Source organism: Cryobacterium sp. 10S3 (assembly GCF_034344045.1).
GTDB classification, from domain to species: domain Bacteria; phylum Actinomycetota; class Actinomycetes; order Actinomycetales; family Microbacteriaceae; genus Cryobacterium; species Cryobacterium glucosi.
Window position 1 is genome coordinate 3,200,198 of record NZ_CP133773.1, and the last position, 57,671, is coordinate 3,257,868.

Annotated in this window: 48 protein-coding genes and 1 riboswitch (2 of these 49 running past the window's edge); of the genes, 20 read left to right on the forward strand and 28 right to left on the reverse strand. The window is 67.3% G+C overall.

All coding sequences use genetic code 11. The features are described 5' to 3' along the window. The 6 genes from yicI to RHM57_RS14920 all read right to left on the reverse strand — a co-directional run. Positions 1-1,375, reverse strand: the 5' portion of a protein-coding gene (yicI, locus tag RHM57_RS14895; protein ID WP_322188492.1) for an alpha-xylosidase. It extends 980 nt beyond the left edge of the window; the window shows 1,375 of its 2,355 coding nt (coding positions 1-1,375); it begins with the start codon at positions 1,373-1,375; the stop codon falls past the left edge of the window. Further along, positions 1,375-2,283 carry a carbohydrate ABC transporter permease gene (locus tag RHM57_RS14900; RefSeq protein ID WP_134446850.1) on the reverse strand — a complete coding sequence of 303 codons (909 nt, stop codon included), beginning with the start codon at positions 2,281-2,283 and terminating at the stop codon, positions 1,375-1,377. Before RHM57_RS14900 ends, yicI begins: the two co-directional genes overlap by 1 nt. Positions 2,284-2,285: 2 nt before the next feature. Next, positions 2,286-3,287 (reverse strand): carbohydrate ABC transporter permease, encoded by a 1,002-nt coding sequence (locus RHM57_RS14905; RefSeq protein ID WP_134446848.1) that lies wholly within the window; start codon positions 3,285-3,287, stop codon positions 2,286-2,288. Positions 3,288-3,403: 116 nt separating this feature from the next. Beyond that, complete coding sequence (locus tag RHM57_RS14910; RefSeq protein WP_134446913.1) at positions 3,404-4,696, reverse strand: extracellular solute-binding protein; 1,293 nt, start codon at positions 4,694-4,696, stop codon at positions 3,404-3,406. Positions 4,697-5,030: 334 nt separating this feature from the next. Beyond that, entirely contained in the window at positions 5,031-6,314 is a 1,284-nt protein-coding gene (locus RHM57_RS14915; RefSeq protein WP_134558037.1) for a sensor domain-containing diguanylate cyclase, read from the reverse strand. 138 nt (positions 6,315-6,452) lie between these two features. Next, positions 6,453-7,487 (reverse strand): LacI family DNA-binding transcriptional regulator, encoded by a 1,035-nt coding sequence (locus tag RHM57_RS14920; RefSeq protein ID WP_322188495.1) that lies wholly within the window; start codon positions 7,485-7,487, stop codon positions 6,453-6,455. Between the two features lie 158 nt (positions 7,488-7,645). Here RHM57_RS14920 and RHM57_RS14925 point away from each other — a divergent pair, with 158 nt between their 5' ends. Continuing rightward, positions 7,646-9,235 carry a glycoside hydrolase family 43 protein gene (locus RHM57_RS14925; RefSeq protein ID WP_322188497.1) on the forward strand — a complete coding sequence of 530 codons (1,590 nt, stop codon included), beginning with the start codon at positions 7,646-7,648 and terminating at the stop codon, positions 9,233-9,235. Positions 9,236-9,328: 93 nt separating this feature from the next. Here RHM57_RS14925 and RHM57_RS14930 read toward each other — a convergent pair whose 3' ends face one another. Continuing rightward, the gene (locus RHM57_RS14930) at positions 9,329-10,357 is read right to left on the reverse strand and encodes a LacI family DNA-binding transcriptional regulator (protein WP_134446841.1); all 1,029 of its coding nucleotides are present in this window, start codon (positions 10,355-10,357) and stop codon (positions 9,329-9,331) included. Positions 10,358-10,492: 135 nt separating this feature from the next. Between RHM57_RS14930 and RHM57_RS14935 the strand changes: the two genes are divergently transcribed. The 6 genes from RHM57_RS14935 to RHM57_RS14960 all read left to right on the forward strand — a co-directional run bounded on the left by RHM57_RS14935 (position 10,493) and on the right by RHM57_RS14960 (position 18,916). Continuing rightward, a complete protein-coding gene (locus tag RHM57_RS14935; RefSeq protein ID WP_134446839.1) occupies positions 10,493-11,800 on the forward strand; it encodes an ABC transporter substrate-binding protein in 1,308 nt (435 codons plus the stop codon). Positions 11,801-11,810: 10 nt separating this feature from the next. Beyond that, entirely contained in the window at positions 11,811-12,728 is a 918-nt protein-coding gene (locus RHM57_RS14940; RefSeq protein ID WP_134446837.1) for a carbohydrate ABC transporter permease, read from the forward strand. Beyond that, the gene (locus RHM57_RS14945; RefSeq protein ID WP_134446835.1) at positions 12,728-13,546 is read left to right on the forward strand and encodes a carbohydrate ABC transporter permease; all 819 of its coding nucleotides are present in this window, start codon (positions 12,728-12,730) and stop codon (positions 13,544-13,546) included. Before RHM57_RS14940 ends, RHM57_RS14945 begins: the two co-directional genes overlap by 1 nt. Before the next feature lie 2 nt (positions 13,547-13,548). Beyond that, positions 13,549-15,945 (forward strand): beta-glucosidase, encoded by a 2,397-nt coding sequence (locus RHM57_RS14950; protein WP_322188499.1) that lies wholly within the window; start codon positions 13,549-13,551, stop codon positions 15,943-15,945. Positions 15,946-16,072: 127 nt separating this feature from the next. After that, positions 16,073-17,266: a xylose isomerase gene (xylA, locus tag RHM57_RS14955; RefSeq protein ID WP_134446831.1), complete on the forward strand. Its 1,194-nt coding sequence runs from the start codon at positions 16,073-16,075 to the stop codon at positions 17,264-17,266. A gap of 141 nt (positions 17,267-17,407) precedes the next feature. Then, entirely contained in the window at positions 17,408-18,916 is a 1,509-nt protein-coding gene (locus tag RHM57_RS14960) for a xylulokinase (protein WP_134561669.1), read from the forward strand. Between the two features lie 32 nt (positions 18,917-18,948). Here the strand turns inward: RHM57_RS14960 and RHM57_RS14965 are convergent, their stop codons facing one another. Together RHM57_RS14965 and RHM57_RS14970 are read right to left on the reverse strand one after the other, a co-directional pair. Next, entirely contained in the window at positions 18,949-19,896 is a 948-nt protein-coding gene (locus RHM57_RS14965; RefSeq protein WP_322188502.1) for an aldose 1-epimerase family protein, read from the reverse strand. After that, a complete protein-coding gene (locus tag RHM57_RS14970; protein WP_134446825.1) occupies positions 19,893-20,951 on the reverse strand; it encodes a LacI family DNA-binding transcriptional regulator in 1,059 nt (352 codons plus the stop codon). The genes RHM57_RS14965 and RHM57_RS14970 overlap by 4 nt, the downstream gene beginning before the upstream one ends. A 268-nt stretch (positions 20,952-21,219) precedes the next feature. On the opposite strand from RHM57_RS14970, the gene RHM57_RS14975 reads away from it, so the two are divergent. The 8 genes from RHM57_RS14975 to RHM57_RS15010 all read left to right on the forward strand — a co-directional run bounded on the left by RHM57_RS14975 (position 21,220) and on the right by RHM57_RS15010 (position 29,648). Next, on the forward strand, positions 21,220-22,533 hold the full coding sequence (locus RHM57_RS14975; RefSeq protein WP_166787286.1) for an ABC transporter substrate-binding protein: 1,314 nt from the start codon (positions 21,220-21,222) through the stop codon (positions 22,531-22,533). Positions 22,534-22,598: 65 nt separating this feature from the next. Beyond that, positions 22,599-23,558 carry a carbohydrate ABC transporter permease gene (locus RHM57_RS14980; protein WP_134446821.1) on the forward strand — a complete coding sequence of 320 codons (960 nt, stop codon included), beginning with the start codon at positions 22,599-22,601 and terminating at the stop codon, positions 23,556-23,558. After that, positions 23,555-24,475 carry a carbohydrate ABC transporter permease gene (locus tag RHM57_RS14985; protein ID WP_134446819.1) on the forward strand — a complete coding sequence of 307 codons (921 nt, stop codon included), beginning with the start codon at positions 23,555-23,557 and terminating at the stop codon, positions 24,473-24,475. The genes RHM57_RS14980 and RHM57_RS14985 overlap by 4 nt, the downstream gene beginning before the upstream one ends. Positions 24,476-24,523: 48 nt before the next feature. Further along, on the forward strand, positions 24,524-26,029 hold the full coding sequence (locus tag RHM57_RS14990) for an alpha-N-arabinofuranosidase (RefSeq protein WP_134446817.1): 1,506 nt from the start codon (positions 24,524-24,526) through the stop codon (positions 26,027-26,029). Positions 26,030-26,232: 203 nt separating this feature from the next. Next, positions 26,233-26,868, forward strand: a complete 636-nt coding sequence (locus tag RHM57_RS14995) for a LacI family DNA-binding transcriptional regulator (RefSeq protein ID WP_134446815.1) — start codon at positions 26,233-26,235, stop codon at positions 26,866-26,868. A 33-nt stretch (positions 26,869-26,901) separates the two neighbouring features. After that, positions 26,902-28,287, forward strand: a complete 1,386-nt coding sequence (locus RHM57_RS15000; RefSeq protein WP_134558045.1) for a GNAT family N-acetyltransferase — start codon at positions 26,902-26,904, stop codon at positions 28,285-28,287. A gap of 103 nt (positions 28,288-28,390) precedes the next feature. Next, positions 28,391-29,278: a DsbA family protein gene (locus RHM57_RS15005; protein WP_322188504.1), complete on the forward strand. Its 888-nt coding sequence runs from the start codon at positions 28,391-28,393 to the stop codon at positions 29,276-29,278. A gap of 10 nt (positions 29,279-29,288) precedes the next feature. Next, on the forward strand, positions 29,289-29,648 hold the full coding sequence (locus RHM57_RS15010) for a CHY zinc finger protein (RefSeq protein WP_322188506.1): 360 nt from the start codon (positions 29,289-29,291) through the stop codon (positions 29,646-29,648). A gap of 92 nt (positions 29,649-29,740) precedes the next feature. Here RHM57_RS15010 and RHM57_RS15015 read toward each other — a convergent pair whose 3' ends face one another. Continuing rightward, complete coding sequence (locus RHM57_RS15015; protein ID WP_322188508.1) at positions 29,741-32,005, reverse strand: HelD family protein; 2,265 nt, start codon at positions 32,003-32,005, stop codon at positions 29,741-29,743. A gap of 96 nt (positions 32,006-32,101) precedes the next feature. Further along, positions 32,102-32,175: riboswitch (cyclic di-GMP riboswitch) on the forward strand. A gap of 19 nt (positions 32,176-32,194) precedes the next feature. On the opposite strand from RHM57_RS15015, the gene RHM57_RS15020 reads away from it, so the two are divergent. Then, positions 32,195-34,537, forward strand: a complete 2,343-nt coding sequence (locus RHM57_RS15020; RefSeq protein ID WP_134446807.1) for a putative bifunctional diguanylate cyclase/phosphodiesterase — start codon at positions 32,195-32,197, stop codon at positions 34,535-34,537. A 117-nt stretch (positions 34,538-34,654) separates the two neighbouring features. Here RHM57_RS15020 and RHM57_RS15025 read toward each other — a convergent pair whose 3' ends face one another. From RHM57_RS15025 to RHM57_RS15035, 3 genes are read right to left on the reverse strand one after another with little or no spacing between them, the layout of a single operon-like run. After that, positions 34,655-35,428 carry an ATP-binding cassette domain-containing protein gene (locus tag RHM57_RS15025; RefSeq protein WP_134446805.1) on the reverse strand — a complete coding sequence of 258 codons (774 nt, stop codon included), beginning with the start codon at positions 35,426-35,428 and terminating at the stop codon, positions 34,655-34,657. Next, complete coding sequence (locus RHM57_RS15030; RefSeq protein ID WP_322188511.1) at positions 35,428-36,492, reverse strand: ABC transporter permease; 1,065 nt, start codon at positions 36,490-36,492, stop codon at positions 35,428-35,430. The genes RHM57_RS15025 and RHM57_RS15030 overlap by 1 nt, the downstream gene beginning before the upstream one ends. Positions 36,493-36,534: 42 nt before the next feature. Beyond that, a complete protein-coding gene (locus RHM57_RS15035) occupies positions 36,535-37,545 on the reverse strand; it encodes a substrate-binding domain-containing protein (protein WP_134446801.1) in 1,011 nt (336 codons plus the stop codon). 146 nt (positions 37,546-37,691) lie between these two features. Here RHM57_RS15035 and RHM57_RS15040 point away from each other — a divergent pair, with 146 nt between their 5' ends. Next, a complete protein-coding gene (locus RHM57_RS15040; RefSeq protein ID WP_134446799.1) occupies positions 37,692-38,774 on the forward strand; it encodes a LacI family DNA-binding transcriptional regulator in 1,083 nt (360 codons plus the stop codon). Positions 38,775-38,781: 7 nt separating this feature from the next. On the opposite strand, the gene RHM57_RS15045 is transcribed toward RHM57_RS15040, so the two are convergent. Then, positions 38,782-39,258 carry a universal stress protein gene (locus RHM57_RS15045; protein WP_134446797.1) on the reverse strand — a complete coding sequence of 159 codons (477 nt, stop codon included), beginning with the start codon at positions 39,256-39,258 and terminating at the stop codon, positions 38,782-38,784. A 157-nt stretch (positions 39,259-39,415) separates the two neighbouring features. Between RHM57_RS15045 and RHM57_RS15050 the strand changes: the two genes are divergently transcribed. Further along, on the forward strand, positions 39,416-40,300 hold the full coding sequence (locus RHM57_RS15050) for a hypothetical protein (RefSeq protein WP_134446795.1): 885 nt from the start codon (positions 39,416-39,418) through the stop codon (positions 40,298-40,300). A 14-nt stretch (positions 40,301-40,314) separates the two neighbouring features. Here RHM57_RS15050 and RHM57_RS15055 read toward each other — a convergent pair whose 3' ends face one another. Continuing rightward, on the reverse strand, positions 40,315-40,872 hold the full coding sequence (locus tag RHM57_RS15055; protein ID WP_134446793.1) for a MarR family winged helix-turn-helix transcriptional regulator: 558 nt from the start codon (positions 40,870-40,872) through the stop codon (positions 40,315-40,317). An 85-nt stretch (positions 40,873-40,957) separates the two neighbouring features. On the opposite strand from RHM57_RS15055, the gene RHM57_RS15060 reads away from it, so the two are divergent. Continuing rightward, a complete protein-coding gene (locus RHM57_RS15060) occupies positions 40,958-41,389 on the forward strand; it encodes an organic hydroperoxide resistance protein (protein ID WP_134446791.1) in 432 nt (143 codons plus the stop codon). 128 nt (positions 41,390-41,517) lie between these two features. Here RHM57_RS15060 and RHM57_RS15065 read toward each other — a convergent pair whose 3' ends face one another. Continuing rightward, the gene (locus tag RHM57_RS15065) at positions 41,518-42,342 is read right to left on the reverse strand and encodes a hypothetical protein (RefSeq protein ID WP_322188513.1); all 825 of its coding nucleotides are present in this window, start codon (positions 42,340-42,342) and stop codon (positions 41,518-41,520) included. 524 nt (positions 42,343-42,866) lie between these two features. Between RHM57_RS15065 and RHM57_RS15070 the strand changes: the two genes are divergently transcribed. Beyond that, a complete protein-coding gene (locus RHM57_RS15070; protein ID WP_322188515.1) occupies positions 42,867-43,730 on the forward strand; it encodes a hypothetical protein in 864 nt (287 codons plus the stop codon). Positions 43,731-43,802: 72 nt separating this feature from the next. Here the strand turns inward: RHM57_RS15070 and nrdF are convergent, their stop codons facing one another. From nrdF to mmsA, 12 genes are all read right to left on the reverse strand, one after another. Beyond that, positions 43,803-44,777 (reverse strand): class 1b ribonucleoside-diphosphate reductase subunit beta, encoded by a 975-nt coding sequence (nrdF, locus tag RHM57_RS15075; protein WP_134446785.1) that lies wholly within the window; start codon positions 44,775-44,777, stop codon positions 43,803-43,805. A 101-nt stretch (positions 44,778-44,878) separates the two neighbouring features. Then, entirely contained in the window at positions 44,879-46,984 is a 2,106-nt protein-coding gene (gene nrdE, locus RHM57_RS15080) for a class 1b ribonucleoside-diphosphate reductase subunit alpha (RefSeq protein WP_322137397.1), read from the reverse strand. A 32-nt stretch (positions 46,985-47,016) separates the two neighbouring features. Next, on the reverse strand, positions 47,017-47,421 hold the full coding sequence (gene nrdI / locus RHM57_RS15085) for a class Ib ribonucleoside-diphosphate reductase assembly flavoprotein NrdI (RefSeq protein ID WP_134446783.1): 405 nt from the start codon (positions 47,419-47,421) through the stop codon (positions 47,017-47,019). 54 nt (positions 47,422-47,475) lie between these two features. Further along, positions 47,476-47,709, reverse strand: a complete 234-nt coding sequence (gene nrdH / locus RHM57_RS15090) for a glutaredoxin-like protein NrdH (RefSeq protein WP_134446781.1) — start codon at positions 47,707-47,709, stop codon at positions 47,476-47,478. A 346-nt stretch (positions 47,710-48,055) separates the two neighbouring features. Beyond that, positions 48,056-49,090, reverse strand: a complete 1,035-nt coding sequence (locus tag RHM57_RS15095; protein ID WP_322188518.1) for a LacI family DNA-binding transcriptional regulator — start codon at positions 49,088-49,090, stop codon at positions 48,056-48,058. Positions 49,091-49,186: 96 nt separating this feature from the next. Next, positions 49,187-50,206: a galactofuranose ABC transporter, permease protein YjfF gene (gene yjfF / locus RHM57_RS15100; protein WP_134446775.1), complete on the reverse strand. Its 1,020-nt coding sequence runs from the start codon at positions 50,204-50,206 to the stop codon at positions 49,187-49,189. Next, complete coding sequence (locus RHM57_RS15105; RefSeq protein ID WP_134561679.1) at positions 50,203-51,252, reverse strand: ABC transporter permease; 1,050 nt, start codon at positions 51,250-51,252, stop codon at positions 50,203-50,205. Before RHM57_RS15105 ends, yjfF begins: the two co-directional genes overlap by 4 nt. Next, entirely contained in the window at positions 51,249-52,799 is a 1,551-nt protein-coding gene (locus RHM57_RS15110; RefSeq protein WP_134446773.1) for a sugar ABC transporter ATP-binding protein, read from the reverse strand. The genes RHM57_RS15105 and RHM57_RS15110 overlap by 4 nt, the downstream gene beginning before the upstream one ends. A 118-nt stretch (positions 52,800-52,917) precedes the next feature. After that, positions 52,918-53,904, reverse strand: a complete 987-nt coding sequence (locus RHM57_RS15115; protein WP_322188520.1) for an ABC transporter substrate-binding protein — start codon at positions 53,902-53,904, stop codon at positions 52,918-52,920. Positions 53,905-54,169: 265 nt separating this feature from the next. Further along, entirely contained in the window at positions 54,170-55,261 is a 1,092-nt protein-coding gene (locus RHM57_RS15120; RefSeq protein ID WP_322188522.1) for a sugar-binding protein, read from the reverse strand. A 92-nt stretch (positions 55,262-55,353) separates the two neighbouring features. After that, entirely contained in the window at positions 55,354-56,679 is a 1,326-nt protein-coding gene (mmsB, locus tag RHM57_RS15125; RefSeq protein WP_134558054.1) for a multiple monosaccharide ABC transporter permease, read from the reverse strand. Continuing rightward, positions 56,679-57,671 carry the 3' portion of a multiple monosaccharide ABC transporter ATP-binding protein gene (gene mmsA / locus RHM57_RS15130; protein ID WP_322188524.1) on the reverse strand. It continues 594 nt past the right edge of the window, so the window shows 993 of its 1,587 coding nt (coding positions 595-1,587); its start codon lies off the right edge, out of view; the stop codon is at positions 56,679-56,681. Before mmsA ends, mmsB begins: the two co-directional genes overlap by 1 nt.

Below are 57,671 nucleotides of genomic sequence, written 5' to 3' on the forward strand. Positions count from 1 at the left end.
CCGGGCTTGAACCGTCGTGCCAGACCACGTCGAGCGGGATCCGCTCGCCGAAGTCGGTCTTGATGGCGTCGACGCCCTGGTCGAGCAGGTGCCGCAGCTTGCCCTGGAACCAGGTGACGGCATCCGGGTTGGTGAAGTCGACGAGGCCCATGCCTGCCTGCCAGAAGTCCCACTGCCAGACGGAGCCGTCAACCCTCTTCACGAGGTAGCCGGCCGCCTGGGCCTCGGCGAAGATCGGGGCGCGCTGGGCGATGTACGGGTTGATCCAGGCGCTCACGTGCAGGTTCTTGCCGTGCAGGCGGGCGAGCATCCCCTCGGGGTCCGGGAACACCCGCGGGTCCCACTCGAAGTCGGTCCAGTTGAATTCGCGCATCCAGAAGCAGTCGAAGTGGAAGACCGAGAGCGGCAGGTCGCGTTCGGCCATGCCGTCGATGAAGGAGTTGACCGTCGCCTCGTCGTACTGGGTCGTGAACGAGGTCGACAACCAGAGGCCGTACGACCAGGCCGGTACCTGGGCCGGGCGCCCGGTCAGCTCCGTGTAGCGGCCGAGCACGTCCTTGGGCGTCGGCCCGTAGATCACGAAGTATTCGAGGTACTCTCCGGCGACGGAGAACTGCACCTGTTCGACCGACTCGGTGCCGACCTCGAAGGAGACGTGCTCTGCGTGGTTGACGAGCACGCCGTAGCCCCGGTTGGTGAGGTAGAACGGGATGTTCTTGTAGGACTGCTCGCTCGAGGTGCCGCCGTCGGCGTTCCAGATGTCGATGGTCTGGCCGTTCTTCACGAGAGGGCCGAAGCGTTCGCCGAGACCGTAGACGAGTTCGCCGACGCCGAGCCCGAGCCGCGCGTGCACGTAAGCGGATGCGGCGGCGAGCCCGGTCTCCGTGACGCCGGAGACCCCGGTGGGTTCCGCCGCGATCGGCGCGCCGTCGGCGAGCTGCAGGTAGCCGATCGATTTCGGCCCGCTCTCGGTCAGGGTGCGCCCGTCGGCCTCGAAGCGGAGGCTCCAGGGGCTCCCCCTGTCGATGCGCGCGGTCAGGGGGCCGCTCGTGACCGTCCCACCGTCCGCGTCGACGGACACGATGCCGCTGCCGGTGACGGCGCCGTCGAGCTCGAACCCGGGCTCCGTGGCTCCGCCGGTGTTCTTGGCCACCCGCACCCGGATCACGCCGGGCAGCGGGGAGGACAGCGTCACCGAGAGCAGGGCACGGTTGAGCACGTCGCCGCGGTGGGCGATGACCTTGGTGGGGGCGTCGATCCGCAGTGCGTCGCCGTCACCCGTCGCGCAGGGCACGACCTCGAGGTCGTACGCCTCCTGCGCATAGAGCGGCGTGACGCCGGGTCGCACGTGCCAGAATCCATCGGTGAACTTCATTACTTGACTGCTCCTGCGGTAATGCCACGCGTCAGCGTGCGCTGGAAGATGAGGAAGAAGACGAGCGTCGGCAGCAGGCCGAGCAATGCGGATGCGCTCGTGGTGGTGACGTCCATCAGGCGATCGCCCTGCAGCACGCTGATCGCGACCGGGACCGTCTGGTTCGCGTTGCTGACCAGGAACGTCAACGGGATCAGGAATTCGTTCCAGGTCCAGATGAAGAAGAAGATCAGGAGCACCGCGAGGGTCGACCGGCTGATCGGGTAGACGACGCGCCAGAGGATCTGCCAGCGGCTCGCGCCGTCGAGGGAGGCCGCCTCGAGGAGTTCCTTCGGGAAGGTTCCGTAGACGCTCGACAGCAGGTAGGTGCCGAAGGCGCTCTGGATGACCGTGAAGATGATGATGACGGCCCAGATGTTGTCGTAGAGGCCGACCTGCTTGAACATGAAGTAGAGCGGGTAGAGCAGGGCCTCCTGCGGCACCATGTTGGCGAGCAGGATGAGGACGACGATCCAGGTCCGACCGCGGATGCGGCCGATCCCGATCGCGTAGGCGTTGAACATCGACAGCAGCACGGCGGCCACGGCGACGACACTCGAGATGACGACGCTGTTCCAGAGCTTCTCCGGGAAGTTGACCCTGGTCCAGAAGTTGATGATGCCGTCGAAGTAGAGGTTGCTCGGCAGGGCAAGGGGGCCGGAGCTGTTGTAGTCGGCCGGAGACTTGAAGGAGTTGATCACGATCATCACGAACGGGATCGCGATGAACAGGCCGATGATGATGGCGATGAACAGGATGACCCAGTCGCCGGTGGTCTTGCGGGTGTGCACCTTGGGCAGCTTGAGCGGCTTGGGTTCCGGGGCGCCGGAATCGCGGCGGGGACGGATCTTGTCGGTCAGGGTAGTCATGGCTAGCGCTCCTCGTCCTGGCGCTCGAGCCGGGTCTGGAAAGTGATGAAGATGATCGCGACGATGGCGACCACGACGGTCAGGGCCGTTGCGATCGTTGCGCCGTAGCCGACCTGCTGGTTCTGGAAGAACTCGCTGTAGGAGTAGTAGCTCGGCACCATGGTCGATGTGCCCGGCCCGCCGCGGGTCAGGGCGTAGATCGGGCCGAACACCTTGAGGGCTGCGATCGTGCAGGTCAGAGTCACGACGAAGATCTCCGGGCGGATGATGCCGACGGTGATGGCGCGGAACCGCTGGAACCAGTTGGCGCCGTCGAGCTCCGCAGCCTCGTAGAGTTCCGGGTCGACGCGCTGGAGTGCGGCCATGAAGATCACGATCGGGTAGCCGAGCTGGACCCAGATCATGATGACCATGATGCAGGCCATCGCGGTGTCCGGGCTGCCGAGCCAGTTGTGTTCGAGGCCGCTGAGTCCGATGGCGCCGAGCACCTGGTTGAGGGCACCGTTCTCCGGGCGGAGGATCCAGCCGATCACGATCGCCGCGATCACGGTCGGCAGGATCTGCGGGAGGTAGTAGGTGGCGCGGAGGAAGCTTGCGATCTTGCCGCCGAACTTCTTGCCGACGAGGTCGAAGAGCATGGCCGCGAGCACGAGGCCGAGCAGGGTTGGGACGACGACCATGGCCACGATCATGGCGATCGAGTTCCCGAACGAGGTCCAGAACACGTCGTCGCCGAAGAGCTTGGTCCAGTTGTCCAGGCCGATCCAGACCGGAGGCTTGATACCGCGGTACTTGGTGAAGGTCAGGAAGAAGTTCCAGCCCAGCGGAACCAGGACGATGATGGTGAGCAGGAGCAGGCCCGGCACGAGGTAGAGCCAGAAACCCTTGCCGCCCGCACCGGGGATGAGGCTCTGCACGGGTGCGCGGCGAACGCGCTTGCCCGCAGGCTTGCCCGGCCGGGGCGGGTGCGATTCGGTTGTCTCAGTGGCCAGCGGGGCTGTCATAACCATCGCCTTGCCTTTCTTCAGTTCAGGGGTCTGCCGCGCAGCCACGACGCCGGGCCTGCGCGGCAGGAAGAGGGGGGTGCGGGTCGCGCCGGGGAGGCGCGACCCGCGGCGGACTACTTCTTGATGTCCTTGATGCCGTCGTTGTATTCGGTGCCGAGTTCGGTCAGGACGTCCTTGGACGACTTGGTGCCGTTCATGAGCTCCTGCAGGCCGGCGTTCAGCTGGTCGTAGAAGGTCGGGGTGGGCCAGTCGGGGTAGAAGCCGATGCCGTCGCGCGCGGTGAGCGTGTTGAAGTTGGCAATCAGTTCCTGGCTCTTCGGGTCCGTGATGTCCGAGGCGTTCGCGGCGACGGGGACGCCACCGTTATTGCCGATCAGGGCCTGGATCTCCGGGCGCATCGTGATGTCGATGAATGCGGCGGCGAGGTCCTTGTTCTTGGCCTTCTCGGGGACGACCCACATGTTTCCGCTGGATCCGGGAGACATCGTGGCGCCGGGGTAGAGGAAGGTGCCGAAATCGAAGCCCTTGATCTCTGTCGTGAAGCGGTTGTACCACCAGCTGCCGGAGAAGAAGATCGGGTTCGTCCCAGCGATGAACGCGGTGCCGGCATCCTCTGCCTTGGTCCCGGTGGCGTCTTTGGAGATGTAGCCCTTGTCGGTCCAGTCCTTGATGGTGTTGGTCGCGTAGGTCAGTTCCTTGCCCTGCCAGTCGACGTCACCGGTGTAGAGCTGGTAGTCGTTGACGAAGCTGCGGTCTGCCTTGGTCAGCGCAAGCTGGTACCAGAGCTGGCCGAGCGGGTACTCGGCTGCCGACTCCGCCAGCGGGGTGATCCCGGCGTCCTTGAAGGTTTTCAGTGCGGCTTCGAACTCGGCCTGCGTGGTCGGGATCGCGACGTTGTACTTCGCGAACATGTCCTTGTTGTAATAGGCCTCGACGAATTCGCCGTAGTTCGGAACGCCGTACCAGGAGCCGGAGCCCATGATGCCGTTTTCGTCATACTTGGCGGTGGTCTGCAGGGAGGGGGCGAGCTTCGCGTCCCAGCCGTACTGGCTGACGTAGTCGTCGAGGTTGCTGAGCAGCCCCTGGCTTGCGAGCAGGCCGGCGGTGGCGTTGCCCTTGTTGTACTCGAGGATGTCGGGGGCCTGGTCGGAGTTGAGGACCTGGCTCGCGGTCGAACGGATCTGCTCGAAGCTCTTCGCTTCGAACTTCACCTTCGCGCCGGTCTCCTTCTCGAAGACCTTGATCGCCTCGTTCCAGGCGATTCCCATCGCACTGGTATCGGACTCGAAGTCCCAGAGCGTCAGGGTCTTCCCCGTGCCGTCGACGGGGCCAGCCGAGCTGGCGCTCGTGGATCCGCCGGTTGAACCGCTTGCGCAGCCGGTCAAGAGTGCCGCTGCTGCCGTCATTGCGACGACAGCGAGGGCGCGCTTTCCTAATCTCACTTTCTACCTCCTTGTAGTGGCGACACCGATTCCTGTCGCCGATGACGACCCGAGCGCGAGCGAATCGAAACGCTTCGATAATTGCTGTGCTTATCGCCCGCCGAAACGCTTCGACAGTGGGTCGCTTTGAAGCATAGGGGCCTGCGGATGCGGGCACAAGTTGTTTGTTGATATTCGCAACATATCCGCGTCGCGCGAGCATCCGGCCCGGCCGCGATCCCCCGGATCCTCCACCTGAGGTGTCGCATATCGAGGTTCACACGCGGGTTGAACATCGATATGCGACACCTCAGGGACGTCATCGACGACCGACGGCGGCGCGGCGCACCCGCGCACGGAGAGCGCGCCGCGGGGTACCCGGCTTCATCCGGTACATGTCGGCGTCCGCCCGCGCGAACAGATCCTCCGCGCTCGCGCCGGGGGCCCCGATGGCCACGCCGATGCTGGCCCGGACGGCGAGCGTGAGGTCTCCGATCGGGAACACGGGGCGCATCCGCTCGGTGATGCGCTCGACGAGGGCGGACGCCTCGGGAATCCCGCCGGTGATCAGGATGACGAATTCATCTCCGCCGAGGCGCGCGACGAGGTCGCTGGGCCGGACTACGGCACCCAGTCGCTCGGCGACCAGGCAGAGCACGGTGTCGCCGACGGCGTGACCATGCCGGTCGTTGATGGACTTGAAGTCGTCGAGGTCGCAGTAGACCAGCGCCACCTCACCGGACTCCCGGCCGACGGCCTCCTCGAGGGCCGAAATGAACTGCCGGCGATTGGCCAGGCCGGTCAGGTCGTCGTGGTTCGCGGCCCTGTCGAGCTGGCGCTCTGCGTGGACGAGTCCCGTGATGTCGCGCGACACACTCAGGTATTGCGTGACGCGGCCCTCGACGTTGCGCTTGAACGGGGTGAGTCCGCGCTCGACCCACAGGCTGCGCCCGTCTGCGGTCACCATCCGGTGCCGGCAGTGCACGACCTCGTGATCGAGGGCCAGCCGCACTCGCTCCTGGGCAGCGCGGTAGATGCCCCGGTCTTCGCTTGGAACGGCGCGGTCCCGCTCCGCGGGATCCGACAGGCCCTCGACGCTGTAGCCGTAGGTCTCGCTCAGGGACTTCGACGCCCAGAGAAGCTTCTCCTCGTCAAGGTCGAACACCGTGATCAGGTCGGGGGTGGTCTCGAGGACGGCGTTCTGGAATTCGAGCACTTCCCCGAGACGTTGCTGCGCCGCCATCCGCTCGGAGACGTCGGCAACCTGCACGAAGAAGCCTCCGGCGATGTCGGGCTGGTAGTCGACCTGCAGGTGGCGCGTCACGCCACCGGCGTCGACGAGGGTCCGGTCGAAATGCTGCGGGATTCCGTCGAGTGCACCACGCACCATGGGAAAGTTGCTCGCGTAGAGCTCGGCGCCGAGCACCTCGCTGATATGCCGGCCGCGCATTGCCGCGGCGTCGCCGCCGAGCAGCATGCCGTACGCGGTGTTGGCGAGGTCGCAACGGAGGTCGTTGTTCCAGTGCCCGATCAGGGCGGGGATCCGGTCGATTGCGGTTCGCAGGAGGTCCCGTTCTGCCACGAGTGCCTCGTAGTCGTCCATCGTCACCTTTGCCCGAGGAATGCGACCACGGGAACCCGTCGAAGCTCCCCCACTTGGAGGGTACAGGTCCCGGAGCGTTCCGCACCGTTCCCGGAGAAGATCCGGTGGTGGGACCCGGCTTCCCGGGTCGGGAGCGGGTCAGGATCGCGGGGAGGCCCCTGGCCGATCCGGCGGCGGTGCGATCGAGCCGCACTCGTAGAAACGCGGAGGGACGAGCTCGATACGGGGTTCGATCGGACCGCTCACCTGCTCGATCGCGAGCGTGACCGCGCGCCAGCAGGAGTCGGCGGCGACGAGCGGAATCGTGTCGAGCGGAGGCTCGAAGTGATCGGTCTCGAAGCTCGCGCAGGCCGCAAGCACGGAGAGATCCCGCGGCACCCGCAGGCCGCGTTCCCGCAGCACGTCCAGAACCGCGGTGTGTATGCTCTCCTCGGCATGGAGGACGAGCGCCGTCATGTCCGGGCGCTCCGCGAAGAGCGCATCGAGGGCGATCCGGACGCTCGGGCCGTCCCGTTCGGGCATCACGAACGCCGTCTCGACCCCGTGGGCCGCAGCGGCCGCGAAGAAACCGTCGCGGAACCGGGGCGGGAAATTCGAGCCGCGGGCATAGACGCCGGGAGAGTGCCCGATCAGGCCGATCGACCGGTGCCCGGCTGCCACCAGCTTCTCGACCGCGAGCGCCGCAGCGGCCTCGAAGTCGAGGTCGACGCAGACGAGACCGGCAGCATCCCGGGGAATCCCGATGAAGGTCGCCGGCACGCCGAGCTCGCGGATGACCGCGACCCTGTCGTCATCGCCCGCGACGTCGAGCACGATGATGCCGTCGACGAGGCTGCTCGACGCCACCCGGCGCAGTCCGCTCGTCGCCTCGTCCTGGGTGAGCAGCAGCACGTCGTAGTCGTGTTCGCGGGCGGCCTGCGCGACCGCGAGCACGAAGGCCATGTGGGCCGGCGCATAGGTGTCCGCGTGAAAAGGCGCCGTGAGGGCGAAGATGTTGGTGCGGGTGCCCGCGAGCATCCTGGCCCCCGCGTTCGGACGATAGCCGAGACTCTCCACGGCATCGAGGACGCGCACGCGCGTGGATGCCGCGATCGACCGCTTGCCGGACAGCGCGTAGGACACCGTGCTGATCGAGACACCGGCAACCCGCGCAACATCGTGGATGCTCGCCATGGCGCCGACCTCGCTTCCCGATAATAAATGTCTTGTCGCACAGTCTGACCCATGAACCAACGGACCAGAACCACCCCGTCCCGGATTTGTTGTGAGAATCGACTTAAACGGGTCAGGGGTCACGGATGCCGGTGGTCCGGTCACTAGGGTGGTCAAGCATGACGGTCTTCGCGAATCCGGTCCTGCCCGGAATGTACCCCGATCCCTCGGTCTGCCGGGTCGGCGACACCTTCTACCTCGCCAATTCGTCGTTCGAGTACTTCCCCGGTCTCCCACTGCACTCGAGCACCGACCTCGTCACCTGGACACCCCTCGGCCACGCGATCGACCGCACCGGGCAGGCCGGCCTGCTCGACCTCGCCGGGGTGCCGGACTCCGGCGGCCTCTACGCGCCGACCCTGCGCCATCACGACGGTCTGTTCTTCCTCGCCTGCACCGTCGTCGGCGGCGCGGCGGACGCGTCGTTCTTCCTCACCACGACCGACCCGGCCGGGCCCTGGTCCGATCCGGTGTTCCTCGAGGGCGCGCGCGGCATCGATCCGACGGTCTTCTTCCACGAGGGCAGGGTCTGGTGGGCCGGCTGCCGCCTCGTCGAACCCGGCGCATACCCCGGCCAGACCGAGATCTGGCTCCGCGAGCTCGACCCGGTCGCCGGGCGACTCTTCGGCCAGGAGCACATCCTCTGGAATGGCGCGGTTGCCGGGGCGGTGTGGGCGGAGGGCCCGCACCTCTTCGCGCACGACGGGTGGATCTACCTCCTCGCCGCCGAGGGCGGCACCGAACGGAACCACGCCGTCTCGGTCGCCCGCTCCCGGTCCGTCACGGGCCCATACGTCGGGAACCCCGGCAACCCGGTCCTCAGCCACCGCCAGCTGGGAGCCACCGCGAGCGTGCAGAACGTCGGGCACGCCGACCTCGTCGAGGCAGGGGACGGCTCCTGGTGGGCCCTCGCCCTCGGCGTGCGCAGCCGCGCGGGCGGGCACGTGCTCGGACGGGAGACCTTCCTCGCGCCCGTCGCCTGGGAGTCCGGCTGGCCCGTGGTCAACCCGGGTGCAGGCCGGCTCGGCGAGCGCGGAAACACACCGTTCACGAGCGCGGATGCGCCGACCCCGGCCGAACTGCATGACACATTCCCGGTCGGGCCGCTCGCGGCGCACTGGCTCGGCGTGCGCGGGCCGGTGCCGGGAGCGCACACCTCTGCGGCAGGGTTGCACCTCGAGCCTCCTGCGCCGCCGGCCCCGGACCCGGCCGGGTCGACATCGGCGCCACGACCCGCGACGAGGACGCCGGCCGCGTTCCTGGGGTACCGGTTGCGGCATCCCGACGTGCGGGCCGGTCTCCGCCTGGTGCTGCCGTACCCCGGGGTCACGGCCGGGCTCGCCCTGCGGCAGAGCGAGAACTTCGGCCTGCGCATCGAGCTCGCGCACGCGCCGGCCGGCTGGACTGCGACCGCGATCGCGCGCGCGGACGGGGCTGACACGGTCCTCGGCAGCGTGCCGCTCGACCCCGTCGCACCGGGCTCCCTGCTCGGCCTCACCGCGGAGCTGTCTGCGGCGGGGGTCGCTTTCACGGTCACGGTCGCCGGCGAGACGCGCGTCGTCGCCGTGACGGATGCCGCCCTCCTGACGACCGAGCGCGCCGGCGGCTTCGTGGGCACCGTCGTCGGGCCCTTCGTGAGCGGCGAGCCCGGCCACCCGGTCACGGTCACCGGCTTCGACTACGTGCCGACGGCATCCGCCACGCCCTGACCGAACCGATTCGACGGGGATTCTGCCCGGAAAGCCCTTCACACCCGCTCCCCCGCGAAATGGACCAGAAGAGTCCGTCGAATCGGTTGGGAGTCAGGCGAGAGGGGCCGTGCTGTGCCGCGTGACGAGGCTCGTCGCAAGATCCATCCGCTGCACGGTGCCGCCAGGGGAATGCCGCATGCTGACCGCGAGATTCGCCGCGGCCTCCGCCATCTCGGTGAGCGGCTGCCGGATCGTCGTGAGCGGCGGCCCGACCCACCGGGCGAGGGGGAGGTCGTCGTAGCCGACGACCGAGAGATCGGCAGGGATGAGCAGCCCCAGCGCCCTGGCCGCCTCGTACACGCCCATGGCCTGGAGGTCGCTCCCCGCGAAAATGGCGGTCGGCCGGTCCGGCCGGTCGAGCAGCTCGACCGCGCGCACCCGGGCCCCCTCCGGGTGGAAGTCACCGTCGAGCACGAGGGAGGAGTCGTAGGCGATTCCGGCCGCTTCGAGCGCGGCACGGTACCCGCCGATCCGCGCGACCGAACACAGCATGTCGACCGGACCCCCGATCATGCCGATCCGGGTGTGCCCGAGGTCGATGAGGTGCCGGGTCGCCGCGAGGCCGCCCGACCAGTTCGCCGAGCCGATCGAGGGAACGTCCGGGGTCGGCTCCCCCGCCGGGTCGACGACCACGAAGGGGATACCGCGGGTCGCGAGCTTCTGCTTCTGCTCCCCTGAGAGGTCCGAGAAGACCAGGATCACGCCGACCGGATTGCGGGCGATCACGCCGTCGATCCATTCCACGGACGGCGCGTGCCTGTCGCCGCTCTCGGTGAGGACGATGCTGAGCCCGTTCGCCCGCGCGACGCGCTCGACCCCGCGGATGATCTCGATCGCCCAGACGCTCTCGAGCTCGTGGAAGACGAGCTCGAGCAACGGCGCGGAAGCTGCGGCGTCGCCGCGGCGGCTGTACCCGTTGCGGGAGAGCAGCTCTTCGACCCGGGTGCGCGTCGCGGGGGCGACGTCGCCGCGGCCGTTGAGCACCTTGGACACGGTGGAGAGCGATACGGCCGCGAGCGCGGCGATCGCCGACAGGGTCACGCGGTCCGGACTCTCCCGGCTTTCTTCGACGATCGACATGGCCTCATTCTTCCCCGAAGCCTCGGCTCCGTGCATCCGTTTGGTTTGTCGCTTGACGCAACAAACCCTGCGCCATAGACTCCAGTCATCCTAATCACTTTCGGCAACTTCGCCGAAACTTTCGAGAGGCGTTCAATGTCGAACACGAGCAGGTGGCTCAAACGAGCCGTCGCCGCATCCGCAGTAATCGCGTTGGGAGTCACGCTCTCCGCGTGCTCCGGCACATCAGGCAGCACAGCCAACAGCAACCGTCCGGAGAATGTCATCCACGTCGCCGTCTACGGAGACGCGGGTAACACCGTCGAGCAGGCCATGGTCGACAAATTCAACGCCACCTCCAAGGTCCAGGTCATCCTCGACCGGATCCCCGGCGCCAATTACCAGCAGAAGCTCCAGACGATCATCAGCACCGACGCGGCGCCCGACGTCTTCTTCAACTGGGGCGGCGGCAGCATCCAGCCGTTCGTGAAGGCCAACCTCCTCCTCCCCCTCACCGACATGATCAAGTCGGACCCGGCCCTCGAGTCGAGCTTCCTGCCCTCGGTCTTCAACGCCGCCGCGATCGACGGCGTGCCGTACGGCATCCCGATGCGCGGCACCCAGCCGGTCATCCTGTTCAACAACAAGCAGGTCCTGACGGATGCGGGAATCACCGCCCCGAAGACGTGGGACGACCTGCTCGCCGACGTCAAGGTCCTCACGGCGAAGGGCATCACCCCGATCGCCCTCGGCGGCGCCGACCAGTGGCCGACCCTGATGTGGTTCGAGTACCTCTTCGACCGTGTCGCCGGCCCCGACCTCCTCACGAAGGCCATCGGCGGCGACACCACCGTCTGGGACTCCGCCGACGGCAAGGCAGCACTCACCAAGCTCAAGTCCCTCATCGACGCGGGCGCCTTCGGCACCAACTTCGACTCCGTGAGCTTCGTCGACGGCGGCTCGCCCGCTCTGCTCCGCACCGGCAAGGCCGCCTTCGAGCTCATGGGCTCGTGGGAGTACTCCACCCAGCAGACCGCGGACAAGGCGTGGACCGAAGCCAACCTCGGCTACACCGGCTTCCCGTCGATCGCCGATGGCAAGGGTGACGGCGCCGACCTCGTCGGCAACACGAACAACTACTACTCGGTCATCAAGGCCACCCGCTACCCGGACACCGCCCGCGACTTCCTGAAGCTGATGTACTCCGACGAGTTCGTCCAGGCCCAGCTCGGCATCGGCAACCTCCCCACGACGACCACGACCGAGAAGTTCCTCGACCAGGCCGCCGACCCGGCATACGCGACCTTCCAGTTCAACCTGGTCAAGGACGCACCCGCGTTCCAGCTCTCCTGGGACCAGGCTTACCCCCAGTCGGCATCCGCCGACATGAAGACCGCGGTCTCGCAGTTCTTCACCGGCAAGCTCGACGTCGCCGGCTTCATCTCCGCGATGCAGGCACTCTAGGTAACTGACCATGAAGCGTCCAACCACCGGGCGCTCACGGCACTCGGGCGGCCCCAACGTGGGCCGCCCGGGCTTCGCCTGGGCCCTCCCCGCCACAATCTTCTTCGCCCTCTTCGCGATCGTCCCCCTCATCGGCGTCGCGGTGATGTCCTTCACGAGCTGGAGCGGCCTCGGCTCTCCCGAGTTCAACGGGCTCTCCAATTGGAACAAGCTCCTCGGCGACAAGGTCATGATGCAGAGCCTCTGGCTGAGCGCCCTGCTCACCCTGCTCGGCGTCGTCATCCAGACCCCGCTCAGCATCCTGCTCGGCGTCTGGGCCGCGGGACAGCAGAAGAACCGCGCCGTCCTCTCCGCGATCTACTTCATCCCGCTGCTGCTCTCCTCCGCGGCCGTCTCGGTGCTCTGGCGGGCCCTGCTCGACCCGAACTTCGGCATCCCCGGCCAGCTGGCCGGGATCTTCGGCGGCGACGGCAACCTGCTCGGCAGCCAGGCCGGCGCGATCGCCGTGCTGACCTTCGTCGGCGCGTGGCAGTTCACCCCGCTGCACACCCTGCTCTACCAGGGCGCTGCCCGGTCGGTCCCGCCCGTGCTCTACCAGGCCGCCGAGATCGACGGCGCAGGCACGATGCGCAAGTTCTTCAGCATCACCCTGCCGCAGCTGCGCAACACCATCGTGACCTCCGGCATCCTGATGGTCGTCGGCGGCCTCACCACCTTCGACACCGTGCTCATCCTGACCAAGGGCGGGCCGGGCACCGACACCACCATCACGCCGTACTACATGTACCGGAAGGCGTTCCAGTCCTTCGACTTCGGCGTCGGCAGCGCGATCGCGCTCGTCCTCGTGGTCATCGCGACGGCCATCTCGCTCATCATGGTCAGGGCGACCGGCTACGACAAGATGAACAGCGCCCAGGAAGGCATCTGATGAAGCCCAGACCGAATTACTTCGCCGGGGCCGGCAGCATCATCTGGCTCCTGATCGTCCTCGTCCCGATCTACGTCATGGTCACGGCGACGATCCAGACGCAGCAGGGCTACGCATCCGCCGGCCCGTTGTCTCTGCCAAGCTCGTTCACCCTCGACAACTTCGGCGCCCTCGTCACGGGCGGGTTCCTCACCTACGTGTGGAACACCGTCATCGTCACGGTGAGCGTCGTCGCGATCGTCGTGCTCGTCGTCCCACCGCTCTCCTACGCGGTCGTCCGCAGCCGCAGCCGGGGCATCTCGCTGATCTTCCGCACCTTCCTGCTCGGACTCGCGATCCCGGCTCAGGCCGTCATCGTGCCGATCTTCTACCTGATCTCGGTCGCCGGGCTCTACGACAGCCTGATCGGCATCATCCTGCCGACGGCGGCGTTCTGCCTGCCGATCTGCACCCTGATCCTGACCGGCAGCATGCGCGACATCACCCCGGAGCTCTACGAGGCCATGGCCATGGACGGTGCGACGCCGATGCGCAGCTTCTTCCAGCTCGTGCTTCCCCTCTCCAAGAGCGGCATCTCGACGATCATCGTCTTCTCCGCGCTGCAGGCCTGGAACGGCTTCCTGTTCCCCCTGATCCTGACCCAGTCGGCCTCGACCAAGGTGATCACCCTCGGACTGTTCGACTTCCAGTCGCAGTACGGTGTCAACATTCCGGGGCTGATGGCGGCCGTGCTGCTCTCGATGCTCCCGGTTCTCTTCGTGTACCTATTCGCCCGGCGCGCCCTTGTTCAGGGCCTCATGGGCGTCGGAGGCAAGTAATCATGACCGACACACTCTCCCCAGCCCCTTCCCCGGTGGATGCAGCGCCGCACGCCTGGCAGGACACCGCACGCTCCCCCGCCGAGCGCGTCGACACCCTCCTCGCCGCGATGACCCTGCGCGAGAAGGTCGCCCAGCTCTACGGAGTCTGGGTCGGCGCCTCCAACGACGGCGGCGGCGTCGCCCCGTACCAGCACGACATGGAGGACGTCCTCGACCTCGACGCCCTCCTGCCGCACGGCCTCGGCCAGCTGACCCGGCCGTTCGGCTCCGGGCCCGTCGACGCCGCCGTCGGCGTCGTCTCCCTCGCGCGCAGCCAGCGTCGCATCGTCGCGGCCGGCCGCTTCGGCATCCCCGCCCTCGCCCACGAGGAGTGCCTCGCCGGCTTCACCGCGTGGGGCGCGACCGCATACCCGGTGCCGCTGGCCTGGGGCGCGACCTTCAACCCCGGTCTCGTGCAGGAGATGTCGGGCCGGATCGGCGCGAGCATGCGCTCCGTCGGCGTGCACCAGGGCCTCGCTCCCGTTCTCGACGTCGTACGCGACGCCCGCTGGGGCCGCGTCGAGGAGACCATCGGAGAGGACCCGATCCTCGTCGGCACCATCGCGACCGCCTATGTGCGCGGTCTCGAGTCCGCCGGCATCGTCGCGACCCTCAAACACTTCATCGGTTACTCCGCATCGAAGGCCGGCCGCAACCTCGCCCCCGTCTCGATCGGCCGCCGCGAATTCAACGACGTGCTCGTCCCGCCGTTCGAAATGGCGGTGCGCGAGAGCGGGGTCCGCTCCGTGATGCACGCGTACACCGACATCGACGGCGTGCCGACCGCCGCAGACCCGACCCTGCTCACCGGGCTCCTCCGCGACACCTGGGGCTTCACCGGAACGGTCGTCGCCGACTACTTCGGCATCGCCTTCCTGAAGACCCTGCACGCGATCGCCGAGACCTGGGGGGATGCCGCGGTGCAGGCCCTCCGCGCCGGCGTCGACGTGGAGCTGCCGACCGTCAAGACCTTCGCGGAACCGCTCCTCGCCGAGATCGAGGCCGGCCGGCTCCCGACCGACTACATCGACCGCGCAGCCCGGCGTGTGCTGCTGCAGAAGCTCGACCTCGGCCTGCTCGACGCCGACTGGTCGCCGCTCCCGGCCGGCTGGACCGAGACCGACCTCGCCGACGTCGAGGCCGTGCGCGGGCGGGTCGATCTTGATCCCGCCGCGAGCCGGAGCGTCGCGCGCCGGATCGCCGAACAATCGGTTGTGCTGCTGACGAACGACGGCCTGCTGCCGCTCGCGCCGGCATCCACCGGCTCACCGCTGCGGATCGCGGTCGTCGGCCCCAATGCCGACGACGCGCTCAACCTGCTCGGCTGCTATTCGTTCCCCGGCCACGTCGGCACCCTGCACCCCGAGGTGCCGATCGGAATCGAAATCCGCACCGTGCTCGAAGCAGTTCGCACTGAGTACCCCCTGGCGACCGTGACATACTCGCCCGGCGTCACCGTCGATGGGACCGACGAGACCGGCATCGCGCCAGCCGCACGTGCCGCAGCCGACGCCGACCTCGTGATCATCGTGCTCGGCGACCGGCCCGGACTGTTCGGGCGCGGGACCAGCGGGGAGGGCTGCGACGCCGAGTCGCTCGAACTGCCCGGTCGGCAGTGGCGGCTGCTCGACGCGGTCCTCACGAGCGGAACCCCCGTCGTGACCGTGCTCGTCGCCGGACGCCCTTACTTCCTGCACGATGCACCCGAACGGTCAGCGGCCGTGTTGCAGTCGTTCTTCCCCGGCGAGGAGGGCGCCGGGGCACTCGCGGGCGTGATCAGCGGCCGGGTCAACCCGTCCGGCCGGCTGCCCGTGAGCGTACCGAACCACGCGGGCGGCCAGCCAGGCGGGTACCTCGCCGCGCCGCTCGGGAGCCTGAACGAGGTCTCCAACCTCGACCCGACCGCACGCTTCCCCTTCGGCCACGGTCTCGGCTACAGCCGATTCGAGTGGACCGATGCCGCGATCGGCGCGGCCTCGATGACCACGGATGCCGCAACGACGGTCACGCTCACGGTCACGAACGCGGGTGCCCTCGCAGGGGCCGACGTGGTGCAGCTCTACCTGCACGACCCGGTCGCCTCGGTCGTGCGCCCGGTGAACCGGCTGATCGGCTACGCGCGGGTCGAGCTGGATGCGGGTGCGAGCGCACGCGTCGAGTTCACGGTGCACGCCGACCTGTCCGCGTTCACGGGCAGGGACGGCGACCGCATCGTCGAACCCGGTGCTCTCGAGCTGCGGCTCGGGCACTCGAGCGCGCTCGTCGCCGCACCCCTCAACCTGCGGCTCACCGGGCCCCTGCGCACCGTCGACCACACCCGCGCCCTCGTGGCCGCGGCGACCGTCGCCCCGCGCTGAAGCCCCGCCCGACCGGCCCGTTCCGGTCGCACCGATTGCCGGATGACGGTAGCGCGGCATCCACTTTTCCCCTAATATGTTTATAGATACAACAAATCATCAACGTCGCTGACAGACAAGGAACCTCATGGCCATCACGCCCACCCCCGCAGACAAATTCTCCTTTGGCCTCTGGACCATCGGCTACAACGGCGCTGACCCCTTCGGTGGGCCGACTCGTCCGCCGCTCGACGTCGTCGACGCCGTGGAGAACCTGGCGAAAATCGGGGCGTACGGCCTGACCTTCCACGACAACGACCTGTTCCCGTTCGGCTGCACGGAAGAGAAGCGCCAGTCGCAGATCGACCGCGTCAAGCAGGCGTGTGCAGACACCGGCCTGATCATTCCGATGATCACGACGAACCTGTTCAGCGAGCCCGTCTTCAAGGACGGCGGCTTCACCTCGAACGACCGCAGCGTCCGCCGCTTCGCCCTCCGCAAGGTGCTGCGCAACCTCGACCTCGCGGCCGAACTCGGCGCGAAGACCTTCGTAATGTGGGGCGGGCGCGAAGGCGCGGAGTACGACTCGGCCAAGGACATCCGCTCGGCCCTCTCCCGCTACCGCGAAGCCGTCAACCTGCTCGGCGACTACGTCACCGACAAGGGCTACGACATTCGCTTCGCGATCGAGCCCAAGCCGAACGAACCCCGCGGCGACATCCTGCTGCCGACGATCGGTCACGCGATGGCGTTCATCACGACCCTCGAGCGCCCCGAATTGGTCGGCGTGAACCCCGAGGTCGGCCACGAGCAGATGGCCGGGCTCAACTTCGCCGCCGGCATCGCCCAGGCGCTGTACCAGGGCAAGCTCTTCCACATCGACCTCAACGGCCAGCGCGGCATCAAGTACGACCAGGACCTCGTCTTCGGCCACGGCGACCTGCACAACGCCTTCGCTCTCGTCGACCTGCTCGAAAACGGCGGCCCGAACGGTGGCCAGACCTACGAGGGCCCTCGCCACTTCGACTACAAGCCGAGCCGCACCGAGGACATCACGGGCGTCTGGGACTCCGCCAGGGCCAACATCCAGACGTACCTGCTGCTCAAGGAACGCGCCGCGTCCTTCCGCGCCGACCCCGAGGTGCAGCAGATGCTCGCCGCGGCCAAGGTGCCCGACCTCGCGCTGCCGACCCTCGGCGAAGGCGAGACCTACGACGACCTGCTCGCCGACCGCGCCTCCTACGAAGACTTCGACACCGACGCGTACTTCGGCGGCAAGGGCTTCGGCTTCGTTCGCCTGCAGCAGCTGGCCCTCGAGCACCTGCTCGGCGCCCGCAACTAGCACAGCATCACCTGCGCGCCCCGGCCGGCGTGTCACGCTCATCTGGGGGGGCGGGACAAACCGGCCGGGGCGCGTTCGCGCACGCCGCGCCCGCACGTCCTCACTCGCACCCCACCCCCTCTCGAAGCGGAGAATGTAGTCATGTCACTGGTTGCCGGAGTCGATTCCTCGACCCAAAGTTGCAAGGTCGTCGTTCGTGACACGGAAACCGGTGCGCTCGTTCGCAGCGGTCGCGCCGTGCATCCGGAGGGGACCGAGGTCGACCCACAGAAGTGGTGGGAGGCCCTGCAGGCCGCCGTCGCCGACGCCGGCGGACTGGGCGATGTCGCAGCGATCTCGATCGCGGCCCAGCAGCACGGCATGGTCGTCCTCGACATCGACGGCCGCGTCATCCGCCCGGCCCTGCTCTGGAACGACACCCGTAGCGCCCCCGCAGCCGCAGAGCTGATCGACGAGGTCGGCGCCGCCGAATACGCCCAGCGCACCGGCCTCGTGCCGGTCGCGTCGTTCACAGCGACGAAGCTGCGCTGGCTGCGCGACGCCGAACCGGGCAACGCCGCGCGCGTCGCCGCGGTCGCGCTCCCCCATGACTGGCTCACCTGGCGGCTGCGCGGCTTCGGCCCGGCCGACGAGAGCCCTCTCGGCCCCGACCTGACGGCGCTGACCACGGACCGCTCCGATGTGAGCGGCACCGGCTACTGGTCGCCGATCACGGGCGAGTACGACCTCGACCTCTTCGAGCGCGCCCTCGGGCACGCGGCCGTGCTGCCGCGCGTGCTCGGCCCGGGTGAGATCGCCGGAGAGACGGTCGCACTCAGCCTCGCCTCCCCTGACGAATTCGACGGAGATCGTGCCGATTCGACACCTGAGACGACCAGTGCATCGTTCACCGACCTGGAATCCCCGTCGAATTGGGTACCCGCCGGCATCGTCGTCGGCGTCGGCGCCGGCGACAACGCGGGCGCCGCCCTCGGCCTCGGAGCGGGCGACGGCGACGTCATCGTATCGATCGGCACGAGCGGCACCGTCTTCGCGGTGACCGCGACCCCGGCAACGGATGCCACGGGCACGGTCGCGGGGTTCGCCGACGCGAGCGGGCTCTTCCTTCCGCTCGTCGCGACGCTCAACGCCGCGCGCGTGCTCGACGCGGTGCGCGGACTCCTCGGCGTGGACCACGACGAGCTCGGCCGACTCGCCCTCGAGGCGGAGGCCGGCGCGAACGGCCTCGTGCTCCAGCCCTATTTCGAAGGCGAGCGCACCCCGAACCTGCCCAACGCGACCGCGACCCTCTTCGGGCTCACCCTCGCCTCGACCACCCGGCCGAACCTCGCCCGCGCGGCGATCGAAGGCCTGCTCTGCGGGCTCGCCGACGGCCTCGAGGCCGTGCGCGGCCAGGGTGTCGTCGTCTCCCGGGTGCTCCTGATCGGCGGCGCGGCGCAGAACCCGGCCGTCCGCGGCATCGCGGCGCAGCTCTTCGACAACCCCGTCGTCGTTCCGGCCCCTGGCGAGTATGTCGCCGACGGCGCAGCCGTGCAGGCGGCGTGGGCGCTGACGGGAGCGCGACCGGAGTGGCGCATCTCGCTCGCGGCGGAGCCGGCGATCGACTTCCGCCCCGTGATCCGCTCGCAGTACGCCGCCCACCGCGTCTGACCCACCTGCTCCGACCCACCCCGCCTGCCGGGTCAGAGCGCGCTGATCCGCCAGCTCGCCTCGTGGGTGTCTCCTGGCGCCAGACGAACGAGGTCGATGCCGGAGTTGAACGCGTCAGGAGGGCACGTCATCGGCTCCACCGCGAGGCCGAGCCGGGTGACCCCTGGGAGCGGCAGGTCCGCGGTGTGCACTTGCAGCCACGGGCATTCCGGCCCGAAGCTCATGGCCACACCGCGTCCGTCGGCCTCCCGCAGTTCGAGTGTCGCGCGCCCGCCGGAGTCCTGGATGATGCCCGTGAACGCGTGATCGATCTCCGTCGCACCCAGCACCCGGGGCTCCCGGAAGTCGAAGGCACCGTCGCCGGCCGCGACGTCGACGACTCCGACCGGCAGCAGCCGGTCCGGTGTGACCTCGAGGAACCGGTCGGCCGGAAGCTTGAGCGTCCAGCTGTCCAGCGGGGAATCCCCCGCGCGCAGGTACGGATGCGGGCACACGCCATACGGCGCCGTGCCCGCTCCGGAGTTGCACACTTCGATCGTGGTCGTCAGTCCATCCGCGGCGAGCGCGTACCGGGCCGTGAAGTCGAGCTGGAAGGGATAGCCGGGACCGGCGGGCAGCCTGAGTCCGAGCACGACCTCGCCGGGAGCCTGCGCGAGCAGCCGCCAGGCCCGGTCGAACACGAGCCCGTGCAGCGCGCAGTCCCGCGACGGCTCGTTGACCGGCACGTGCACGGCCACTCCGTCTACCGGGTAGCGACCGTCCGCGATCCGGTTGGGCCAGGGTGCCGCGAGAGCGCCCCGGAAGCCGACCATGGCCTCGTCCCGGTCAAAGCTCACGACCAGGTCGCGCCCCTCGTACTGCAGCAGGCGCAGGCACGCGCCGATCTCGGTCACGACCGCGCGGTAGCCGTGTCCCGCGATCTCGTACTGCTCGCCGCTCGGCGCAGGGTTGGGTCCCGCCGTCGTGGTCTCGCTCGTCATGATTCCTGTCCTCGCTCTTCGGATGCCCCGGGCACGGTCACCGGTTCGCGCGATTCCGAGGACTCACGCTCGATCACCCGGAAGTCGGCCAGGAACTCTCTCGGCGCCTCCGGGGCGGTGGCATTGATCCGTTCGAGCAGCACCCGCACGGCGGTCTCGGCGATCTCTGCCCTCCCGGGATCGACCGTCGAGAGCGTCGGAAGGCTGTACCGGGTCTCGTCGAGATCGTCGAAGCCCATCAGCGCCACGTCCTCCGGGATGCGCAGCCCAGCCTGCTGGAGCACGCGCATGGCGCCGAGGGCCAGGGTGTCGTTGAGTCCGAACACGGCGTCGAACTCCACGCCGGAGGCGAGCAGCTCCCGCGTCGCTGTGGCGCCGTTCGAGCGGTGCCACAGGGTCGTGAACCCGATCAGGGCGGGGTCGAAGGGAATTCCGGCGGCCTCGAGGGCCTCCCGGTACCCGCGCAGGCGCAGGCCGGCCGAGCCGATCACTTCGCCCTCGTGCGCACCGACCACCGCGATCCGGCGCCGTCCCCGCCGGATCAGGTGTTCGGTCGCCGCCCTCGCGGCATCGACGTTGCGCATCGTGACGTGGTCGGTCGGCCCGTTGAAGATCCGCTCCCCGAGCAGCACGAGCGGGTAGCCGACCCGCAGGAAGTCCGCGTCGTCGTTGCCCATGCCGAGAGGGCTGAAGATCAGGCCGTCGGTGAGCTGGCGCCGGGGGCTCGAGAGCAGGCCGATCTCCCGGTCCCGGTCTCCCCCGGTCTGTTCGATCAGGACGGTGACGCCATGGCGCTCCGCCGAGCGGATCACGGCATCCGCGAGCTCGGCGAAGTAGCTCAGGGACAACTCGGGGAGGGCGAGGCCGATCATGCCCGTCCGTCCGGAACGCAGGCTGCGTGCCGAGAGATTGGGGTGGTAGTCGAGCTCGGCGATGGCCTCGAGCACCCGCTGTTTGGTGGCGGGGCGGATGTGGGGGTGATCGTTGATCACGTTGGAGACGGTCTTGATCGAGACTCCGGCGATTTGTGCCACATCGTGCAGTGTTGCCGCCATGGAGCCCCTTCCGATTCGGGCGACGTTCGCAGCAGCGTTCGTCTCCTCGCATAGTACAACGTTGTATGGCAGGCGGTGGGCGGGATCCGGCCTGATCACGGCAGCCTGTGACGATCTGGGTCAGACCGCTTGACAAATCGATGTCCGCCTCGACAGAATCTAGTTACATCGTTTACTTACAACGATGTAAACGATGCGATCGGCTCAGCGGATCCCGTCGCCAATACCGAGACAAGGGTGTCTGCACACCGGGAATGGACCAACACAAGTGAAAAAGATTCTGGCAACGGGGGGCGTCGCCATCATGCTCGCCGCAACGCTCAGCGGCTGCTCAACCGGGGCGGCCGAAGCAAGCTGTCAAAACAAGATCGTCAACTCGGCCGCAACCGTGGTCAACGTCTGGGCGTGGTATCCCGAATTCGAATCGGTCGTCGACCTGTTCAACAACACGCATGACAAGGTGCAGGTCTGCTGGACCAACGTCGGTGCGGGCAATGACGAGTACACCAAGTTCTCGACGGCCATCGAGGCCGGCTCGGGTGCTCCCGATGTCATCATGCTCGAGACCGAGGTCGTGCAGAGCTACATCCCGCGGGACGCCCTCGCCGACCTGACGAGTTACACGGCCGACATCAAGCAGAACTACTCCGAGGGCGCCTGGGCCGACGAGTCCAGCGGGGCAGGCGTCTACGCCATCCCCGTCGACGGCGGACCGGTCGGCATGCTCTATCGCAAGGACATCTTCGACAAGTACGGCATCGCGGTTCCGACGACCTGGGAAGAATACGCGGCCGCCGCGCAGGCCCTCAAGGATGCCGGATCGACCTCGATGATCACCGACTTCGCCGGCAATGGCCGGGCATACCAGCAGGCGCTCTTCGCGCAGGCGGGCTCGATTCCCTATACCGTCGACGGAACGAACGTCACGGTCGACCTGAACGACGCCGCGAGCCTCAAGGTCCTCACCTACTGGCAGGACCTGGTCTCCAAGGGCCTCGTCGGCACAGAGGACGCGTCGACGACCGACTACAACACGCACCTCGTCGACGGCACATACGCTTCGACGATCGCGGCGGCCTGGCTGCCCGGCTACCTCGCCGGGTTCACCGGCGCCGAGAGCGGTGCCGTCTGGCAGGCTGCCCCGATCCCGCAGTGGGCAGGCGAAACGCCCAAGCAGGTCAACATCGGCGGATCGGCCTTCTCGGTGACGAGCCAGGCCAAGGACAAGGATGCCGCCGCGACCGTCGCGAAGGACATCTTCGGAACCGAAGAGGCCTGGAAGCTCGGCATTGAAAAGGCCGCACTCTTCCCGCTCTGGAAGCCGATCCTGACCTCCTCGTACTTCACCGATCGCGCCTACGACTTCTTCGGCGGCCAGCAGATCAACAAGGACGTCTTCCTCGCCGCCGCGAACGACTACAGCGGCTTCCAGGTCAGCCCGTTCCAGAACCTCGCGTACGACAAGCTCACCGAGGCCGTCAACTCGGTCTCGAGCGGTGCCGCCACGCCGGCGGATGCCCTCGCGACGTACCAGAAGGCCGTCACGGAGTACGCGACCTCACAGGGGTACACGGTCAAATAACCCGGACCCACGGTGGTCGGCCGGGCTCACGCACCGGCCGACCACCCGGCCCCTGGAAAGGAACAATGTTGTCCTCAACCATCGAGAGACGCTCCGTCACCCCGGACCGTGCTTTCCTGAAAAAACCCGGCCGGCTCGGATCGGGCGTCAGCGCCCGGCGTGCACGCTGGGGGTGGCTCTTCGTGGCCCCCTTCGCCGTCTTCCTGGTGCTCTTCCTCCTCACGCCCCTCGTCTACGCCTTCATCCTCAGCCTGCAGAACAAGACCGTGGCAACGGGCACGCACTGGGTCGGCCTCGACAACTACGCCAAGGCCTTCACCGATCCTCTCTTCCTCGAGGGCGTCTGGCTCGTCGTGCGGTTTTCGATCATCCTGATCCCGATCCAGATGCTCGTCTCGCTCGGCGCTGCCCTGCTGCTCGACTCGATCACGAGCCGGTTCTCCAAGTTCTCCCGGCTGATGATCTTCGTTCCCTACGCGGTTCCCGCCGTGATCGGCGCCCTGATGTGGGGCTTCCTCTACAGCCCGAGCTTCGGCCCCGCCGCGGAGGTCGCCGGCTGGTTCGGCCTCAACGCACCGCAGTTGTTGTCGCCGGACAACATCTTCGGCAGCCTCGTGAATGTCGTGACCTGGCAGTGGGCCGGCTACTACATGATCATCATCTACGCGGCGCTCCAGGGCATCGACACCTCGATCTATGAGGCGGCCAAGATCGACGGCGCCAACGCCTGGCAGACCGCGCTCCGGATCAAGATCCCGATGATCTCGTCCTCGCTCGTCCTGATCCTGGTCTTCGCCCTGATCGGAACCCTGCAGTTCTTCACGGAGCCCCAGATCCTGCGGAGCATGGCGTCGGGATCGATCACCGCCTCGTACACGCCGAACATCTACGCATACACGCTCGCGTTCTCCTATTCGCAATTCAACTACGCCTCGGCGATCTCATTCGCCCTCGGGCTCGTCGTCTTCGTGGGCTCCTATATATTCCTGCACTTCACGCGTAAAAAGAGCGGACTGAACTCATGACCGTGCTCGTTTCGACCACCTCACCGCGACCGGAGAAGCGGCGGTCCCATGCCTCCCGCGAGGCCAGCCGGGCCGGCGGGCGTCGCGTCCTGCCGCACCTCGTCCTCGTCGGCCTCATCCTCTATTTCGCGCTTCCGTTCTGGTGGCTCATCGTCGCGAGCACCAAGGACCAGGCGACGCTCTTCAGCGGCGACACGAGCCCGCTCTGGTTCGGGAAGTTCAACCTGATCGACAACATCCAGCTGTTGTTCACGTACTCGAACGGACTGTACTGGCACTGGCTCGGCAACTCGTTCCTCTACGCCCTCACCGGCGGCATCGGCGCGACCGTCATCTCGGTGCTCGCCGGCTACGGCTTCGCGCAGTACCGCTTCGCCGGGCGCACCCCGTTCTTCGCCCTGGTGCTCGGTTCGGTCATGGTCCCCGCGACGGCCCTCGTCATCCCGATGTTCGTGATGTTCAGCGCGACCCACCTGACGAACACGATGTGGGCGGTGATCCTGCCGTCCATGCTCAATCCCTTCGGCGTTTACCTGATGCGGGTCTACACCCAGGATGCGATCCCGGACGAGATGATCGACGCCGCAAGGATGGACGGGGCCGGCGAGTTGCGGATCTTCTTCCGCGTCGCACTCCCCCTGCTCCGCCCGGCCCTCGTCACCGTGCTGCTGCTCAGCGTCGTCGGCACCTGGAACAACTACTTCCTGCCGCTCGTGATGTTCTCCAACCCGAACCTGTTCCCCGTCACCGTCGGGCTCGGCGCCCTGCAGACCCAGGCCGGCGTCAACACCGGCGGGCAGTCGCTCTGGACCATCGTCATCGTCGGAGCACTGGTCTCCGTGATCCCGCTCATCATCGCCTTCCTCACGCTGCAGAAGTACTGGCAGGGCGGGCTCTCCCTCGGCAGCGTCAAGTAAGCATCCGCACCTCTTCCACTCATCTCGATTCCAAAGGACTTTCCTCGCGTGACACAGGCAACAATCGTCATCGACCGCTCAGCCGTCGTGGCACCCATCAACCGCCGGATCTTCGGTTCCTTCGTCGAACATCTCGGCCGGTGCGTGTATGACGGCATCTATGAACCCGGCCACCCGACCGCCAACGCCGACGGGTTCCGGCTCGACGTCGTCGACCTCGTCAAGGAGCTCGGCTCGACGACCATCCGCTACCCCGGCGGCAACTTCGTCTCCGGGTACAAGTGGGAGGACGGCGTCGGACCGCGCGCGGACCGACCGGTGCGCCGAGACCTCGCCTGGCACTCGCTCGAGAGCAACCAGGTCGGCCTCGAGGAGTTCGCCCGCTGGTGCGCCCTGACGGACTCCGAGCTGATGATGGCCGTCAACCTCGGCACCCGCGGCATCGACGCCGCCCTCGACCTTCTCGAATACGCCAACCAGCCCGACGGGACCGCGCTCAGCGAGCAGCGAATCCGGAACGGCGCGGTCGAGCCGTACGACATCCGGATGTGGTGCCTCGGCAACGAGATGGACGGACCCTGGCAGATCGGCCATATGTCTGCCGACGACTACGGGAAGATCGCGGCTCGCACCGCATCCGCCATGAAGACCGCGGACAAGAGCCTCGAGCTCGTCGTCTGCGGCTCCTCCGGTTCTGCGATGCCGACCTTCGGGGAGTGGGAGCGGGTCGTGCTCGAGCACAGCTACGAGTACGTCGACTACGTCTCCTGCCACGCCTATTACCAGGAGCGCAAGGGAGACCTCGCTTCGTACCTCGCGTCCTCCCTCGAGATGACCTATTTCATCGAGACGGTGAAGGCCACGGCGGACCACGTCAAGTACAAGCTCCGCAGCGAGAAGACCATCCAGCTCTCCTTCGACGAGTGGAACATCTGGTACCTCGACGAGCACCAGGCCTCGGAGGAGGTCAACGAGGAGTGGCGCCACGCGCCGCGGCAGCTCGAGGACGTCTACTCCGTCGCCGACGCCGTCGTGCTCGGCAACCTGCTGATCACGCTCCTGCAGAACCACGACAGGGTCGGATCCGCTTCTCTCGCGCAGCTCGTCAACGTCATCGCGCCGATCATGACCGAGCCGGGCGGGGCGAGCTGGCGCCAGACCACGTTCTTCCCGTTCTCGGTGACCTCGAGGCTCGCCCGCGGCGTCGTGCTGAAGCCCCGGATCGATGCCGGGACCTATGACACGGCCCTCTACGGTGCAGCGCCCCTCGTCGACGCCGTCGCGACCTTCGATGCCGAGACGGGCGCATCCGCCGTCTTCCTCGTGAACCGCAGCCAGACGGAGTCGATCGAGGTGTCGATCGACGTCTCCGGCCTCGACGCGACGCTCCTCACCGAAGCGGTCACCCTGCACGATGCGGATGTCTACGCCAGGAACACACTCGCCGACCAGAATCGGGTCGGCCTGAAGCCCCTCGACGGCGTGCTGCTCACCGAAGGGGTCCTCACCGTCATCCTGCCGCCGGTCTCGTGGTCGGCACTCGCGCTGAACTAGGTTCCGAACGCCCGGCAGCCACTGCCGGCAGGCAGAATTCCCCCCGGTCGCCCCGCAACCGGGGGGGAATTCCCGGTTCCGCAGGAGAGTCTCAGGCCCGCACACGCCTTCCCCGCGCCCGGCGTGCCACAATGACAAGCACCTGCCGAACCGCGACCCGAACCGCGAACCGGCCCGCCAGTCCCCAGGAAGGGGATGGACCGATGAGTCCGTCATCCAGGCTACCCACCCTGCTCGACGTGGCCACCGCGGCTGGCGTGTCCCTCGCCACCGCGTCGCGCGCCCTGAACGGCAGCACCCGCACCGTCAACGGGGACTACCGCGACCGGGTCTTCACGGCCGCCGCCCAGCTCGGCTACACTCCCAACCTCTCGGCGCAGGCCGTTGCCACGGGAAGCACCCGGACGGTCGCCCTTGTCGTCACCGACATCGCGGACCCGCGCGACGCATTCCTGGCATCCGGCGTGATCGACGCGGCAGCGGATGCCGGACTCACCGTCACGGTGACCGTCACGGCCGGCGATCCCGACCGTGAACTCGCACTCGTCCGATCCCTGCGCGGGCAGCGCCCCCGGATCCTGATCCTCGCCGGACCGCCGTCCCCCGATGACACGGACGGCACTCCGCTCACGGACGAGCTGCGCTCCTTCGAGGCCGGCGGCGGCCGGGTGATCGTACTCGGCGAGCGTTCCCTCGGCTTCGCGACCGTGCCACGCGGCGAGATCGGCTCCGAGGCGGGGCCGGAGTCCCTCGCCGCCATCGGCCGCGCGGCCGTCGCACGAGCGCTCGTCCCTCCGGTCCCCGGGCCCGGGACGCCAGCCGCGACCGTCGCGAGCTGACTCCGGCCGGTCCCCGGCCAGTACAGTAGGGCCGTGAACGACTACACGGCACCCGACTTCGCACGCACGCCCATCGACGAGGAATCGGCGGCCGTGCTCGCGATCGGCGGCCTCGAACTGCGCCTGATCGACGCCGCAGACACCGAGGCCCGGCGACACTGGCACCGCGCGACAGCGCGCGGCTTCCACGAGGGCGCGCCCGACGACAACGAACTTGTCCGCCGCCTGGCGAACACCGCAGGGGATCGCGTGACGGCCGTCCTCGACGCGACCGCTGCCGATCCGCTCACCCCGGTCGCGACGGTGCGGTCCTGGCCGATGGGCCTGAGCGTCCCCGGCGGCGGCACGCTGCCCGCCTGGGCGATCAGCTCGGTCACCGTCTCGCCGACGCACCGCCGCAGAGGCCTCGCCCGCGCCCTGCTCACCGCCGAGCTCCGCACCGCGCACGGGCTCGGCCTGCCACTCGCCATGCTCACCGTGTCGGAGGCCACTATCTACGCGCGATACGGGTTCGGGCCGGCCGCGCACCAGGCAAGCATCACCATCACCACCGGCGACGCCCGGCCGGCCCCGGCAGCCCCGACGGACATGGGGCGGCTGCACTTCGTCTCCCCCGAATCACTGCGCCACGACGCCCCGGCGATCTTCGAAGCCGCCAGAAGGCGCGGCGCCGGTGACGTCGACCGTCGCGACAGCCTCTGGGACCAGATCCTCGGACTCACGACCCCCGCGTTGGCCGAGCCGTCCGAGGCGGCAGCCCCGACCCCGACGACCGCCGCCACCCCGACGCGGCAGACGGTGCGCTTCGACGACCCGACCGGCCGACCGAAGGGATTCGCGGTCTACAGCGTCACGCTCGAGGGCGACGCCTACCCTGGTCGGCTCGACGTCGTCGACCTGGTCGCGGCGACCGACGCGGCATACACAGCACTCTGGCGCTTCCTGCTCGACCTCGACCTCATCGGAGAGGTCTCCGCCCCGCTCCGGAGTACCGCGGAGCCCCTCGTCTGGCAGCTCGAGAACCCGCGGGCCGTGCGCGCCTCCGCCGAACGCGACCACCTCTGGCTGCGCCTCCTCGACGTGCCTGCCGCACTCGAGCACCGCCGATACGCCGCACCCGGCGTCTTCCTCCTCGATGTCTCCGACGACCTCGGCATCGCAGGGGGCGAGTTCCTGCTCACTGTCTCTCCAGACGGTGCCGGCTCGGCGCATCCGCTCGCCGCGGGCGAGGCCACCCCGGCGGGAGCGGCCCACCTCAGCCTCTCGGTCGCCGCCCTCTCCGCCCTGTACCTGGGCGGCCCGAGCGCCGTCGTGCTGAGCCGCGCCGGCAGGGTCACCGAGCACACGGAGGATGCCGCGACGCAGGTCGACGCCGCATTCCGCTCAGGGCAGCCGCCGCACCTCAGCACCTGGTTCTAACCCTCCTCACAGCTGGCTCCCAGCCCGATGGCACGGGGCGTGGAGGTGGACGGCCTAACCTAGATTCGATAAGTCACTCGCGACGAAACGGTGTACAGGGTCTATGAACAGCAACCTCCCCGGCAAAGGCACGCCCCCGAAGAAGGACCGCCGCGATGCGGCACGGGAGAGCGCCCGCTTGATGCGTGAAGCCCAGCAGAAGAAGGACAAGCGAAACAAGCTGTTCCTGCGAGGCGGCATCGGTGCCGGACTGGTTGCGATCGCCGTCGTCGTCGCCCTCGTCATCGTGAACAGCAACGGCCCCGCGGCCGCCGGCCCGCTGAACATGGCCAGCGATGGGGTCCTGCTCACCGGCGACGGAACGACCATCACCGCCGTCCCGACGGCCGCCCTCGCCGCGGACGCCACGCCGGTCGCGACCGACCAGACCAAGCTCACGAGCACTGCGAACATCGTCGTCTACGCCGATTACCTGTGCCCCTATTGCGGCCAGTTCGAGACCACCAACGGCACCGCGATCAACTCCTGGGTCAGCGCGGGCAACGCGACGCTCGAGTACCACCCGATCTCCATCCTCGACGCCAACTCGGCCGGGACGAAGTACTCGACCCGGGCAGCGAACGCCGCCGTGTGCGTGGCCAACTACCAGCCCGCCGCATTCCCGGCCGTCAACGCCGCCCTGTTCGCCCAGCAACCCGCTGAGAGCACCGCCGGCCTGACGGATCAGGAACTTGTGAGCCTGGTCACGACCGCGGGAGCCACGGACGCCGGCATCACGAAGTGCATCACTGACGGTGCCTTCAAGTCCTGGGTCGGCAATGCGACCAAGCGCGCCCTCGCCGGCCCGCTGCCCAACTCGACGACCCTCACCAAGGTCGCCGGAACCCCGACCGTGCTCGTCAACGGCGTCGCCTACACCGGCTCCCTGACCGACGCGACGGTGTTCTCCACCTTCGTCCAGGACCAGGTCACCGCAGCCGCCAAGAAGTAGGCGGCCGCTGGTGCAGCCACCGGGCCGAAAACAGCTGGGCACGACCGACCTCGAGGTGTTCGGCGAGACCGTCGACGACGAGACGCGGTGCGTTCACTACAACACGGCGGCGGATGTCGTCGCGATCCGGTTCTACTGCTGCCGCCGGTTCTACCCCTGCCACCTCTGCCACGCCGCCGCGGCCGATCATGCCGCGCGGCAGTGGCCGGTCGAGCTCTGGGCGGAGCAGGCGATCCTCTGCGGAGCCTGCCTCCGCACCCTGAGCATCACCGACTACCGTGCCGCGACACGCTGCCCGCACTGCGCGGCGCCCTTCAACGACGGATGCCGGGCGCACGCCCACCTCTACTTCGAGGCTCCCAGCCCCTGACCCCGTTCTCCATCTGAAGTGTCGCAGATCGACGTTCCCGAGGCCCGGGAACGTCGATCTGCGACACCTCAGCGCCGTCAGCGCGTTGGGGGTCAGCGGGTGAGGCCGGCGGGCAGCGCGGAGTTCAGGTCGGCGACGAGGTAGAGGCGTTGCGTCGCGCGGGTCATGGCGACGTACAGCGATCCGGCCCCGCGCTCCGAGGCGGCCACGATGCCTGCGGGATCCACGACGATCACGGCGTCGAACTCGAGGCCCTTCGCGTCGCGAGGCCCGACGAGTGCGATCTCCCTGCCGAGCCCGAGGGCGCCGAGACCGACCTTGTCCCCGAACTCCGCCGAGAGCTCCGCCCCGACGGCTTCAAGCGCCGCATCGGCAGCGATCACGGCGAGGGTGCCGCCCGCACGCAGCGCGCGCTCGCGGTGAACCGCTGCCGCGACATCCGCTTCGACGGTTATCGGCCACTCACTCGCGCGAACCGCCCGCGAGGGCGTCACCGGCAGCCCGTGCGCGATCGCCATCTCCTCGGCCGCGGTCGCGATCTGGCGGGGTGTGCGATAGTTCACGGTCAGTTCCTCGAGGCGCCAGCGCCCGGCCTCGAGGGAGGCGTCGAGGATGGGCGCGAGGGCCTCCTTCCAGCTGCCCGATGCCGAGGCGGATGCGGCCTGCGCGATATCGCCGACGACCGTGAACGACCGGCGCGGCCCCCGGCGCAGCAGCAGCCGCCACTGCATCGGCGAGAGTTCCTGCGCCTCGTCGACGACGACGTGGCCGTATGTCCAGGTGCGGTCGACGGCCGCACGCTCGGCGGTCGTGGCCCGGTCGCCGAGCTCGGCGAAGTTGTCTGCCAGGGCGCGCGCGTTGACGAGACCCTTCACGTCCATGTTCGCGATTGCGAGTTCGGCATTCTCGATGTCGCGTTTGCGCTGTTCCTTCTGCTCGCGCTTCTGGGCGGCGTCGACGACGTTGTACTCGCCGAGGTGCTCGGCCGCCTCATCGAGCAGCGGGATATCGGCGATCGTGAACTCGGCGTCCCTGGCCCGGTGCAGGAGCGCCCTCTGCTCCGCACTCCAGCCCGGGGTGAGCTCGGCGAGCCATTGCGGGCGTGCGTAGAGATCCTGCACGAGCTTCTCGGGGGTGAGCGGCAGCCACGCGGTGTTGAGCGCGACGCGCACGTCCTGGGCGAGCCGCAGGTCTTCGCGCAGCATCGGCAGGTCGGACTCGTCCATCGAGGCGCCGCCCTGCTGCAGCTGGCGCAGCCAGTCGCGCGCGAGCGCGCCGATCGCGGTCTTCACGAAGGTGACCCTCGCGAGGTTGTGCGGCTTGCCGCCCTCGCGCGCCTTGGCGATCGCGTTCGCCACGAGCTGCGGGGCCAGGGTGATCTTGTCGCCGTTGACCTCGAGCTGACGGGTCCCCACCGGGATCCGCTGCCGGGAGCGCACCGCATGGGCGATGAGCGCGGCCATGAAAGCCTGGCCCTTGAGCGCCGCGACGGCGGGGACGTCCTCGCGGGTCGCCTCGACGCCCGGGTACAGCTGTCCAACGCTTGAGAGAACCACCCCGGTCTCGCCGAGCGACGGCAGCACCGCCTCGATGTACTGCAGGAACGAGCGGGACGGCCCCACGATGAGCACCCCGTTGTGCTTCAGGCGATCGCGATGCGTGTAGAGCAGGTACGCCGCACGGTGCAGCGCGACGGCGGTCTTCCCCGTGCCCGGCCCGCCCTGGACGACGAGCACTCCGGCGAGGTCAGAGCGGATGATCCGGTCCTGTTCCGCCTGGATGGTCGCGACGATGTCGGGCATGTGCCCGGTGCGCTGGGCGGTCAGCGCGGAGAGCAACGCTCCCTCCCCCTGATGTTCTGAGGGTTCTCCGCCGAGGCGTTCGGCGTCGAGGATCTCGTCCTCGATCCGGATGATGGTCCGCCCCCTGGACTGCAGGTGGCGCCTGGCCCTGGCTCCCAGCGGGGTCGCGGCCGTCGCCTGGTAGAACGCGCTCGCCTGCGGCACCCGCCAGTCGAGCAGCATCGGCTGCAAGTCTTCGTCGCGCAGCCCGACCCTGCCGATGTAGCGGAACACGGAGTCGCCGCTCGCGTCGTCCGCGGCCAGTTCGAGCCGGCCGAACGCCAGCCGGTCGTCGATCTCCCGCAACTGCACGATCCGGTCCTCGTAGAGGCGCGCAAAGGTGTCCCGCTCGGAGCGGGTCTGATGATTTCCGCCGACGTCGAGCAACCGCACCGCCGTCAGCTGGTCCTCGGCCTCCCGTTGCAGCGCGTCCAGACGCGCGTACAGCGTTGCCACGTAGTTCTGTTCCCGTTCAAGCTCCAGGTCGACCACCGAAACACCCCTCAAATCCGACATTCGAGTTTACCCGACACGGATGGGTGCTCCTTCCGGCCAGGCCCCCCGAACGCGGAGGCTAGGCTGGCCCTGTGTGAAAACGCTTCAAATATTGCGGTCTCATACAGGCACACCCGTCGAAAGGCGGGGTCGCAAAGGCACGGGACCTTCGGGTTCGCCGGCCTACACACTGACAGGACCCGGCCTCGCATGACCGCGATACAACAACATCACTTCTTCACCGCGCTGTGGAATCCGTTCCGCCGCCCGGATTGCATGACGGAGGGCACCCGGTGGCTCTTCACGTGGTTCGCGGTGGCCTCAGTTCTGCTCACCGTTCCGATCATCGTCGCCTCGGACACCAACGGAGTTCTCCTGGTCGCGCTCACGGCCGCGGTCGCCCTGATCGCCTCGTGGTGTTCCGCGTTCATCCTCAGAAGGATTCCGCTCGCACTCGACCTGATCGACTTCGTCGCGTTCGTGGCGCTCGCACTGACACTGCCCGACCCGATGATCGTCCTCGGGGTCATGTTCGGGGCCATCTGGTTGCGCGGACTCTACGGTTCCACGGCGAGGTCATTCATCCGCTGCTCGCTGTATTCGCTTGCACTCGTCATCACGGTCGTGCTGTGGGTTCCGGTCAACGGGTCCGCAGCGATGACGCCACCGGTGGTGGTGCTCGGCACTATTCCGACCCTGTTCCTCACCGTCGTGATCGTGCGGCAACTGAGCATGGTGCTGGTCTCCCGCGAACAGTCGATGCGACGCGACCGTGAGCTTTCGGCGACTGGAACCCTGCTCCTCGGAGTCATCGACGAGGCGGATATCTTGGTCATCGGCTGGGCTGCGACGCAGGAACTCTGCCTCGCCACCCCCGGACTGCGCGTCCTGCGGGTCATGCGCGACGGCCCTGTCCTGCGCGTCGACGGCGCGACCGGCCAGTTCGACTCGCTGCCTGCGCAACTGCCCGGCACCGTCATCACGTCTGCCTCCAATGGAAAAGACGCCAGCGCGACCGACGTCGACTCCCTCCCACTCGATGCAGCCGTCGGCACCCCCCTGGCGTGGGCCTGCCTCGCCTCGAATGCCCAGGCGAATACGTGGATTCTTGTGGGAGCCCCCGGCACGATCCCGGCGGAGGCCCTCGTTTCGGTCCGGGCGCTCTCCAACCAGGTCTCGCTCGCCCTCCGCAACAGTACGGTCCAGGGGGAGCTCACGGTCCAGGTCAGTTCGGACCCGCTTACCGGTCTCAACAACCGTGCGTCGTTCATGGCCAAGCTCACCGCGATCCTGGGCACGGTAGACGATGCCAGCGGCGTCCACATCTTCTTCCTCGATCTCGACGATTTCAAGGACGTCAACGACCTTCTCGGACACCGGGCCGGAAACGAACTCCTCATCGAGGTCGCCGAGCGGATGCGGTCAAACACCGGGAGCAATGCCATCTGCGCCAGGCTCGGTGGCGACGAGTTCGCCATCATCCTGGCCGGCAAGAGTGATTCCGATGCCCTCTGCATCGCCACAGCCCTGGGCAGGTCGATCGCCGAACCGGTGACCCTCGAGCGGAACACCGCGCAGGTCGGCGTCAGCATCGGCATCGCCACAGCAGCAGCAGGGATCGACATCGAGGATCTGGTGCACCAGGCGGACGTGGCGATGTACGCGGCGAAGGCCAATGGCAAGAACCGCGTCCAGGTCTTCGAGCCTGGCCTCCTCCGCGTGGACAATCCCAGGGTCACCTTCGAATGGCAGCTCGCGGCCGCGGCGGCCGCCGACGAGCTCGTCGTGCACTACCAGCCCATCCTCGATCTCCCCGGGCTGCAGTGCACCGCCGTCGAGGCCCTCGTCCGCTGGCAACACCCGGAACGCGGCCTGCTCTTCCCCGGTGACTTCATCGACATCGCCGAGCGGACCGGAGCGATCATCGGTATCGGCGCTTTCGTGATGCGACGCGCCTGCCTCGACGCCGCGGCATGGCGGACGGCCAATCCTGGAGCGCCGATGGCCGTGCACGTGAACGTTTCGGCCCACGAGCTCGACCGCGAGGGGTTCGTCGACTCGATCATCGGCTGCCTGGCCGACACCGGGACCCTCGCGAAGGATCTCATCATCGAACTCACCGAGACCGTCGTACTGGACTCCCCCGCCGCGATCGGTCGCCTCCGCGCGATCGGAGCGCTCGGCGTCGGGATCGCAATCGACGACTTCGGCACGGGCTATGCCTCCCTGACGTCATTGCGCGCGCTCCCCGTCGACATCGTGAAGATCGACATGAGTTTCGTCGCCGGCGCGGTGTCCAATCCCTTCGACCGCTCCGTCATCGAGGCGATCGTTCGGCTGTGCGCCCAGCTCGGCGTCGCGACGGTCGCAGAGGGCGTTGAGCGGCTTGACCAGCAACGTCTCCTCGAGGCCCTCGGCACGGGTGGGGTGCAGGGCTACCTCTATTCGCGTCCCCTGTCCGCCGCAGACCTGACCGCCTGGCTGGAGGCCAATCGCGCCGCAGCGGGCGGGGCGGAAACGGATGTCGGGGGTTTGCTCCGCACGAGCGTCTGAGACCAGCGCGCACGGTCTCAGGACACGAAGACGGCCCCCGGGCGGAGCACTGCGAGTGTCTGCAGTGCGCCGCCAGGGGGCTGCTTCGTTTGCTTCCCGGAGCGTCCGACCGGCGGGTCAGTCGCCCTCGACCCTGACCGTCTGGATGGTTCCGGTGAGCACACCGATCAGGCGATCCCCGTCGAATTCCGAGGTGGGGGCATCCATGACGATCTTGCCGAGCCGCAGCACGACGACCCGGTCGGTGACCTCGAGCACATGAGGCAGGGTGTGCGAGATGAAGATCACGCCGAGCCCCTTCGCCTTCGCGGCCTTGATGACATGCAGCACCTCGCCGGCCTGCCGTGCACCGAGGTGGTTGGTCGGCTCGTCGAGGATGATCACACGGCGCGCCCACGCCACGGCGCGGCCGATCGCCACGGCCTGGCGCTGACCGCCGGAAAGCTGGGACACCGGGCGGTCGGATGCCGGAACGGCGATCCCGACGCGCTCGAGGTCCTCGTGGGCGTCGTGCTCCATCTCCTTGCGGGCCAGGAAGCCCATCGTGCCGAAGATTCCCTTGACGGTCTTCTCCCGGCCGAGGAACACGTTCTGCGACACCGTCAGGTGCGGGGCGAGCCCCGAGTCCTGGTAGAGGGTTTCGACGCCGGCCTCGAGCGCCTCCCGGGGCGAACCCCAGGTGCGCTCGACGCCGTCGAGGTAGATCTTCCCGCCGTTGGGCTGGTGAGCCCCCGAGAGGACCTTGACGAGCGTCGACTTGCCCGCGCCGTTGTCGCCGACCAGGCCGAGCACCTCGCCGGCGTGCAGCTTGAGGCTCGCACCATCGAGGGCGACGACCGACCCGTAGCGCTTGGAGACGTTCTTGACTTCGTAGATCACTTCGCCGGTCATTATTTTCTTCCGTTCTTGCTCTGCAGCGTCTGCGCAGCGACGGCCGCGGCGATCAGGATGGCCACGACGACCTTCTTCCAGTCGGGTGCGACGCCGACCATGATCAGGCCGGACTGCACCGTGAAGAGGATGAGCGCACCGAGCACGGTGCCCCAGATCCGGCCGATGCCCCCCATCAGGGATGCGCCGCCGATGACGACCGCGGCGATGGCGTCGAGTTCACGCCCCGTTCCCGATGACGGCGAGCCGGCACCGAGGCGCAGGTAGACGTACATCCCGGCGAGGCCCGCCAGGGCCCCGGAGAGCGCGTAGACCAACGTCAGGTGTCGTTCGACGTTGATGCCCGCGCCGCGGGCAGCGAAGGTGTTCGAGCCGATCGCGTAGGTGTAGAGGCCGAACCGCGCCTTGTGCAGGAACAGGCCGGCGATGGTCACCCCGACGATCACGACGATCAAGGCCCACGACAACGGGTTCACCTTCGGGTCCATCGCGGCGATGAGGTCGAAGTTGTTGGCCGAGCCGATGGGCTGCCCGCTCGAGATGATCACGGAGAGCCCGAGGGCGGCCCCCATCGTCGACAGGGTCGCGATGAACGGGACGATCCGGAGCTTGTTGATCAGGAAGGCGTTGGTCAGGCCCACGAGGAGCCCCACTCCCACCGACACCAGGGTGCCGATGAGGAGCGGGCCCGACGCGTCCGCGCCGGACACCGTCTGGTCGACCGTGAGGACGTTCGCCATCGTCCAGGCCGACACGACTCCGCTGAGACCGATGACGGCCCCGACCGAGAGGTCGATTCCACCGCTGATCACGACGAAGGTCTGGCCAACTGCAATCAGGACGACCGATCCCCAGTCTGTGAGGATGTTGCTGGCGGTCAGTGCGGAGAAGAACTTGGGCTCCAGCACCGAGAAGACGACGACGAGGAGGACCATCACGCCGATCAGGATGGTGCTCTGGTTCGACGCGAGGGTGCTGATCCGCGCCGTGAGAGCGAGCGGAACCGGCTTCTGTTCCGCCGGAACGCCCGGTTTCCGCGCAGTGGTTTGATTGCTGTTGGTCATGATGACTCCCTGGCTCTTTTCGTGAAGTACGGGAAGCGTCAGTTACTTGACGTAGGTGTACTTGGCGAAGTCAGCGTCAGAGGTCTTGGAGTCGAGGACGACGTTGGGGATGACGACCTCGTGCTCGGTCGCCGTCTTGCCGGTGTTGATGAATTCGACGAGGGTCTTGATGGCCAGGCGAGCCTCGGCGGCCGGGTCCTGGGCGACGAGGGCAGTGAAGATGCCCGACTTGATCTTGGCGACGTTGTCCGGGTATGCGTCGTAGCCGACGAGGCCGATCTTGCCGCTGAGGCCCTTCGACTCGAGCGCGGCGGCCGCGCCGGAGGCGTTCGTGCCGTCGATCGCGAAGATGCCGTTCAGGTCCGGGTACTTGGTCAGCCAGTTGCTCACGTTCGTGGCAGCCGTCTCCGGGTTGGACTCGGAGTAGGCGACGTCGACGATTTCCACGCCGGGGTACTTCGCGGCGACCTGGGCCTTGAAGCCGTCGAGGCGGCTCACGTTGGTCGTGGCGGTGGCACTGGTGAGTCCGACGACGACCTTGTACGAGCCGCCGGACTTGTAGCCGATCTGGGTCGCGAGCGCGTCGGCGGCCTTGGAACCGCCGTCGGCGTTGTCGCCGGTGATGAAGCTGACGACGTCCTTGAGGTCGGAGACGTGGGTGTCGACGTTGACGACGGGGATGCCGGCCGCTGTGGCCTTGGCAACCGAGGCCTGCAGGGCCTTCGGGTCGGTCGGGATGAGCACGAGGCCGGTGGGCTGCTGGGCGAGCACGGCGTCGACGATCGGGATCTGCGTTTCGGCGGAGTACTTGGCCGGGTCGCCCTGCCAGATGAGCTTGACGCCCTGGGCCTTGGCCTCCTCCTCGGCGCCGACCTTCATGGCCTGGAAGAACGGGTCGGACTCTGCGCCCATCACGAAGGCGATGGTGATGTCCTTCTTTTCGGTCGCCGTGGTCGCGCTTCCCGTGCTCGCGGTTGTCGAGCACGCGGCCAATGACATGGCGAATGCGGCTACGACGCCGACGGTGGTGATCGCTCGGAACGAACGCTTCATGGAGGTCTCCTTTGACACATAGGTGCACTGCAATTGCGACTGCACACGCCGTTTGCGAGATCGTTCTCGCAAACTTGTATAAGATTGCAGCACACAGCACCGCGGCGCAAGCCTGTTCGGTAACGTTTCGATTACGAGGATTGTTCATGGTTGAACGACGAAGTCACGCTCCGACGATCATCGACGTCGCAGAGCACGCCGGCGTCTCCCGCGCCACCGCCTCCCGGGCCCTCTCCGGGTATGGGCGCACGTCCGCAGCCACCGTGGAACGCGTCCGTCGCGCAGCAGACGAGATCGGCTACCGCCCCAATGAACTCGCCAGGGCCATGCGCGCCGGGTCGACCAGCACGATCGGACTCGTGGTCATCGCAGACTTCACGAACGCATTCTTCGACCGCGCCACCAAGTCCATCGTCGATGCCGCGCGAAAACGCGGGTACCAGGTCCTGATCAGCAACACCGACGAGGACCCGGACGTAGAGCGAGGGGCCATCGAAACCCTGCTCGAGAAGCAGGTCGACGGCCTCATCGTGTTCCCCTCCGCAATCGGCCACAGCGAGCACCTCGAGGCCGGAAACCTGGGCGGACGCCCGCTCGTGCTCGCCGACCGTCGCCTGGACGATCTCGGCGTCACCACGGTCACGACTGACGACTTCACCGGCACGCGGGAGGCGGTCCGCAATGCCGTCGGCCTCGGGCACGCCCGGCTCGGCTTCCTGATCACGGCCGCGAACATCGCAGGCCAGACCACCGCACGGCCCCCCGCACTGATCTCGAGCGTCAGGGACCGTGCCGATGGTTTCGCCGCCGGAGCGGCCGACGCGGGCATCCCTCCCGAAGACCAGGTCTGGCATTTCAGCGAAGACGTCCCCGAGTCATCGGAGGCCGCGGTCGCAGAGATGCTCGACCTGGCCTCCCCACCCACGGTCATCTTCACCTCCAACAACGACATGGCGCTGTCCGTGCTCAAGGTCGCGGGTTCGCGGGGGCTCGCGATCGGACGCGAAGTGTCTCTGGTCACGGTCGACGACAGCCCGTGGGCGGCATACATGGTCCCGGGGATCACCGTCGTCGCGCGCCCGGTCGAGCAACTCGGAGAGCTCGCCGTCGAACGGCTCGTGGCCGAGATCGAGTCACCGGGTCAGCCGGTCGAGGACATCCAACTCCCGACGGAACTCATCCCCCGGGCGTCGGTCGCCGACCTCAGGAGCCCCGCGGCCGGACGCTAGGGGCCGCTCAGGCCGGTACGCCGGGCCGCACCACGAGCACAGGGCAGTCCGCGTGTCGCACACACTGTTCACTGACCGACCCGAGCAGCATCCCGGCGAGGCCGCCGCGCCCGCGGGAGCCGACCACCAGCATCCGTGCGCCGCGGGAAACGCTGATCAGGCAGCTGAGCGGCGTCGCGTACGCCGCCCGGTACTCGACGGGCACTCCCGGATGCTGCGCCGCGATCGGCCCGGCATCGGCCTCGAGCTTCTCCCGTACCGCGCCGGCGTAGTCGGTGAGGGGCGAAACGTAGCCGAACTTCCAGTCGGCCGGGCGTGGAGCGGTGTCGATCGACCAGGCCCGGACGACGACGACGGATGCGCCGAGCGGCCCGGCGAGGTCGAGGGCGACCGCGAGCGCATGGTTCGCATAGTCGGAGCCGTCGTGCCCGACGACGATACTGCCGGTGGGAGCTGGAGACTGGTCTGCATCGATGCCTGACATGCTCCCACGCTACTCCCGGCAAAGGGGGCGCGACGGAAAACACCCCCGACCGCGAGAAGAACCGTCGCGGCCACCCCGCACCGTCAGCCCCGCGTCAGCCCTGGCGCTGGCACCTCTCCGGCCCCGATCGTTTGCCGGGCCCGGTTAGGGTGGAGTCATGCCTCTCCGCGCCTCCCAGCGACGAATCCTCATCGCCGTCGCGACGGTCGCCGCGATCGTGGCCGGCGGCTTCCTCGTGCGCTCGGTCGTCGTGCCGCGGACGGCGCCCTCCGATCCCGCCGTCTTCGACGCCGGCGCCCTGATCAGTGACTACAACTTCTTCAACCCCAATGCGATGACGACCGACGAGGTGCAGTCCTTCCTGGAAGGCCGGAACTGTGTGCGACGCGACGAGTCGCCGTGCCTCTGGGAGTACCGCGAGTCGACCGTGTCCGAACCCGCGCAGGGCCCCGGACACTGCGCTGCGTACGCGGGCGAGCCGAACGAGCGTGCGAGCACGATCATCGAGAAGGTCGCCGAGGCCTGCACGATCAGCCCGCGGGTTCTCCTCGTGCTGCTGCAGAAGGAACAGTCCCTGCTGACCCGGCCCAGCGCATCCGGATACCTGCGGGCGACGGGCTACGGCTGCCCGGATACCGCCGACTGCGCCGCGGAGTACTTCGGCTTCTTCAACCAGGTCTACCGGGCCGCGTGGCAGTTCCGGCAGTACACCCAGGAGCCCGAACGCGCCTACAAGGTCGGCGCGGTCAGCGTCGCGTACAACCCAGACGCCGCGTGCGGCGCGGCTACGGTTCAGATCCGTAACCAGGCCACGGCGAACCTGTACAACTACACCCCGTACCAGCCGGATGCCGCGGCACTCGCCGACACGAACGGCGACGGCGGCGGATGCTCGACGCACGGAAACCTGAATTTCTGGCTGTTCTACAACACCTGGTTCGGATCCTCGCTGAGTGAACCGTACCCCTCCGTGTTCGCGTCCTGCCTCAATCTCGTCGGCGGGCAGCCGTGCCCCCGCACCGAGCTGATCCCGACGGCGTGAGCGGCGCCGGGAGGTCAATCCCCCGCAGCGGCAGCGCCGCGGGAACGCCGGAACGCCGACCGCTTCGGACGTGACCGCAGCTGCGCGCGCACGTCGCCGAGGATCTCGGTGACGGTCGCGAGTTCCTCCGGCCCGATGCGGTCGAAGAGCATCTCACGCACGAGCGTGACGTAACCAGGTCCGCCGGCGGCGAGTGCCGCCCGGCCCGCTGCGGTGATGTGCGCGATGACGGAACGTTCGTCGCCGGGTGACGGGCGTCGCTCCACGAGCCCGAGGGCCTCGAGCCGGGCGACCTGGTAGGTGAGCCCGCTGCGGGACACCGTCAGCGCGTCCGCGATGTCGGTCATCCGCAACCGCCCCTCTGGCGCTTCGAGGAGCCGGAGCAGGATCTCGAACTGGGCGAGGGTCAGGCCCACGGCATCCCGCAACTGGCGGTCTGCGGCGAACTGCACGATGTTCGCGGTCTCGACGATGGCCGCCCAGGCGCGCATCTCCGCGGGCGACACACTCGGGGCCGCGCCGATCCGCTCAGGATCGCCCGGATTCGCACCGCCCGACGGGGGAATACTCACGACTCGCTCCTAGTTGTTTCGAATACGAAGCACTTCCACAAGGGCCACCCCCAGTCTGCCCCGGCCCACCATGAAAGAAGACACAATGAGCACCGCCGTCTACACCGCATCCGCCACTTCCTGGGGCGGACGAACGGGCAAGGTCGTCACGAGCGACAACAAGCTCGACCTCGACCTGTCCATTCCGGCCGAAATGGGCGGCGACGGCGGCGCGGGCACGAACCCCGAGCAGCTCTTCGCGAGCGGCTGGGCGGCGTGCTTCCACAACGCGCTCAAGGGCGTCGCCCGCCAGCGCAAGGTCAACGTCACCGACTCCGCCGTCTCGCTCGAGGTGCACCTCGTCGGCGGAATGGCCACCGGCTTCGACTTCGAGGTCACGATCGAGGCCCAGCTGCCCGGCGTCGACCCCGTCGTCGCCCAGGAGATGCTCGAGGCGGCCCACCAGGTCTGCCCGTACTCCCGCGCCACGCGCGGAAACATCCCGGTGACTCTCGTCGTCATCCCCGACGAGGACTGACCCCCGCCGCGCCCCCGCGCCCCGAGCGCATCGCCGAGCGCGGGTCTTCCGCCGCCACGCGGGTGGTCGACCACCCGCGTGGCGGCGGAACGCCCGCGCTCGGTCCGGCGGGCGAGCGGATGCGCGCGTCAGCGCCGGTGGTGGATCCGAACCTTCGCCGGCGCCGGCGTGGGAGTCGGAGTCGGGGTGAGAGTGGCCGTCGGCGTCGGCGTCGGCGCAGGCGCCACGACCACGGGCGCCACGGGCGCCGTGGCACCGAGGCCGAGGAAGGTCGCGTCGAACGAGTTCAGGTCGACGAGGACGCCGTTCAGGTTGTGCTCGAACTTCTGCTGCACGCCGATCCGCGGATTCGCGGCGGTGTTCCAGCCGCCGTATGACACCGCAGCGGGCGCGCCCGTATCGGCGAGCCAGCCGCTGTAGTTCACCGCACCGGCATTGGTGTCCCAGAGCGGCACGTCGGCGAAGGCGCCGCTGTTGTTCATGATGCTCGGCCACATCCCCGAACCGCTGTAGATCACCGGCCGCACACCCATCGCGCGCACCCCGTCGACCATCGCGCGGGTGACCGGCGGGCTGCCGCTCTCGACGTCGAGAGCGAAGAACTGCAGTTGCGACTGGTACGGGCCGGCCGCGGCGATCCCGCCCTGCCAGCACGTCGCATCCCGGGTGTAGACGGCGATCTTGAGGCCGGCGTCGAGCGCCATCTTCAGCTGGGCCTGTGTGTGCTCCCAGGGGGCGCAGCTTCCCCACGCTGTCGAGTGCATCACGTAGAGACGGATACCCTCGTTGTACGCCTGTGTGAACCAGGCCGGGTCCGTGATGATGTTTGCGGAGTCGACGACCTTGACGGACGACGGCGTCGCCGCCTGGGCGGAAGAAACGTTCGTGGGGGCGATGAGGCCGAGTATAGCCAGCGAAAGCGCAAGCGCTGCCGCCAGGTGATTCTTGTTCATTTAAGGGGACTCCGAAGTACCAGATCGTGGTGCTGAACCCGGTAACTCCAGTGTCAAATCACTTCAGTGTCGCGCGTACGTCGCCGGAGCTGACTGTTCGTCAGACTCAACGGGTGGAACCAGGTAATGAGATATTCTGTCTATGGTGACACATCCTCACGTTGAGCACTAGTCCCCCAACGAGGGACACGCTGCGGCCGCCGACTCAGCCGAGAGCGTAATTCCTGCACCGCCGGGCCCGGACCCGGTGTCGCCATCCACGGAGAGTCGCGCGCTTGGACCGGCCCCGGAAACGCCCGGTGAGAGCGGCAACCTGACCCTGGATGCCTGCCGGACGACGGCCGACATCGGGCGGGAAGTCCTGGCAGCACTCATCCGTCTCCTGGGCCGGGCACCCAGCAGACACGGAGGGTCTGGCCGACCCGGCTGCCTAGACTCGCCACGTGCTGCCGGCATCGGTTCGCCATCCGGGCCCGCCCTGGATTGCACCCACCGTCGGCCGCACGCAATCGAAAGGAATAACTGTGACCCAGAACAAGAACTCCTCGGCTACCGCCACCTCTCGAAAGAAGCGCCTCACGATCGGCGCCGCCTCCGTGCTCGCCGCGGGTGCCCTGCTCGGCACCGGCATGCAGGGAGCAACGGCCAGCCCGTTGGGCGGAACCGCCGAACCGGGCACCCCGTCGACCCCGTCGGCATCCGCCCCCGCTACCCCGGGCGCCTCGTTCTTCAGCTCCGTCGCGCACGAGCTGCGCGGGGACCTCGCGCACGGACGGGACTTCGGCGAGAAGGCCCAGAAGGTCGCCGCGACGATCTCCGATCACGCCGAGCTCTTTGCGAGCCTGCCTGCGAATCTGCAGGCCGACCTGACCACCCTCACGCAGGCCTCGGACGGGGACCGCACCGCCGCCGCCGAATTCATCGCCACGTCGGCTCTCGCCGGGAACTATGGCGGGCAGGCGCAGGCGCTCGCCGTTGCGATCCAGGCTGACCCGGAGCATCCGCTGCGCGCCGCCCTGCACGCAGCGCTCGAGGGCAGCCTCGACGCCGGCACCCCCGGCGCCGGCGCCGGCGCCGACACCGCGACGGACACCACGGACGCGGGTCCCGCCGTCACCAAGCTCGCCCTGAGCCTTGTCGACAACCCCGCCCTGTTCGACAAGCTCCCGGTCGAGCTGCAGAGCGCCCTGACCGCGCTCAAGGCACTGCCGGCGGAGCAGCAGGATGCCGCTGCCCAGCAGATCGCCACCGACGCCGGGACCGGGACCTACGGCCCGGAGATCCAGAAGATCGCCGAGCACCTGGCACACGGCGCAGCGCAGGACACGGGGCACGACGCATCGGGGCACGACGCTTCGGGCCACGCCGACGCCACGGCCGCCCACTAGCCGGCCGGAACGAACGAGGAAGGCCGGGGGCGCAGTGCGCTCCCGGCCTTCCGCCGTCCTACCGGTCCAGGGCTAGAAGTCCCAGTCGGCGTCTTCCGTGTTGACGGCCTTGCCGATCACGTACGAGGAGCCCGACCCGGAGAAGAAGTCGTGGTTCTCGTCGGCGTTCGGCGAGAGCGCGGACAGGATCGCCGGGTTCACGTCGCACACCTCCTTGGGGAAGATGGCCTCGTAGCCGAGGTTCATCAGGGCCTTGTTGGCGTTGTAGTGCAGGAACTTCTTGACGTCCTCGGTCAGGCCGACGGTGTCGTAGAGGTCCTGGGTGTACTGCACCTCGTTCTCGTAGAGCTCGAAGACGAGGTTGAACGCGTAGTCCTTGATCTCGTCGCGACGCTCCTGCGTCGCCGCCTCGAGGCCCTTCTGGAACTTGTAGCCGATGTAGTAGCCGTGCACCGCTTCGTCACGGATGATCAGGCGGATGAGGTCGGCCGTGTTGGTCAGGCGGGCGCGGCTGGAGAACCACATCGGCAGGTAGAAGCCCGAGTAGAACAGGAACGACTCGAGCAGCACCGAGGCGACCTTGCGCTTGAGCGGGTCGTCGCCCTGGTAGTAGTCCATCACGATCGAGGCCTTGCGCTGCAGGTTGACGTTCTCCGTCGACCAGCGGAACGCCTCGTCGATGTCCTTGGTGTTGCTCAGGGTGGAGAAGATCGACGAGTAGCTCTTGGCGTGCACGGACTCCATGAACGCGATGTTCGTGTAGACGGCCTCTTCGTGCGGGGTGATCGAGTCGGGGATCAGCGAGACGGCGCCGACGGTGCCCTGGATCGTGTCGAGCAGGGTCAGGCCGGTGAACACGCGCAGGGTGAGCTGCTGCTCGACCGGGGTGAGCTGGTTCCAGGACTGCACGTCGTTCGACAGCGGGATCTTCTCCGGCAGCCAGAAGTTGTTGGTCAGCCGGTTCCAGACGTCGACGTCTTTCTCATCTTCGATCTTGTTCCAGTTGATCGCATCGACATGCGAGATGAGCTTGAGCTTGTCAATCATTTCGTGTTCCTTTTTCGGCCTGTCTCAGTCTTCGGCCGGTATCGGACGAGTCAGCGTGCACTGTGATTACAGCATCCACAGTAGATGAAGCGGTGCTGTGCTTAGAGCATGCACGAGACGCAGCCGTCGACCTCGGTCCCTTCGAGGGCCATCTGGCGGAGACGGATGTAGTAGATGGTCTTGATGCCCTTGCGCCACGCGTAGATCTGCGCCTTGTTGATGTCGCGGGTCGTCGCGGTGTCCTTGAAGAAGAGCGTGAGCGAGAGACCCTGGTCGACGTGCTGCGTTGCCGCGGCGTAGGTGTCGATGATCTTCTCCGCACCGATCTCGTAGGCGTCCTGGTAGAAGTCCAGGTTGTCGTTCGTCATGAACGGGGCCGGGTAGTAGACGCGGCCGAGCTTGCCTTCCTTGCGGATCTCGATTTTCGAGGCGATCGGGTGGATCGACGAGGTCGAGTTGTTGATGTAGGAGATCGACCCGGTCGGCGGCACGGCCTGCAGGTTCTGGTTGTAGATGCCGTGTTCGATGACGGATGCCTTCAGCTCGGCCCAGTCGGCCTGGGTCGGGATGCGCACCCCGGCCTTCTCGAACAGCTCGGCGCCGCGGGCGGTGGACGGGACCCACGCCTGGTCGGTGTACTTGTCGAAGAATGCGCCGGAGGCATACGTCGAGTCCTCGAAGCCGGCGAACGCGTGGCCGCGTTCGATGGCGAGGGTGTTCGAGGCGCGGAGGGCGTGGAACAGCACCGTGTAGAAGTAGATGTTCGTGAAGTCGATCGCTTCTTCGCTGCCGTAGTACACCCGCTCGCGGGCGAGGTAGCCGTGCAGGTTCATCTGGCCGAGGCCGATCGCGTGCGACTTGTCGTTGCCGTCTTCGATCGAACGAACCGAGGCGATGTGGCTCTGCTCGGAGACCGAGTTGAGGCCACGGATCGCGGTTTCGACGGTCTTGCCGAAGTCCGGCGAGTCCATCGACAGGGCGATGTTCATCGACCCGAGGTTGCAGGAGATGTCCTTGCCGATGGTGTCGTAGGACAGGTCTTCGTTGTACGTGGTCGGTGTGTTGACCTGGAGGATCTCCGAGCACAGGTTCGACATGTTGATGCGGCCCTTGATCGGGTTCGCCGCGTTGACGGTGTCCTCGAACATGATGTACGGGTAGCCGGACTCGAACTGGATCTCCGCGAGGGTCTGGAAGAAGTCGCGCGCCTTCATCTTGGACTTCTTGATCCGCGGGTCGTCGACCATCTCGTGGTACTTCTCGCTCACGGAGATGTCGGCGAAGGGCACACCGTAGACGCGCTCGACGTCGTAGGGCGAGAACAGGTACATGTCCTCGTCCTTCTTGGCGAGCTCGAAGGTGATGTCGGGGATGACGACGCCGAGCGACAGGGTCTTGATCCGCACCTTCTCGTCGGCGTTCTCACGCTTGGTGTCGAGGAAGCGCATGATGTCGGGGTGGTGCGCGTGCAGGTACACGGCGCCGGCACCCTGGCGGGCACCGAGCTGGTTCGCGTAGCTGAAGGAGTCTTCGAGGAGCTTCATCACGGGGATGATGCCGCTCGACTGGTTCTCGATCTGCTTGATCGGGGCGCCGGACTCACGGATGTTGCTGAGCAGCAGCGCGACGCCGCCGCCGCGCTTGGAGAGCTGGAGCGAGGAGTTGATGCCGCGGGCGATCGACTCCATGTTGTCTTCGATGCGGAGCAGGAAGCAGGAGACGAGTTCGCCGCGCTGCGCCTTGCCCGAGTTCAGGAACGTCGGCGTTGCGGGCTGGAAACGGCCGGCGATGATCTCCTCGACGAGGCCGGTCGCGAGCTTCTCGTCGCCCTGGGCGAGGCCGAGTGCGGTCATGACGACGCGGTCTTCGAAACGCTCGAGGTACCGGTTGCCGTCGAAGGTCTTGAGCGTGTACGACGTGTAGTACTTGAACGCACCGAGGAAGGTCTGGAAGCGGAACTTCTTCGAGTACGCGAGGTCGTTGAGCCTCGTGATGAATTCGAAGGAGTACTGGTCGAGCACGGCCTGCTCGTAGTATTCCTTCTCGACCAGGTAGTCGAGGCGTTCCCGGAGGGAGTGGAAGAACACCGTGTTCTGGTTGACGTGCTGCAGGAAGAACTCCCGGGCCGCCTCCCTGTCCTTATCGAACTGGATTTCCCCGTTCGGCCCATAGAGGTTGAGCATGGCATTGAGGGAGTGATAGTCCATCGCCAGCGCGACCTGCGCGTGCGGGGCTACTTTCACGGCTGTTGCTTCCAAAATGATTCCAATCCGTCGTGAACGATGCGCACATCATCCGGAGTTCCCAATACTTCAAATCGATACATATGCGGCACGTTGCACTTTGCCGCGATGATGTCCCCCGCGATGCAGAATGCCGTGCCGAAGTTCATGTTGCCCGCGCCGATCACGCCGCGGATGAGCGAACGGTTGTGTTCGTCGTTCAGGAAGCGGATGACCTGCTTCGGCACAGCTCCCCTGGCCTCGCCGCCGCCATAGGTCGGCACGACGAGCACATAGGGCTCCGTCGCCCGGAGCGGCTCGTCGCGCGCGTACAACGGGATGCGTGCGGCAGGCCGGCCGAGTTTCTCCACGAACCTCTGGGTGTTCCCCGAGGTGCTGGAGAAATAGACGATCTCAGCCATTGGATGCCGGCCTCACTCTCGAACCGCGTGCTTCAGTCCCGTAGCGCAGACCGCTCAGGCGAGACGTGCGGCGAGTTCGTTGATCTTGTCCGGGCGGAAGCCGGACCAGTGGTCCTCGTCGGTGATGACGACGGGCGCCTGCAGGTAGCCGAGTGCCTTGACGGCCTCGAGGGCGTTCTCGTCGACGGAGAGGTCGAGCACTTCGTACTCGATGCCCTTGTTGTCGAGGGCCCGGTAGGTGGCTGTGCACTGCACGCAGGAGGGCTTGGTGTAAACCGTGATTGCCATGTGGAAGGCCTTTCTCGTGGTTCAGAAGAGTAGTGGTTCAGAAGTGAGTGCGCCAGTACGACTGTGCAAGTGCGATGCGGCCCTGCGAAACGCGGGATGTCACGGGTGTTGCGGCGTTGCTGTGCTGGAGATCAATACTACATGTAGTGCCTCCCAATGGGAATGGCCACTACATGCGGTAATTACAATTATGTAGTTATCCACCGACATTCGTGATGTTGTCAACAGGCTGGCGCATTCGGAGGCCCGCTTTCCCGCGGAAATCGCCGGGTTATCCACATCCTGCAGAATCAGCATTCGCACCTCTGTGGATAACTCACCGCGGGCGTGTCGCCGCCGGGAGCGGCTAGGCGCGCGGGGCGGACGACTCGCGGACGACGAGTTCAAGGACCGAGCTCGGCAGGTCGGGCGCCTCCTCGTCCTCGAGCACGGCGAGGAGGGTGCTCAGGATGTTGCGGCCGAGTTCGTCGAAGTCCTGGCGCATGGTCGTCAGTGTCGGGGAGAAGAACGCGGCCTCGGGGATATCGTCGAACCCGATGACGCTCACGCGGTCCGGCACGGCGAGTCCGTTGCGGACGAGGGCGTGGATGAGTCCGAGTGCCATCTGGTCGTTGCCGGCGAACACGGCCGTGAAGTCGCCATAGGCGCCGGATTCGATCAGGTCCATGCCGAGGCGGAACCCGCTCGCAGGCGACCAGTCGCCGATCAGCGGTTCCCTCGCGATGAGGCCGCGGTCGCCCAGTTCGTCACGCCAGCCCCTGGCTCGTTCGATGGCGTCGACGGAGTCGGCCGGTCCGGCGAGGTGCACGATATTGGTGTGGCCGAGTTCGGCGAGGTGCGTGACGGCGATCCGCGCACCGCGGTAGTTGTCGACGCCGACCCGGTGGAATCCGCCGCGGCCGCTCGACTCCACCGCGATGAGGGGCACCCCGAGTTCGATGCCCCTGACGGCCTCGAGGGCGCTGCGGTGCGCCGCGATCAGCACGATCGCCTCGACGTTCTGCCGCAGGAGGAGCTCAACGGCGGAACGCAACGACTCCGGGTCCGACTCGAGCATGCTCGCCATGCTCACCGCGTACCGGGCGTCCCTCGCCGCCTCGTTGAACCGCAGGACGGTGCTCGAGGGTCCGTAGTCCGGTCCTCCTGTTGTGATCAGGCCGATCGTCCGGGAGCGGCGGGTGACGAGGGCGCGCGCAGCGGGTGACGGCCGGTAGCGGAGCTGCTTGATCGCGTTCTCGACACGTTCCCGTGTCGCGGGGCGCACATTGGGAAGGTCGTTGAGCACCCGGGAGACCGTCTGGTGCGAGACGCCGGCCAGCCGCGCGACGTCGAAGATGTTGGCGACGCGCGCCTTCTCATCGTCCTTGCTCACCAGGCTCATTGGCTCCCACCGATGCGTGTTCAACGCATCGTCTCTCTGTCCCCTTATTCTGGCTCACGCGCGGGTGCCGTGGCCGACACGCTCTCGCCGGACGCGTTATCGACGGCGTGCCGTCAGGACCTTCTGAAGGACGATGAAGACGAGGAGGAGCCCGCCGATGAAGATCCGGGTCCACCACGAGCTGAGGGTGCCTTCGAAGGTGATGATCGTCTGGATCGTGCCGAGCACGAGCACGCCGAGCACAGAGCCGAGCACGAAGCCGTACCCACCCGTGAGCAGGGTCCCGCCGATCACGACCGCGGCGATCGCGTCGAGTTCGGTGCCGACCGCCGTGAGGCTGTATCCCGAAAGCGTATAGAAGGTGAAGAGCACCCCGGCAAGGCCGGAGCAGAATCCGCTGATCACGTAGACGAGCACCTTGGTCCTGGCCACCGGCAGTCCCATCAGCATGCCCGACTGTTCCCCGCCGCCGATCGCGTAGACGGTGCGGCCCAGCCGGGAGTAGTGCAGCACGAGGAACGCGACCAGGACCACAAGAAGGGCGATCACGACGCTCGCCGTGATGCTCATGCGACCGCCGAACGAGATCCTGGTCTGCGCGAGGCTGACGAAGACCGGGTCGGTGATCGAGATCGAGTCCTTGCTGATCACGTAGCAGAGTCCCCTGGCGAGGAACATCGCGGCGAGGGTCGCGATGAACGGCTGGATCTTGAAGATGTGAATCATGAGTCCGACCAGGAGTCCGAGCACCGATGTCAGCACGAGGATGAGCGGGATCACGACCGAGGCAGACCAGCCGGACTGGAGCAGGCTCGCGGCGATCATGGTCGACAGGGCGAGGACGGCCCCGACCGACAGGTCGATGCCCCCGGTCAGGATCACGAACGTCATCCCGACCGCCAGCACGATCAGGTAGGCGTTGTCGACGAACAGGTTGAGGATCACGGGCCCGGAAACGAAGCCACGATAGCGGCTGCCACCGATCGCGAAGATGGCGATGAGCAGCACGAGGGTCACGAGGACGGGGCCGTACTTCGGGCTCGTGAACGCGGACGAGACCCGGCCGAGCAGTCGGCGGCCCGCGTCGACGGGCGCGGAGGAGGTGTCGATGCTCATGAGACGGACGCCCTTTCGGCGGTTCGGGTGCCCGGACGTCCCCGGCCGAGTGACCGGCGCCAGCGGCCGAACGTGGCGTTCGTCGTTGGCGACTGCAGCAGGCAGACGGCCGTCACGACCGCGGCCTTGAAGACCATCGTCGCGATGGGTGGGATGCCGACCGTGTACACCGTTGTGACGAGGGTCTGGATGACGAGGGCGCCGACGAGGGTGCCGAGGAGTGAGTACCGGCCGCCTGCGAGAGAGGTTCCTCCGATCACCACCGCGAGGATCGCATCCAGTTCGATGAAGAGGCCGGTGTTGTTGGCATCGGCCGCCGTCTGGTTCGAGGTCAGGATGAGGCCGGCGATGGCGGCCGCGAATGCCGAGAAGGTGTACACGGTGATCAAGAGGCCCCGCGACCGGACGCCGGCCTGCCTGCTCGCCTCCGGATTGATTCCGACCGATTCGATCAGGAGCCCGAGGGCCGTGCGCCGGGTGAGCAGGGCGGCTGCGGCAAAGATGACGGCCGCGATGACGACGGAAACCGGGATGCCGAGGACGAATCCGGACCCGATGACCTTGAAGGGAGGACTGTTCACGGTGAGGATCTGGCCCTCCGTGATAAGCATCGCCGCGCCGCGCCCGGCGGTCATCAGGATCAGCGTCGCGATGATGGGCTGGATCCCGAGCACGGCGACCAGGAACCCGTTCCACAGGCCGAGGACGAGGGCGATCAGGAGCGCGGCGATCACGGCGACCGCGACCGTGCCGATGCTGCCCGGTTCCGGGGAACCGAGGATGATCGAGCAGGCCACGGCACCGGCGATCGCGCACACGGCGCCCACGGAGAGGTCGATCCCACGCGTCGCGATGACGAGAGTCATTCCGACCGCGATGATGAGGGTCGGCGCGCCGTTGCGGGCGATGTCCACGAGGCTGCCGAAAAGGTGCCCGTTCTTGACCTCGAGGCTGAAGAAGCCGGGGAAGGCGACGAGGTTGATGGTGAACAGGACGAGCAGCATCACCACCGGCCAGAACAACCGGCTCGAGAACATCCGGTTCATCGTTCCACCGCCGTCAGTTCGCCGTCGGCGATGATGGCCAGGAGGCTGTCAACGGTCAGGTCGTCATTGACGATGTCGGCGACGAGCCTGCGGTCCCTCATGATCGCGATCCTGCTGCTGAGGCGCAGCACCTCCTCGAGTTCCGCCGAGATGAACAGCACCGACATCCCGTTTTCGGCGAGGTTGACCACGAGTTTCTGGATCTCGGCCTTCGCGCCCACATCGATGCCCCTTGTCGGTTCATCGAGGATCAGCAGCCGCGGCGCGACGGCGAGCCACCTGGCCAGCAACACCTTCTGCTGGTTGCCTCCGGAGAGGTTCCTGACGATGGCGTCTGGGTTGGCCGGCCGGATGTTCAGGGCCTGGATGTAGCTGACCGCGAGCTCGTCGCGGCGCTTCCGAGAGATCGGATGGAACCAGCCGCGGTCAGCCTGCAGCGCGAGCACGATGTTGTCCCGCACGGTGAGGTCCTCGACGATGCCCTCGGCGCGGCGGTTCTCCGAGGAGTAGGCGACTCCCCGCGCGAGGGCCGAACGAGGCGTTCGGAACCGGTGCGGCGTGCCGTCGATCACCAGTTCCCCGGAGTCCGGTCGGTCGATTCCGGAGAGGATCCTGGCGAGCTCGGTGCGCCCGGAGCCCAGGAGACCGGCGAGCCCGACGACCTCGCCGGTGTAGACCCGGAGGTCGACCGGCGCGATGGACCCCTTGCGCCCGAGCGCCGTCGCGGCCAGAAGGGGCACTTCGTCGTCTTCCCCGCCGCCAGGCTCGACGATCCGCCGCTCGAGGGCGTCGAGGATCGCGAGTTCCTTCCCGATCATCTTCTGCACGAGGTCGAGGCGCAGGATCTCTGCCGTGCGGTATTCACCGACGAGTTTGCCGTTCCGAAGGACCGTGAGGCGGTCCGAGATCTCATAGACCTGGTCGAGGAAGTGGGAGACGAAGAGGATCGCGACGCCCTCGGCCTTGAGCTCGCGGATCACCCGGAAGAGTTCGGCGACTTCGTCGGCGTCGAGGCTCGACGTCGGCTCGTCGAGGATCAGGACCTTCGCGTTGACGTCGATGGCCCTGGCGATCGCGACGAGCTGCTGGACAGCGAGCGAGTGCGAACCGAGCAGTGAACCGGGATCGATGTCGAGGTGCAGGCCGCGGAGGAGTTCCACAGCCCGACGCCGGGTGGCCCGCCAATCGATGCCGCCGAACCGGCGGGGTTCCCGACCGAGCATGATGTTCTCGGCGACGCTCAGGTTTCCGAGCAGGTTCACCTCCTGATAGACGGTGCTGATCCCGGCATTCTGGGCCTGGGCGGGGCCCGCGAACGAGACCCGGTTGCCGGCGAGCAGGATCTCGCCGCTGTCGGCCGGGCCGCTGTCGATCGCATAGACACCGGTCAGCGCCTTGATCAGGGTCGACTTGCCTGCACCGTTCTCCCCGAGCAGCGAGTGCACCTCGCCGGGGAACATCCGGAAGTTCACCCCGTCGAGGGCCTTGACGCCGGGGAAGGAGATCGAGATGTTCGTCATCTCGACGACGGGGGCCTGTGCGTTCATTCACGTTCTCTCTTCATCGTCGTGCGAGCGGATGCCGGTTCCCGGCGGCAGGGACCGGCCGGCCGGATGGCCTGCCGATTCGAGCCGCCGGAGACCGGCGAAGCGGTACCGGATCCGCTCAGTACTGACGGGTGGGAAGTGCGGCAGTCGCCTGCTCCTGGGTGAAGGTCGTCTCCTCCGTCAGGATGCGCTTCTCGACGCTCTCCCCCGCGACGACCTTCTTGACGATGTCGACCAGCTGCTTGCCGAGGAGCGGAGAGCACTCGACGATGAAGTTGATCTTGCCGTCGGAGAGCGCCTGCATGCCGTCCTTCACTGCGTCGATGGTGACGATCTTGATGTCCTTCCCCGGCACCTTGCCCGCCGCTTCGACGGCCTCGATCGCGCCGAGGCCCATGTCGTCGTTGTGGGCGAAGATCAGGGTGGCGTCCGGGTTAGACTTCAGGAGCGCCTCGGTGACCTGCTTTCCGCCCGCCCTCGTGAAGTCGCCGGTCTGCGAAGCGACGATCTGGAACTTCGGATCGGCCTTGATGACGTCGGCGAAGCCCTGTGCGCGGTCGATGGCGGGAGCCGCGCCCGTTGTGCCCTCGAGTTGGATGATCTTGACCGGATCGGTCTGGTTCTTGTATTCGTCGACGACCCACTGGCCGGCCTTCTGGCCTTCCTTGACGAAGTCGGAACCGAGGAAGCTCACGTAGAGGCTGTCGTCCTTCGAGTCGACGGCACGGTCCGTGAGGACGACCGGAATCCCGGCGTCCTTCGCTTCCTTCAGGACCGCGTCCCAGCCGGTCTCGACGACGGGAGAGAACGCGATGACGTCGACGCCCTGGGTGATGTACGAGCGGATGGCCTTGATCTGGTTCTCCTGCTTCTGTTGCGCATCCGAGAACTTGAGCTGCATTCCGGACGCGGCGAACGCATCCTGGATGTCCTTCGTGTTCGCGGTCCGCCAGCCGCTCTCCGCGCCGACCTGGGCGAAGCCGACGACGATGTCGCCCGGTGCCTTCGCAGCGCCCGTCGAGCTGGTGTCTGCGGCAGTGGAACATCCCGTGAGGGCCAGGAGAAAGGCGCCGACGGCGACCGCTCCGATCATCTTCCTGATCATGTGACTAAACCTCCTTGTTTAGCGTCCCGGCGGAACATTCTGCTGCGTGTCTCGGTGCCGGGCGACCAGGTCGTTCTGGTCGATGTCGAAATGTTAGCGCTCACAAGCGCGCGTTCACAAGCCCTCCCGATATCTTTTCGATCTCCTGTGAAGCGGGGATCCCCGGCATCCGTTCGGCGATTGTGAACGCTCATAACCGAGGCCCCTCATGCAAGCGGAGCCGACCCCTGGCCGGGGCCGGCTCCGCCGGATGATGCGATATCTGTTACTTGGTGAGCGGCGAGAGCTTGGGATCGTTCGCGTAGGCCTCTGCCGCGTTGGCCTTCGTCACGATGACCGGAGGCAACAGGTAGGCGGGAACGATCTTGACGCCGTTGTCGTACGACTTGGTGTCGTTCACGTCGACGGCCTCGCCCTTCTGCAACGCCTGGGCCATCTTGATGGCCTGGGCGACGAGCAGGCGGGTGTCCTTGTTGATCGTGGAGTACTGCTCACCGGCCATGATCGACTTGACCGACTCCACCTCGGAGTCCTGGCCGGTCACGATCGGGATGGGCTTGCCTGCTGCCTTCACCGAGGTGATGATCGCGCGCGCCAGGGTGTCGTTCGGGGAGAGCACGCCGTCGAGGGCCTTGTCCCCGTAGGTGCTGGTCAGGAGCGAGTCCATCCGGCTCTGCGCGTTCTCGGCCTTCCAGCCGGCGGTCGCCGTCTGCTTGATGTCGGTCTGGCCGGAGGCGACGACGAGGGTGCCGGCGTCGATCTTCGGCTGGAGAATGCTCATCGCGCCGTTGAAGAAGACCGCGGAGTTGGCGTCGTCGGAGGAACCGGAGAAGAGCTCGATGTTGTACGGCCCGGCCGCCTTCCGGGAGGCGAGCCCATCGAGGAGGGCCTGGCCCTGGAGCTCACCGACCTTGAAGTTGTCGTACGCCACGTAGTAGTCCACGTCCGGCGTGTTGAGGATCAGCCGGTCGTAGGCGATGACCGTCGCACCCGCGTCCTTCGCCGCCTTCACCTGGGTGCCGAGCTGGCCGCCGTCTGCCGCGCCGATGATGATGACCTTGGCGCCGTTGGTGACCATCGCCGAGATCTGGTCCTGCTGGTCTTTGACCGTCGTCGAGGCGCCGGCGTACTGCACGTCGCCCTTGAACCCGGCCGTCTTGAGGCCGTCTTCGAAGAGGCCTCCGGCGAGGACCCAGTTCTCAGAGGTCTTCGAGGGAAGCGCGACGCCGATCACCGAGTCCGCCGGGAATCCGGCGGCCGCTGTGGAACCGCCCGTGGTGTCGGTGCGGGTGGAACACCCGGAGAGTGCCATCAGGGCTACGGCGGCGAGCGCTGTAGTCGCAAGGAGTTTTCGCATGTTCGATCGCTTTCTACTCAATGTGGTGGAGCAGGGATTGTGCTGTGCTGGGTGTGGAGCGAGATCGGGAGAGGTCATGCGGATGCCGCGGATCAGGAGGGCATGCTCGCCGGCGGTCTGGCCGTGTCCGGCGTCCCGGAGTCGGGGACGACCATCGGCGCTTCGTCCGGAGCCGGGGTGGTCTTCCGGTTCCGGGTCATGAACCCGAGGATCGACGGCCGGCCCTGTTTCTTGTTCCAGACATCCACCCCCACGGCGAGGAGAAGCACGAGACCCTTGATGATCTGCACCCGGTCGCTTCCGACACCGAGGAGCTGGAGCCCGTTGTTGAGCACGGCCATCACGAGACCGCCGATGATGGAGCCCGTGACCGTGCCGATTCCGCCGGAGACCGCCGCACCGCCGATGAAGACGGCGGCGATGGCGTCGAGCTCCCAGCTCAGCCCGTCCTGCGGTCCGGAAGCGACCGAGCGGGCGACGAAGATCATGCCGGCGAGGGCGGCCAGGATCGACATGTTCATCATCACGAGGAAGTTGATCCGGCGGGACTTGACGCCGGAGAGTTCGGCGGCGAGCTTGTTTCCGCCGACCGCGTAGACGTGACGGCCGAAGATCGTGTTCCGGGTGACGAACGAGTACACGAGCACGAGCACCCCGAGGATGATCCCGGAGACCGGGAAGCTCGTTCCGGTGCGGCCGCCCGCGAAGAGGAAGGACGCGTAGACGACGACCGCATTGAGCAGCACGACCTTGACGACGCTCGCCCAGAGCGGGGACGGCGTCGAACCCATGATCCGCTGCACGCGGCGCGCCCGGATCTCCCGCCAGATCACGGCGATCACAATGATGAGCCCGAGCAGGAGGGTGAGGTTGTTGTACCCGGTGTACGGCCCCACCTCCGGAAGATACCCGGAGCCGATGGTGGTGAAGCCAGGGGGGACGGGCACCGTGTTCGCGTTGCCGATCAGCTGGTTGCCGCCGCGGAAGATGAGCATGCCGGCGAGGGTGACGATGAAGGCCGGCACTCCGACGAAGGCGACCCACCAACCCTGCCACGCCCCGATCAGCATGCCCACGAAGAGGCCGAAGAGGATGGCGAGAGGCCAGGGCAGGTTCCAGTCCTTCATCGAGGTTGCGACGACGATGCCCACGAACGCGGCGACGGACCCGACGGACAGGTCGATGTGCCCGGCGATGATCACGATCACCATCCCGATGGCGAGGATCAGGATGTACGAGTACTGGCTGACGAGGTTGATCAGGTTGCCTGAGGACAGGGTCAGGCCGTTGGTGAGGTACTGGAAGAGCAGGATGATCGCGATCAGGCTGAAGAGGATGCCGAACTGACGCAGGTTTCCCCCGCCGAACAGCTTCCGCGCGCTGCGCGCCTCGCTCGTGGTCGTGGTCTCGGTAGTCATCAGCTGCGAACCTTCTTTCTGGCGCTCGTCATGCTCTTCATCAGGGTCTCCGGGTCGGCCTCCGCCGCGGGGATGCAGTCCGTGATCGCACCCTCGAAGACCGTGTAGATGCGGTCGGCGAGCCCCAGGAGCTCAGGGAGTTCCGAGGAGATCAGGATGACGCCCTTCCCCTGCGCCGCGAGGTTCTGGATGATGCCGTAGATCTCGTACTTGGCGCCGACGTCGATGCCCCGGGTGGGTTCGTCGAGGATGAGCAGGTCGGGGTCCGTGAACATCCACTTGGCGAGGACGACCTTCTGCTGGTTGCCGCCGGAGAGCTTGCTGACCCCGGAATCGACCGTCGGCGTCTTGATCCGGAGGCTCGTGCGGTAGCCCTCCGCGATCGAGTACTCCTTGCCGTCGTTGACGACGGGACCGGCCGAGATCTTGGAGAGCTTCGCGGACACGATCGAACGCTTCACGTCGTCGAGCAGGTTGAGGCCGAGCGCCTTGCGGTCTTCACTCACATAGGCGAGTCCGTGGTCGATGGCCTCTGCCACGTTCCTCAGTTCGATCTCCTTGCCGTCCTTGAACATCCGTCCGGAGAGGAAGGTGCCGTAGGACCGGCCGAAAATACTCATCGCGAGTTCGGTGCGGCCGGCTCCCATGAGCCCGGCGATGCCGACGATCTCCCCGCGCCGCACGGTGAGGCTCGAGTTCTTGACCACCATCCGCTCCGTGACCTGCGGATGCTGCACGTTCCAGTCCCTGACCTCGAAGAACACCTCTCCGATCCTCGGGACATGGTCGGGGAAGCGGCTCTCGAGGCTCCTGCCGACCATGCCGCGGATGATGCGGTCCTCGTTGACCCCGTCCCGCACGACGTCGAGGGTCTCGATCGTCTTCCCGTCACGGATGATCGTGATGGAGTCGGCGACCTGTTCGATCTCGTTGAGCTTGTGGGAGATCATGATCGACGTGATCCCCTTGCCTTTGAGACCCCGGATCAGGTC

What these genes read in the sequence shown, in the direction of transcription:
- RHM57_RS14930 (WP_134446841.1), bottom strand. Translation starts at nt 10,357, where the DNA reads ATGTCGATCGTCGAAGAAAGCCGGGAGAGTCCGGACCGCGTGACCCTG.
- RHM57_RS15095 (WP_322188518.1), bottom strand. Translation starts at nt 49,090, where the DNA reads ATGAGCCTGGTGAGCAAGGACGATGAGAAGGCGCGCGTCGCCAACATC.
- RHM57_RS15025 (WP_134446805.1), bottom strand. Translation starts at nt 35,428, where the DNA reads ATGACCGGCGAAGTGATCTACGAAGTCAAGAACGTCTCCAAGCGCTAC.
- RHM57_RS15045 (WP_134446797.1), bottom strand. Translation starts at nt 39,258, where the DNA reads ATGTCAGGCATCGATGCAGACCAGTCTCCAGCTCCCACCGGCAGTATC.
- RHM57_RS15030 (WP_322188511.1), bottom strand. Translation starts at nt 36,492, where the DNA reads ATGACCAACAGCAATCAAACCACTGCGCGGAAACCGGGCGTTCCGGCG.
- RHM57_RS15120 (WP_322188522.1), bottom strand. Translation starts at nt 55,261, where the DNA reads ATGCGAAAACTCCTTGCGACTACAGCGCTCGCCGCCGTAGCCCTGATG.
- RHM57_RS15050 (WP_134446795.1), top strand. Translation starts at nt 39,416, where the DNA reads ATGCCTCTCCGCGCCTCCCAGCGACGAATCCTCATCGCCGTCGCGACG.
- RHM57_RS14925 (WP_322188497.1), top strand. Translation starts at nt 7,646, where the DNA reads ATGACGGTCTTCGCGAATCCGGTCCTGCCCGGAATGTACCCCGATCCC.
- mmsB (WP_134558054.1), bottom strand. Translation starts at nt 56,679, where the DNA reads ATGACTACCGAGACCACGACCACGAGCGAGGCGCGCAGCGCGCGGAAG.
- RHM57_RS15105 (WP_134561679.1), bottom strand. Translation starts at nt 51,252, where the DNA reads ATGAACCGGATGTTCTCGAGCCGGTTGTTCTGGCCGGTGGTGATGCTG.
- RHM57_RS14980 (WP_134446821.1), top strand. Translation starts at nt 22,599, where the DNA reads ATGTTGTCCTCAACCATCGAGAGACGCTCCGTCACCCCGGACCGTGCT.
- RHM57_RS14965 (WP_322188502.1), bottom strand. Translation starts at nt 19,896, where the DNA reads ATGACGAGCGAGACCACGACGGCGGGACCCAACCCTGCGCCGAGCGGC.
- RHM57_RS14970 (WP_134446825.1), bottom strand. Translation starts at nt 20,951, where the DNA reads ATGGCGGCAACACTGCACGATGTGGCACAAATCGCCGGAGTCTCGATC.
- RHM57_RS14915 (WP_134558037.1), bottom strand. Translation starts at nt 6,314, where the DNA reads ATGGACGACTACGAGGCACTCGTGGCAGAACGGGACCTCCTGCGAACC.
- RHM57_RS15115 (WP_322188520.1), bottom strand. Translation starts at nt 53,904, where the DNA reads ATGATCAGGAAGATGATCGGAGCGGTCGCCGTCGGCGCCTTTCTCCTG.
- RHM57_RS14945 (WP_134446835.1), top strand. Translation starts at nt 12,728, where the DNA reads ATGAAGCCCAGACCGAATTACTTCGCCGGGGCCGGCAGCATCATCTGG.
- RHM57_RS14905 (WP_134446848.1), bottom strand. Translation starts at nt 3,287, where the DNA reads ATGACAGCCCCGCTGGCCACTGAGACAACCGAATCGCACCCGCCCCGG.
- RHM57_RS14960 (WP_134561669.1), top strand. Translation starts at nt 17,408, where the DNA reads ATGTCACTGGTTGCCGGAGTCGATTCCTCGACCCAAAGTTGCAAGGTC.
- RHM57_RS15110 (WP_134446773.1), bottom strand. Translation starts at nt 52,799, where the DNA reads ATGAACGCACAGGCCCCCGTCGTCGAGATGACGAACATCTCGATCTCC.
- RHM57_RS14920 (WP_322188495.1), bottom strand. Translation starts at nt 7,487, where the DNA reads ATGGCGAGCATCCACGATGTTGCGCGGGTTGCCGGTGTCTCGATCAGC.
- RHM57_RS14910 (WP_134446913.1), bottom strand. Translation starts at nt 4,696, where the DNA reads ATGACGGCAGCAGCGGCACTCTTGACCGGCTGCGCAAGCGGTTCAACC.
- RHM57_RS15035 (WP_134446801.1), bottom strand. Translation starts at nt 37,545, where the DNA reads ATGAAGCGTTCGTTCCGAGCGATCACCACCGTCGGCGTCGTAGCCGCA.
- RHM57_RS14985 (WP_134446819.1), top strand. Translation starts at nt 23,555, where the DNA reads ATGACCGTGCTCGTTTCGACCACCTCACCGCGACCGGAGAAGCGGCGG.
- RHM57_RS15005 (WP_322188504.1), top strand. Translation starts at nt 28,391, where the DNA reads ATGAACAGCAACCTCCCCGGCAAAGGCACGCCCCCGAAGAAGGACCGC.
- nrdE (WP_322137397.1), bottom strand. Translation starts at nt 46,984, where the DNA reads ATGGACTATCACTCCCTCAATGCCATGCTCAACCTCTATGGGCCGAAC.
- yjfF (WP_134446775.1), bottom strand. Translation starts at nt 50,206, where the DNA reads ATGAGCATCGACACCTCCTCCGCGCCCGTCGACGCGGGCCGCCGACTG.
- RHM57_RS14900 (WP_134446850.1), bottom strand. Translation starts at nt 2,283, where the DNA reads ATGACTACCCTGACCGACAAGATCCGTCCCCGCCGCGATTCCGGCGCC.
- RHM57_RS14935 (WP_134446839.1), top strand. Translation starts at nt 10,493, where the DNA reads ATGTCGAACACGAGCAGGTGGCTCAAACGAGCCGTCGCCGCATCCGCA.
- RHM57_RS14940 (WP_134446837.1), top strand. Translation starts at nt 11,811, where the DNA reads ATGAAGCGTCCAACCACCGGGCGCTCACGGCACTCGGGCGGCCCCAAC.
- xylA (WP_134446831.1), top strand. Translation starts at nt 16,073, where the DNA reads ATGGCCATCACGCCCACCCCCGCAGACAAATTCTCCTTTGGCCTCTGG.
- RHM57_RS15065 (WP_322188513.1), bottom strand. Translation starts at nt 42,342, where the DNA reads ATGAACAAGAATCACCTGGCGGCAGCGCTTGCGCTTTCGCTGGCTATA.
- nrdI (WP_134446783.1), bottom strand. Translation starts at nt 47,421, where the DNA reads ATGGCTGAGATCGTCTATTTCTCCAGCACCTCGGGGAACACCCAGAGG.
- nrdF (WP_134446785.1), bottom strand. Translation starts at nt 44,777, where the DNA reads ATGATTGACAAGCTCAAGCTCATCTCGCATGTCGATGCGATCAACTGG.
- RHM57_RS15020 (WP_134446807.1), top strand. Translation starts at nt 32,195, where the DNA reads ATGACCGCGATACAACAACATCACTTCTTCACCGCGCTGTGGAATCCG.
- nrdH (WP_134446781.1), bottom strand. Translation starts at nt 47,709, where the DNA reads ATGGCAATCACGGTTTACACCAAGCCCTCCTGCGTGCAGTGCACAGCC.
- RHM57_RS14995 (WP_134446815.1), top strand. Translation starts at nt 26,233, where the DNA reads ATGAGTCCGTCATCCAGGCTACCCACCCTGCTCGACGTGGCCACCGCG.
- RHM57_RS14950 (WP_322188499.1), top strand. Translation starts at nt 13,549, where the DNA reads ATGACCGACACACTCTCCCCAGCCCCTTCCCCGGTGGATGCAGCGCCG.
- RHM57_RS15015 (WP_322188508.1), bottom strand. Translation starts at nt 32,005, where the DNA reads ATGTCGGATTTGAGGGGTGTTTCGGTGGTCGACCTGGAGCTTGAACGG.
- RHM57_RS15040 (WP_134446799.1), top strand. Translation starts at nt 37,692, where the DNA reads ATGGTTGAACGACGAAGTCACGCTCCGACGATCATCGACGTCGCAGAG.
- RHM57_RS15060 (WP_134446791.1), top strand. Translation starts at nt 40,958, where the DNA reads ATGAGCACCGCCGTCTACACCGCATCCGCCACTTCCTGGGGCGGACGA.